58 protein-coding genes (1 of these 58 running past the window's edge) are annotated in these 56423 nt (G+C 57.7%); 25 read left to right on the top strand and 33 right to left on the bottom strand.

Annotated elements, in window-relative coordinates; all coding sequences use genetic code 11:
* The 5 genes from hcr to OWK27_RS15300 form a co-directional block, all read left to right on the top strand.
* Positions 1-507, top strand: the 3' portion of a protein-coding gene (gene hcr / locus OWK27_RS15320) for an NADH oxidoreductase (RefSeq protein WP_242174642.1). Its footprint begins 462 nt before the window's first position; 507 of the gene's 969 nt are visible here — the last part of the coding sequence; the start codon falls outside the window, past its left edge; it ends in the stop codon at positions 505-507.
* 151 nt (positions 508-658) lie between these two features.
* Positions 659-2377, top strand: a complete 1719-nt coding sequence (poxB, locus tag OWK27_RS15315) for a ubiquinone-dependent pyruvate dehydrogenase (protein WP_242174643.1) — start codon at positions 659-661, stop codon at positions 2375-2377.
* Between the two features lie 38 nt (positions 2378-2415).
* Entirely contained in the window at positions 2416-3417 is a 1002-nt protein-coding gene (gene ltaE / locus OWK27_RS15310; protein ID WP_267590699.1) for a low-specificity L-threonine aldolase, read from the top strand.
* Positions 3418-3427: 10 nt separating this feature from the next.
* Positions 3428-4864, top strand: a complete 1437-nt coding sequence (locus tag OWK27_RS15305) for an SDR family oxidoreductase (protein ID WP_148418744.1) — start codon at positions 3428-3430, stop codon at positions 4862-4864.
* A 92-nt stretch (positions 4865-4956) separates the two neighbouring features.
* A complete protein-coding gene (locus tag OWK27_RS15300) occupies positions 4957-5970 on the top strand; it encodes an NAD-dependent epimerase/dehydratase family protein (protein ID WP_193356398.1) in 1014 nt (337 codons plus the stop codon).
* 274 nt (positions 5971-6244) lie between these two features.
* On the opposite strand, the gene OWK27_RS15295 is transcribed toward OWK27_RS15300, so the two are convergent.
* From OWK27_RS15295 to gspC, 13 genes are all read right to left on the bottom strand, one after another.
* Positions 6245-8542 carry a glycosyl hydrolase family 18 protein gene (locus OWK27_RS15295; protein ID WP_267590698.1) on the bottom strand — a complete coding sequence of 766 codons (2298 nt, stop codon included), beginning with the start codon at positions 8540-8542 and terminating at the stop codon, positions 6245-6247.
* A 248-nt stretch (positions 8543-8790) separates the two neighbouring features.
* Complete coding sequence (locus OWK27_RS15290; RefSeq protein ID WP_324291171.1) at positions 8791-9588, bottom strand: A24 family peptidase; 798 nt, start codon at positions 9586-9588, stop codon at positions 8791-8793.
* Positions 9585-10070, bottom strand: coding sequence for a type II secretion system protein M (locus OWK27_RS15285; RefSeq protein WP_193356557.1), 486 nt, complete (start codon positions 10068-10070; stop codon positions 9585-9587). Before OWK27_RS15285 ends, OWK27_RS15290 begins: the two co-directional genes overlap by 4 nt.
* Positions 10067-11197: a type II secretion system protein GspL gene (gspL, locus tag OWK27_RS15280; RefSeq protein ID WP_267590697.1), complete on the bottom strand. Its 1131-nt coding sequence runs from the start codon at positions 11195-11197 to the stop codon at positions 10067-10069. Before gspL ends, OWK27_RS15285 begins: the two co-directional genes overlap by 4 nt.
* Positions 11198-11212: 15 nt before the next feature.
* On the bottom strand, positions 11213-12229 hold the full coding sequence (gene gspK / locus OWK27_RS15275) for a type II secretion system minor pseudopilin GspK (protein WP_242174648.1): 1017 nt from the start codon (positions 12227-12229) through the stop codon (positions 11213-11215).
* Positions 12226-12900, bottom strand: a complete 675-nt coding sequence (gene gspJ / locus OWK27_RS15270) for a type II secretion system minor pseudopilin GspJ (protein WP_176610766.1) — start codon at positions 12898-12900, stop codon at positions 12226-12228. Before gspJ ends, gspK begins: the two co-directional genes overlap by 4 nt.
* Positions 12893-13270 carry a type II secretion system minor pseudopilin GspI gene (gene gspI, locus OWK27_RS15265; RefSeq protein ID WP_148418734.1) on the bottom strand — a complete coding sequence of 126 codons (378 nt, stop codon included), beginning with the start codon at positions 13268-13270 and terminating at the stop codon, positions 12893-12895. The genes gspJ and gspI overlap by 8 nt, the downstream gene beginning before the upstream one ends.
* On the bottom strand, positions 13263-13748 hold the full coding sequence (gspH, locus tag OWK27_RS15260; RefSeq protein ID WP_148418733.1) for a type II secretion system minor pseudopilin GspH: 486 nt from the start codon (positions 13746-13748) through the stop codon (positions 13263-13265). The genes gspI and gspH overlap by 8 nt, the downstream gene beginning before the upstream one ends.
* Positions 13748-14197 (bottom strand): type II secretion system major pseudopilin GspG, encoded by a 450-nt coding sequence (gene gspG / locus OWK27_RS15255; protein WP_267590696.1) that lies wholly within the window; start codon positions 14195-14197, stop codon positions 13748-13750. The genes gspH and gspG overlap by 1 nt, the downstream gene beginning before the upstream one ends.
* A gap of 2 nt (positions 14198-14199) precedes the next feature.
* On the bottom strand, positions 14200-15408 hold the full coding sequence (gspF, locus tag OWK27_RS15250) for a type II secretion system inner membrane protein GspF (RefSeq protein ID WP_267590695.1): 1209 nt from the start codon (positions 15406-15408) through the stop codon (positions 14200-14202).
* Positions 15408-16886: a type II secretion system ATPase GspE gene (gene gspE / locus OWK27_RS15245; protein WP_267590694.1), complete on the bottom strand. Its 1479-nt coding sequence runs from the start codon at positions 16884-16886 to the stop codon at positions 15408-15410. Before gspE ends, gspF begins: the two co-directional genes overlap by 1 nt.
* Positions 16887-16899: 13 nt before the next feature.
* The gene (gene gspD, locus OWK27_RS15240; protein WP_267590693.1) at positions 16900-18828 is read right to left on the bottom strand and encodes a type II secretion system secretin GspD; all 1929 of its coding nucleotides are present in this window, start codon (positions 18826-18828) and stop codon (positions 16900-16902) included.
* Between the two features lie 12 nt (positions 18829-18840).
* Positions 18841-19572, bottom strand: coding sequence for a type II secretion system protein GspC (gene gspC, locus OWK27_RS15235; protein ID WP_242174654.1), 732 nt, complete (start codon positions 19570-19572; stop codon positions 18841-18843).
* A gap of 298 nt (positions 19573-19870) precedes the next feature.
* On the opposite strand from gspC, the gene OWK27_RS15230 reads away from it, so the two are divergent.
* A complete protein-coding gene (locus OWK27_RS15230) occupies positions 19871-21424 on the top strand; it encodes an ExeA family protein (RefSeq protein ID WP_267590692.1) in 1554 nt (517 codons plus the stop codon).
* Entirely contained in the window at positions 21424-22026 is a 603-nt protein-coding gene (locus tag OWK27_RS15225; protein ID WP_267590691.1) for a hypothetical protein, read from the top strand. The genes OWK27_RS15230 and OWK27_RS15225 overlap by 1 nt, the downstream gene beginning before the upstream one ends.
* Here OWK27_RS15225 and OWK27_RS15220 read toward each other — a convergent pair.
* The 3 genes from OWK27_RS15220 to OWK27_RS15210 form a co-directional block, all read right to left on the bottom strand.
* Positions 22023-22646 (bottom strand): helix-turn-helix domain-containing protein, encoded by a 624-nt coding sequence (locus OWK27_RS15220; RefSeq protein WP_242174661.1) that lies wholly within the window; start codon positions 22644-22646, stop codon positions 22023-22025. The genes OWK27_RS15225 and OWK27_RS15220 overlap by 4 nt on opposite strands.
* A 263-nt stretch (positions 22647-22909) precedes the next feature.
* Positions 22910-23740 (bottom strand): N-acetylmuramoyl-L-alanine amidase, encoded by an 831-nt coding sequence (locus OWK27_RS15215; protein ID WP_267590690.1) that lies wholly within the window; start codon positions 23738-23740, stop codon positions 22910-22912.
* Positions 23737-24060, bottom strand: coding sequence for a heavy metal-binding domain-containing protein (locus OWK27_RS15210; RefSeq protein ID WP_148418723.1), 324 nt, complete (start codon positions 24058-24060; stop codon positions 23737-23739). The genes OWK27_RS15215 and OWK27_RS15210 overlap by 4 nt, the downstream gene beginning before the upstream one ends.
* Positions 24061-24157: 97 nt before the next feature.
* Between OWK27_RS15210 and OWK27_RS15205 the strand changes: the two genes are divergently transcribed.
* From OWK27_RS15205 to artJ, 6 genes are all read left to right on the top strand, one after another.
* Positions 24158-24676, top strand: coding sequence for a lipoprotein (locus OWK27_RS15205; RefSeq protein WP_148418722.1), 519 nt, complete (start codon positions 24158-24160; stop codon positions 24674-24676).
* Positions 24677-24901: 225 nt separating this feature from the next.
* On the top strand, positions 24902-25630 hold the full coding sequence (gene artP, locus OWK27_RS15200; RefSeq protein ID WP_006809439.1) for an arginine ABC transporter ATP-binding protein ArtP: 729 nt from the start codon (positions 24902-24904) through the stop codon (positions 25628-25630).
* Positions 25631-25648: 18 nt separating this feature from the next.
* Positions 25649-26380 carry an arginine ABC transporter substrate-binding protein ArtI gene (gene artI, locus OWK27_RS15195; protein WP_006174322.1) on the top strand — a complete coding sequence of 244 codons (732 nt, stop codon included), beginning with the start codon at positions 25649-25651 and terminating at the stop codon, positions 26378-26380.
* Between the two features lie 6 nt (positions 26381-26386).
* The gene (gene artQ, locus OWK27_RS15190; protein ID WP_176610775.1) at positions 26387-27103 is read left to right on the top strand and encodes an arginine ABC transporter permease ArtQ; all 717 of its coding nucleotides are present in this window, start codon (positions 26387-26389) and stop codon (positions 27101-27103) included.
* A complete protein-coding gene (gene artM / locus OWK27_RS15185) occupies positions 27103-27771 on the top strand; it encodes an arginine ABC transporter permease ArtM (protein WP_176610776.1) in 669 nt (222 codons plus the stop codon). Before artQ ends, artM begins: the two co-directional genes overlap by 1 nt.
* A gap of 175 nt (positions 27772-27946) precedes the next feature.
* A complete protein-coding gene (gene artJ / locus OWK27_RS15180; protein WP_148418718.1) occupies positions 27947-28678 on the top strand; it encodes an arginine ABC transporter substrate-binding protein ArtJ in 732 nt (243 codons plus the stop codon).
* 75 nt (positions 28679-28753) lie between these two features.
* Here artJ and OWK27_RS15175 read toward each other — a convergent pair whose 3' ends face one another.
* From OWK27_RS15175 to nfsA, 11 genes are all read right to left on the bottom strand, one after another.
* Positions 28754-30223, bottom strand: coding sequence for a sensor histidine kinase (locus tag OWK27_RS15175; RefSeq protein ID WP_148418717.1), 1470 nt, complete (start codon positions 30221-30223; stop codon positions 28754-28756).
* Positions 30207-30914, bottom strand: a complete 708-nt coding sequence (locus OWK27_RS15170) for a response regulator transcription factor (protein WP_267590689.1) — start codon at positions 30912-30914, stop codon at positions 30207-30209. The genes OWK27_RS15175 and OWK27_RS15170 overlap by 17 nt, the downstream gene beginning before the upstream one ends.
* A gap of 72 nt (positions 30915-30986) precedes the next feature.
* Positions 30987-32114, bottom strand: a complete 1128-nt coding sequence (rlmC, locus tag OWK27_RS15165) for a 23S rRNA (uracil(747)-C(5))-methyltransferase RlmC (protein ID WP_267590688.1) — start codon at positions 32112-32114, stop codon at positions 30987-30989.
* Between the two features lie 40 nt (positions 32115-32154).
* Complete coding sequence (locus tag OWK27_RS15160; RefSeq protein WP_148418714.1) at positions 32155-32652, bottom strand: YbjO family protein; 498 nt, start codon at positions 32650-32652, stop codon at positions 32155-32157.
* Between the two features lie 42 nt (positions 32653-32694).
* Positions 32695-33540 (bottom strand): putrescine ABC transporter permease PotI, encoded by an 846-nt coding sequence (gene potI / locus OWK27_RS15155; RefSeq protein WP_148418713.1) that lies wholly within the window; start codon positions 33538-33540, stop codon positions 32695-32697.
* On the bottom strand, positions 33537-34490 hold the full coding sequence (gene potH, locus OWK27_RS15150) for a putrescine ABC transporter permease PotH (protein WP_242174666.1): 954 nt from the start codon (positions 34488-34490) through the stop codon (positions 33537-33539). The genes potI and potH overlap by 4 nt, the downstream gene beginning before the upstream one ends.
* A gap of 9 nt (positions 34491-34499) precedes the next feature.
* Positions 34500-35633, bottom strand: a complete 1134-nt coding sequence (gene potG / locus OWK27_RS15145; protein ID WP_148419178.1) for a putrescine ABC transporter ATP-binding subunit PotG — start codon at positions 35631-35633, stop codon at positions 34500-34502.
* Positions 35634-35735: 102 nt separating this feature from the next.
* Positions 35736-36848: a spermidine/putrescine ABC transporter substrate-binding protein PotF gene (potF, locus tag OWK27_RS15140; protein ID WP_176610781.1), complete on the bottom strand. Its 1113-nt coding sequence runs from the start codon at positions 36846-36848 to the stop codon at positions 35736-35738.
* Positions 36849-37198: 350 nt separating this feature from the next.
* Complete coding sequence (locus OWK27_RS15135; protein WP_193356572.1) at positions 37199-37675, bottom strand: YbjN domain-containing protein; 477 nt, start codon at positions 37673-37675, stop codon at positions 37199-37201.
* Positions 37676-37738: 63 nt separating this feature from the next.
* Entirely contained in the window at positions 37739-38641 is a 903-nt protein-coding gene (gene rimK, locus OWK27_RS15130; RefSeq protein ID WP_267590687.1) for a 30S ribosomal protein S6--L-glutamate ligase, read from the bottom strand.
* Between the two features lie 63 nt (positions 38642-38704).
* Positions 38705-39427, bottom strand: a complete 723-nt coding sequence (gene nfsA / locus OWK27_RS15125) for a nitroreductase NfsA (protein ID WP_148418707.1) — start codon at positions 39425-39427, stop codon at positions 38705-38707.
* A 185-nt stretch (positions 39428-39612) separates the two neighbouring features.
* Here nfsA and OWK27_RS15120 point away from each other — a divergent pair, with 185 nt between their 5' ends.
* Entirely contained in the window at positions 39613-39882 is a 270-nt protein-coding gene (locus OWK27_RS15120) for a GrxA family glutaredoxin (protein WP_014169305.1), read from the top strand.
* Positions 39883-39912: 30 nt separating this feature from the next.
* Here OWK27_RS15120 and OWK27_RS15115 read toward each other — a convergent pair whose 3' ends face one another.
* The gene (locus OWK27_RS15115; protein ID WP_176610782.1) at positions 39913-40287 is read right to left on the bottom strand and encodes an inner membrane protein YbjM; all 375 of its coding nucleotides are present in this window, start codon (positions 40285-40287) and stop codon (positions 39913-39915) included.
* Between the two features lie 275 nt (positions 40288-40562).
* On the opposite strand from OWK27_RS15115, the gene OWK27_RS15110 reads away from it, so the two are divergent.
* The 4 genes from OWK27_RS15110 to arsC all read left to right on the top strand — a co-directional run bounded on the left by OWK27_RS15110 (position 40563) and on the right by arsC (position 44598).
* Complete coding sequence (locus OWK27_RS15110) at positions 40563-42248, top strand: aspartate:alanine antiporter (RefSeq protein WP_193356573.1); 1686 nt, start codon at positions 40563-40565, stop codon at positions 42246-42248.
* 255 nt (positions 42249-42503) lie between these two features.
* Positions 42504-42824, top strand: a complete 321-nt coding sequence (locus tag OWK27_RS15105; protein ID WP_176610784.1) for a metalloregulator ArsR/SmtB family transcription factor — start codon at positions 42504-42506, stop codon at positions 42822-42824.
* A 40-nt stretch (positions 42825-42864) separates the two neighbouring features.
* Positions 42865-44154, top strand: coding sequence for an arsenic transporter (locus OWK27_RS15100; RefSeq protein ID WP_267590686.1), 1290 nt, complete (start codon positions 42865-42867; stop codon positions 44152-44154).
* A 12-nt stretch (positions 44155-44166) separates the two neighbouring features.
* The gene (gene arsC, locus OWK27_RS15095; protein ID WP_176610786.1) at positions 44167-44598 is read left to right on the top strand and encodes a glutaredoxin-dependent arsenate reductase; all 432 of its coding nucleotides are present in this window, start codon (positions 44167-44169) and stop codon (positions 44596-44598) included.
* Between the two features lie 18 nt (positions 44599-44616).
* On the opposite strand, the gene OWK27_RS15090 is transcribed toward arsC, so the two are convergent.
* Positions 44617-45174: a TetR/AcrR family transcriptional regulator gene (locus tag OWK27_RS15090; RefSeq protein WP_267590685.1), complete on the bottom strand. Its 558-nt coding sequence runs from the start codon at positions 45172-45174 to the stop codon at positions 44617-44619.
* Positions 45175-45256: 82 nt separating this feature from the next.
* On the opposite strand from OWK27_RS15090, the gene OWK27_RS15085 reads away from it, so the two are divergent.
* Both OWK27_RS15085 and OWK27_RS15080 read left to right on the top strand, forming a co-directional pair.
* On the top strand, positions 45257-46471 hold the full coding sequence (locus OWK27_RS15085; protein WP_267590684.1) for an MFS transporter: 1215 nt from the start codon (positions 45257-45259) through the stop codon (positions 46469-46471).
* Positions 46461-47273 (top strand): Cof-type HAD-IIB family hydrolase, encoded by an 813-nt coding sequence (locus OWK27_RS15080; RefSeq protein ID WP_267590683.1) that lies wholly within the window; start codon positions 46461-46463, stop codon positions 47271-47273. The genes OWK27_RS15085 and OWK27_RS15080 overlap by 11 nt, the downstream gene beginning before the upstream one ends.
* Before the next feature lie 114 nt (positions 47274-47387).
* Here OWK27_RS15080 and OWK27_RS15075 read toward each other — a convergent pair whose 3' ends face one another.
* The gene (locus OWK27_RS15075; protein ID WP_267590682.1) at positions 47388-48620 is read right to left on the bottom strand and encodes an MFS transporter; all 1233 of its coding nucleotides are present in this window, start codon (positions 48618-48620) and stop codon (positions 47388-47390) included.
* 167 nt (positions 48621-48787) lie between these two features.
* Between OWK27_RS15075 and OWK27_RS15070 the strand changes: the two genes are divergently transcribed.
* From OWK27_RS15070 to deoR, 3 genes are all read left to right on the top strand, one after another.
* On the top strand, positions 48788-49516 hold the full coding sequence (locus OWK27_RS15070) for a phosphatase PAP2 family protein (protein ID WP_267590681.1): 729 nt from the start codon (positions 48788-48790) through the stop codon (positions 49514-49516).
* A gap of 7 nt (positions 49517-49523) precedes the next feature.
* A complete protein-coding gene (gene ybjG / locus OWK27_RS15065; RefSeq protein WP_148418698.1) occupies positions 49524-50132 on the top strand; it encodes an undecaprenyl-diphosphate phosphatase in 609 nt (202 codons plus the stop codon).
* A 67-nt stretch (positions 50133-50199) separates the two neighbouring features.
* On the top strand, positions 50200-50958 hold the full coding sequence (gene deoR / locus OWK27_RS15060; RefSeq protein ID WP_242174690.1) for a DNA-binding transcriptional repressor DeoR: 759 nt from the start codon (positions 50200-50202) through the stop codon (positions 50956-50958).
* A gap of 67 nt (positions 50959-51025) precedes the next feature.
* On the opposite strand, the gene dacC is transcribed toward deoR, so the two are convergent.
* Positions 51026-52231 (bottom strand): serine-type D-Ala-D-Ala carboxypeptidase, encoded by a 1206-nt coding sequence (gene dacC, locus OWK27_RS15055; protein ID WP_148418696.1) that lies wholly within the window; start codon positions 52229-52231, stop codon positions 51026-51028.
* 243 nt (positions 52232-52474) lie between these two features.
* Here dacC and OWK27_RS15050 point away from each other — a divergent pair, with 243 nt between their 5' ends.
* Positions 52475-53101, top strand: coding sequence for a glutathione S-transferase family protein (locus OWK27_RS15050; RefSeq protein WP_267590680.1), 627 nt, complete (start codon positions 52475-52477; stop codon positions 53099-53101).
* On the opposite strand, the gene OWK27_RS15045 is transcribed toward OWK27_RS15050, so the two are convergent.
* Complete coding sequence (locus OWK27_RS15045; protein WP_148418694.1) at positions 53102-54220, bottom strand: PQQ-dependent sugar dehydrogenase; 1119 nt, start codon at positions 54218-54220, stop codon at positions 53102-53104.
* Between the two features lie 106 nt (positions 54221-54326).
* Positions 54327-54710, bottom strand: a complete 384-nt coding sequence (gene bssR / locus OWK27_RS15040) for a biofilm formation regulator BssR (RefSeq protein ID WP_148418693.1) — start codon at positions 54708-54710, stop codon at positions 54327-54329.
* A gap of 217 nt (positions 54711-54927) precedes the next feature.
* On the opposite strand from bssR, the gene rimO reads away from it, so the two are divergent.
* The gene (rimO, locus tag OWK27_RS15035; protein WP_193356585.1) at positions 54928-56253 is read left to right on the top strand and encodes a 30S ribosomal protein S12 methylthiotransferase RimO; all 1326 of its coding nucleotides are present in this window, start codon (positions 54928-54930) and stop codon (positions 56251-56253) included.
* The last annotated feature ends 170 nt before the right edge of the window (positions 56254-56423 follow it).

Genomic DNA, 56423 nt, shown 5'->3' with positions numbered 1-56423 from the left:
ATTTTTGCCGAAGAGTGGCGCAACTACCCGGTGACGCTGGTCGCGGAAAACAACGCCACGCATGGCTTTGTCGCGGGACGTCTGAGCCGCGAGCTGCTGCAAAGCGTGCCGGACATTGCAAACCGCACCGTAATGACCTGCGGCCCGGCGCCGTACATGGACATTGCTGAGAAGGAAGTGAAGGCCCTCGGCGTAACCCGCTTCTTCAAAGAGCAGTTCTTCACGCCGGTAGCCGAAGCGGCGACCAGCGGAGTGAAGTTCACCAAACTGCAGCCGGCGCAGACCTTCTTTGGCCGCGTGGGCACCACCCTGCTGGAAGCGCTGGAAAGCAACAAGGTGCCGGTAGTGGCCGCCTGCCGCGCGGGCGTGTGCGGATGCTGTAAAACGAAGGTCATTTCCGGGGAATACAGCGTGACCAGCACCATGACGCTGACCGAAGCAGAAATTGCGGAAGGCTACGTGCTGGCGTGTTCGTGCCATCCTCAGGGTGACCTGGTACTGGCATAAACGGTAAGCGCTCGAAGGTAAGCCCGGCAGGCGATCGCGTCTGCCGGGCTTTTTTTATCCGCAAACGCCGCCCGCCGGGGGCATGGAGCAGCCAATACGGTGACTTTCTTCTAAGCTTGTAGGCGATATCACAAAAAGGAGATGGACACCCATGAAACAGACCGTGGCTGCATACATAGCGAAAACCCTGGAACAGGCGGGCGTAAAACGTATCTGGGGCGTCACCGGCGATTCCCTGAACGGGCTCAGCGACAGCCTCAATAAAATGAAAACCATCGAATGGATGCCGACTCGCCATGAAGAGGTCGCCGCCTTCGCCGCGGGGGCCGAAGCGCAGCTCACGGGTGAACTTGCCGTCTGTGCCGGCTCCTGCGGACCGGGCAACCTGCACCTCATCAATGGCCTGTTCGACTGCCACCGCAACCATGTTCCGGTGCTGGCGATTGCCGCCCACATTCCCTCATCTGAAATCGGCAGCGGCTATTTTCAGGAGACGCATCCGCAGGAGCTGTTCCGTGAATGCAGCCACTACTGCGAGCTGGTCTCGTCGCCGGAGCAGATCCCACAGGTGCTGGCCATCGCCATGCGCAAAGCCGTCCTCAATCGCGGGGTTTCGGTGGTCGTCCTGCCGGGTGACGTAGCGCTGAAGGCCGCTCCCGAAACCGCCACCACCCACTGGTACTCTGCCCCGCAGCCGACCGTCACCCCCGCCGCTGAAGAGCTTAAGAAGCTGGCGCAGCTGCTGCGTTACTCCAGCAATATCGCCCTGATGTGCGGTAGCGGCTGCGCCGGCGCGCATGACGAGCTGGTGGCGTTTGCCGGCAAGCTGAAAGCACCAATCGTTCACGCCCTGCGCGGTAAAGAGCACGTGGAGTACGATAACCCTTACGATGTGGGGATGACCGGGCTGATCGGTTTTTCCAGCGGCTTCCACACGATGATGAACGCCGATACGCTGATCCTGCTCGGCACCCAGTTCCCGTACCGCGCGTTTTACCCGACGGATGCCAAAATCATTCAGATCGACATTAACCCCGGCAGTATCGGCGCGCACAGCAAGGTCGATATGGCGCTCATCGGCGATATTAAATCCACCCTCGCCGCCCTGCTGCCGCTGCTGGAAGAAAAAACGGACCGCAAGTTCCTCGATAAGGCCCTGAGCGATTACCGCGACGCGCGTAAGGGGCTGGACGATCTCGCCAAACCGAGCGACAAAGCCATTCACCCGCAGTACCTGGCCCAGCAGATCAGTCATTTTGCGGACGACGACGCCATCTTTACCTGCGACGTGGGCACGCCAACCGTCTGGGCAGCGCGCTATCTGAAGATGAACGGTAAACGCCGCCTGCTCGGTTCCTTCAACCACGGCTCGATGGCCAACGCCATGCCGCAGGCGCTGGGCGCAAAAGCGACGGCACCGGAACGTCAGGTGGTGGCGATGTGCGGCGACGGCGGGTTCAGCATGCTGATGGGGGATTTCCTGTCGGTGGTGCAGATGAAGCTTCCGCTAAAAATCGTGGTCTTCAACAACAGCGTGCTGGGCTTCGTGGCGATGGAGATGAAGGCCGGAGGCTACCTCACGGACGGCACCGAGCTGCACGACACCAATTTCGCCCGCATCGCCGAAGCCTGCGGTATTACCGGTATTCGGGTCGAGAAAGCGTCTGAGGTGGACGAGGCCCTGCAGCGCGCCTTCTCCATCGACGGTCCGGTGCTGGTGGACGTGGTGGTTGCCAAAGAAGAGCTGGCCATCCCGCCGCAGATCAAGCTGGAACAGGCAAAAGGCTTTAGCCTCTACATGCTGCGCGCCATCATCAGCGGACGCGGCGACGAGGTGATCGAACTGGCAAAAACCAACTGGCTCAGGTAAAACATCTGGCATCGCCTTTTTAACTATAAGGACATGCCATGATTGATTTACGCAGTGATACCGTTACCCGCCCGGGTCGCGCCATGCTCGACGCGATGATGGCCGCCCCGGTCGGCGACGACGTCTACGGCGATGACCCGACGGTCAACGAGCTGCAGCGCTATGCGGCAGAGCTCAGCGGCAAGGAGGCTGCCCTGTTCCTGCCCACCGGCACGCAGGCTAACCTGGTGGCGCTGCTCAGCCACTGCGAGCGCGGCGAAGAGTATATCGTCGGCCAGGGGGCGCATAACTACCTGTACGAAGCGGGCGGCGCGGCGGTGCTCGGCAGCATTCAGCCGCAGCCGATCGATGCCGCGCCGGACGGCTCCCTGCCGCTCGATAAGGTCGCCGCGAAAATCAAAGCCGACGATATTCACTTCGCCCGCACCAGGCTGCTCAGCCTGGAAAACACCCACAACGGTAAGGTTCTGCCGCGCGAGTACCTGAAAGCGGCGTGGGAGTTTACCCGCGAGCGCGGGCTCGGCCTGCACGTTGACGGGGCGCGCATCTTTAACGCCGTGGTCGAGTACGGCTGCGAGCTGAAAGCGATCGCGCAATATTGCGACTCGTTCACCATTTGCCTCTCTAAAGGGCTGGGCACCCCCGTGGGTTCGCTGCTGGTGGGCGATGCGGACTACATCAAACGCGCCAACCGCTGGCGTAAAATGACCGGCGGCGGAATGCGGCAGGCGGGTATTCTGGCGGCCGCCGGGCTGTACGCGCTGAAAAACAACGTGACGCGCCTTAAAGAGGATCACGATAACGCCGCGTGGATGGCGGCGCGGCTGCGCGAGATCGGCGCAGACGTCATGCGTCACGACACCAACATGCTGTTTGTCCGCGTCGAAGATGAGCACGCCGCCGCGCTGGGCGAATTTATGAAGGCGCGTGGGGTGCTGATCAATGCCTCCCCGGTTGTGCGCCTGGTGATGCATCTCGACGTTAACCGCGAACAGCTAACCGGGGTGGTAAAACACTGGCAGGCGTTTTTACAGCGTTAAGGAGCATACCGTGCCGCAACGAATTCTGGTGCTCGGCGCCAGCGGGTATATCGGTCAGCATCTGACCGCTGCGCTAAGCCAGCAGGGGCATCGGGTGCTGGCAGCGGCACGCAACACTGAACGCCTGCAAAAGCTCAGCCTGCCGGGCGTTACCTGTCACAGCGTCGATCTCAACTGGCCGAAGGAGCTTCCCGCGCTGCTGGAAGGGGTTGATACGCTTTACTACCTGGTCCACAGCATGGGCGAAGGCGGCGATTTTATCGCCCACGAGCGGCAGGTGGCGATGAACGTCCGCGATGCCCTGCTGCAAACCCCGGTGAAGCAGGCGATCTTTTTAAGCTCGCTTCAGGCGCCCGCCGACGAGCAGTCCGACCACCTGCGCGCCCGCCAGCTGACGGCGGAGACGCTGCGCAGCGCGAATATTCCCGTTACCGAACTGCGGGCGGGGATTATCGTCGGCGCGGGGTCCGCCGCGTTCGAAGTGATGCGCGATATGGTCTACAACCTGCCAGTGCTGACCCCGCCGCGCTGGGTACGCTCGCGCACCACGCCCATCGCGCTGGAGAATTTACTCCACTATCTGGTGGCGTTGCTGGATCACCCGGCAGAGCAGCACCGCGTTCTGGAGGCGGCTGGCCCACAGGTGCTGAGCTATCAGGAGCAGTTCGAGCATTTTATGCGCGTCAGCGGACGCCGCCGCTGGCTGGTGCCCGTCCCCTTCCCGACCCGCTGGATATCGGTGTGGTTTTTAAACGTCATTACCTCAGTACCCCCGACCACCGCAAAGGCGCTGATCCAGGGGCTGAAGCACGACCTGCTGGCGGACGATCGCGAACTGCGCGCATTAATCCCCCAGGAGCTGATCCGCTTTGACGACGCGGTGCGCCGTACCCTGAAAGAAGAAGAGAAGCTGGTGAACTCCAGCGACTGGGGCTACGACGCCCAGGCCTTTGCCCGCTGGCGGCCGGAGTACGGCTACTACCCGAAGCAGGCCGGCTGTACGGTAAAAACCACGGCCAGCCTGGAGGCGCTGTGGGAGGTCGTGAACCAGATTGGCGGCAAAGAGCGTTATTTCTTCGGCAATATTCTCTGGCAAACGCGCGGCGCGCTGGATCTGCTGGTCGGTCACCGGCTGGCAAAAGGGCGCCCTGCGCATCCTTATCTTCAGGTAGGGGATGCCGTCGACAGCTGGAAGGTGATTATCGTCGAGCCACAAAAGCGGCTGGCGCTGCTGTTCGGCATGAAGGCGCCGGGGCTGGGGCGGCTCTGCTTTACCCTCAGTGACAAAGGCGACCATCGTGAACTGGACGTTCGGGCGTGGTGGCATCCGCACGGAATGCCCGGTCTGTTTTACTGGCTGCTCATGATCCCGGCACACCTGTTTATCTTCCGCGGCATGGCGAAACGTATTGCGCAACTGGCAGAAGAAAAGCGGGAAAATAACTAAATAAAACTCTTAATCTTTCACCTTTCCCATTGCAACACATCGTAATTCACGAAAGAATGCGCACGAAATTCTTTTCAACACAGTGGATTGTTATGAAGGTACTGGTTACCGGGGCGACCAGCGGCTTAGGCCGAAATGCGGTCGAGTTTCTGCGCAACAAGGGCATCAGCGTGAGGGCCACCGGTCGCAATGAGGCGATGGGCAAGCTTCTGCAAAAAATGGGCGCTGAATTTGTCCATGCCGATCTGACGGAGCTGGTCTCCTCTCAGGCTAAGGTGATGCTCGCCGGAATTGATACACTGTGGCACTGCTCCAGCTTTACCTCCCCGTGGGGCACGCAGGAAGCCTTCGATCTCGCTAACGTGCGCGCCACGCGTCGTCTGGGCGAGTGGGCCGTTGCCTGGGGCGTGCGTAACTTTATCCATATCTCCTCTCCGTCGCTCTATTTCGACTATCACCACCATCGGGATATCCAGGAAGATTTCCGTCCGGCGCGTTTTGCCTGTGAATTTGCCCGCAGCAAGGCTGCCGGTGAAGAGGTGATCGACCTGCTGGCGCAGTCAAACCCGCATACCCGCTTCACCGTGCTGCGCCCGCAGAGCCTGTTCGGGCCGCACGATAAAGTGTTCATTCCGCGACTGGCGCAGATGATGCACCATTACGGCAGCGTTCTCCTGCCGCGCGGCGGTGATGCGCTGGTGGACATGACCTATTACGAAAACGCCGTTCACGCCATGTGGCTGGCGAGCCAGCCGGACTGCGATAAGCTGGCGTCGGGCCGCGCGTATAACATCACCAACGGCGAACCCTGCACGCTGCGCAGCATTGTGCAAAGGCTGATTGACGAGCTAAAAATCGACTGCCGCATTCGTTCCGTTCCATATCCAATGCTGGACATGATCGCCCGCAGCATGGAGCGCTTTGGCAGCAAATCGGCGAAGGAGCCTGCGCTGACCCACTACGGCGTATCTAAGCTGAATTTTGACTTCACGCTGGATATTTCGCGCGCGGAGAACGAGCTGGGGTATAAGCCGATCGTATCGCTGGATGAAGGAATTGTGCGCACCGCCGCATGGCTGCGGGACCACGGGAAGCTGCATCGGTAGTTAATTGGGTGCGGCCTTGTGCCCTCACCCCGGCCCTCTCCCACAGGGTTGAGGGATCCCCCTAAAATAATGCCTGCACGGATGACCCCCTCTCCCTTGAGGGAGAGGGTTGGGGTGAGGGGGAACATATGGCTGTAGAGGTAATTCCGTTCACTTTATGTTCCTTGCTACTCTGTAACGGCATCACTTGTGAACGTGCCATGGCGGCTCAATCGCCGCCGCCCTGGCGACCCGGGCTCCCGGCGGTAAATCGCCGCTTCGCGGTGCCCTCGGCTTATTCCTTCCGGCTTATCGGGGTAGCTTTCGGCGTTACGGTAACCTGCACGTTAGACTGTACGCTGGTTTTGCCGTCGCTTACGACAACGCTCAGGGTGTAGGTAGAGTCAGTCGTTACGTCCGGCGCGGTGATCTGTACGCTGGAGGTATCAGTACCGGTTGCATGCATATCAGACGGAACGCTCCACGCGTAGGTCAGTGCATCACCGTCCGGATCCGCCGCCTGCACGTTCAGGGCAAACGTCTGACCGGCTTCCAGAGTCACGTTCTGCATCTGGTTAACGACCGGCGCCTGGTTGGCCTTCGGCGCTTTGTTCAGAACCTGCACGTCAGCGGTGCTGCTCAGGCCTTTCGCATCGGTCACGGTCAGACGGAATGCCAGGGTCTGGTTGCTGGTCACAGCGCCTAAGGAGAAGGTCGCTTTCGCTTTGGTGCTGTTGGTCAGCGTGACGCTTGGGCCAGAGATCTGGGTCCATTTGTAGGTCAGCGCATCGCCATCAGGATCGGTTGACGCAGAGCCATCCAGGGTCACGGTAGCAGGACCGGTCACGGTTTGATCCGCCGCGGAAGCAACAGGCGCATGGTTGGTCACCACCGGCTCTGGCGTAACGCTACCCATCAGGCTTTCGTTCATCGCGTTCAGGATGTCGCCGTTATCGGAGTCGATAGACCACGCGAACAGGCCGCCCAGGTTTTTCGCCAGAACGTACTTGCCTTTAGCCGTTGTGGAACGGGCATCTTCATAAGAGATCAGCTCGCCGGTGGATTTGTTGAATACGTATGGCGCTTCAGCGTCTGCGTCGTAGCCGTATTCCCAGCCTGGCTTGCCCTTGTACTCGTTCACGATCTGACGATAGTCAACAACGCCCGGCTCCCAGGTGCCTTTCACGCCGCCAGTCGCGGTACCGGTGAACGGGTTGTTGCCGGTATAGCCGTGAACGCCAGTCCAGCCGCGACCGTACATGCCTGCACCCACCACGATTTTGCCTGGCTGTACGCCCTGCTCCAGCAGCGCGTTAACGCCATTTTCGGTGGTGTAGTTAGTCTCCGGACGCCATGCTGGCGCGCGCAGCGCAGCCTGGTGGCCCAGATCGGTCATGCTCCACGCGCCGTAGAAGTCGTAGCTCATCAGGAAGATGTGATCGAGATACTGCTGCGCCGTGGTGTAGTCCACGTCTTCGATCTTATCTTTACCCGCGCCGATGGCGCTGGTCAGCTCATAGGTACGGCCGGTTTCAGCGGACAGCTCGTTCAGCATGGTGCGCAGATCGTGCATCAGCGCGGTGTAGGTTGCTTTATCCACCTGCGGGTTGCCCAGCGATTCATTCACGCCGCCGCCGCCCGGGAATTCCCAGTCGATATCCACGCCGTCGAAGAATTTCCAGGTTTTCAGGAAGTCTTTAACAGAGGAGACGAAACGTGCGCGGATGGCGGTATCGTTCATGTGGTGGAACGGATCGGACATGGTCCAGCCGCCGATGGATGGCAGGATCTTCAGGTCAGGATGGGCTTTTTTCAGCGCCATCAGCTGGCCGAAGTTGCCTTTGTACGGGTCGTCCCAGTTAGACACGCCGGACTGTGGCTTCTGCAGCGCAGCCCACGGGTCATGAATAGCCACGGTGTAGTCAGGGCGGCCCGCGCAGGCTTTTTGCAGGTTGGCGAAGCTGTTGCCGTTTTCAACGGTTTTCAGACCGTCGTTAATGCCGTCGCCGCCGCAGATTGGAATGAAGCCGTACAGGATGTGGTTCAGGTTAGACGCAGGGATTTTATCCACCGGGAAGTTACGGCCATATACGCCCCATTCAGGGAAGTAAGCGGCAACCACTTTATCGGTATGTTTTGCGAAGGTTTTGTTGTTTTCCTGCAGCGGGGTATTCAGCGGCAGGAGGTGGCTACCGTCGGTATCGGCCACGACGATCAGCTTGCTTGCGCTTTTGGTACAGCCGCTGTTGTTACAGAGCTCAACCTGCTCCTGGTAGCGACCGCCTTTTTTCACCTTAAAGGTGGCGGATCCGGACGCACCGGCAGCACCGGACCATACGGTTTTGCCGTCCAGCAGCACTTTACCGGAGGTAGGCGCGTCGCCGCTCCAGACGTTCCACTCAACCTTAACGTCGACGCCGTCGTTGTGCACCTTAACGAGGTTACCGTAGTCCACTACCGCCTGATCCACTTCAACGATAGCAAATTTGTCGTTACCGCTGCTGATTGAAGGCGTACCCGGCGCTGCGGCGAATGCAGAGCCGGAAACGGCTGCTACAAAGAGCGCCAGATAAGTAGGCTTCATAAATTTCATTATTAATTCCTGATAATATTATTTGTGAAAATTAAAACAACCATGCTTTCCATATCGCATGGGCGAGTACTGAATATATTATTTAACTAAAACCAAGAGTCATTTTTAATTATTCTAATAATATCCTCCATAAAATAGACATGAGCGATAATCCTTACAGCTTGTGCTTATAACAATACGCCGGGAATCTATATAAGTCCTTTCATTCCCTTGCCGAAAAAACTTTAAAAAAAACTTGACCAGATAAATCAGAATGTGAATTGCAGCGTCTGTAGAATAAAAATAACCAATCCCGCCAGTGACAGCATCGGGCCGAATGGGAGGATATTCTGTTTATTAACGGATTTATAAAAAAGACAATACAGCGCAATACCGCTTAACGCCGCGGCGAGTAACAGTGAGGGCAATGCCTGCCAGCCGCACCATGCGCCCAGCGCAGCCAGCAGCTTGAAGTCGCCGTAGCCTAATCCTTCGCGGCCCGTCGTCAGGCGAAATCCCCAGTAGAGCAGCCACAGGGACAGGTAACCCGCCACCGCGCCAGACACGGCATCCGTCAGGGGCAGCGTATGGCAAAACGCGTGATACAGCAGGCCAGCCCAGAGCAGCGGCTGGGTCAGACAGTCCGGCAGAAGCAGATGTTTTGCATCGATGGTGGCGAGCGGCAGCAGGCCGCACCACAGCACCCACAGCGCTAACAGGCCCGCCAGCGAAGGCGCAAATGCCGCCGTCAGGGCAAAAAAGAGCGCGCTCGACAGCTCAAGAAACAACAGCCGCACCGGTATCGCCGCTTTACAGCAGCGGCACCGGCCGCGCAGGGCGCACCAGCTCAGAACAGGAATATTCTCCCACCACGAGAGGCGATGCGAACACGCCGGGCAGTGAGACGCCGGAAAAAGCAGGTTACCCGCCCCCTCCTCTTCTTTTACAAGCGGAGGAATACGCTCTGCCACTACCCCTAAAAAGCTGCCGATAATGCTCCCCAACGCGCCGCTCATCAGGCACAGCGCGGGCAGATTGCCAGCCTGAAGCAGCGTCAGCGGGTTCATGCCACTTTCGCCCAGGACAGTTTAATCTGTGCCTTCACGTCGCTGAGATGATCCACCGGGACAAGATCCATTTTTTCCAGACGTACGCCGGAGGTTAAATTCACTTCCCTGAGCCAGTTTTTCAGTTCATACACGTTAATTCTGTCGATATTAAACGTCATAGACTGGCCGTCCTGCTGAATATTGCTCAGGCTAATGTGGATCTCTTTCGCGCTTTCTTCCACCACGCTGCGGGGATTACCGGTTTTTACCACTTTCGCCTGAAGATGGTTTTTATTAATTTCTGCACGCATCCAGTTCAGGGTCTGCTTTTGTTTCTGCAGCGTGCTGCGTTCATTTTTGATAATATTATCCAGAGGCGTCATCACCCCGTACCAGATAATGGCGCAGCAAAGCGCCGCCCCGCACGCTGCAAACAGTTTTCGCTCGCGCGGGCTATAGTTCCGGTAGCGGGCCTTTAATTGTCCTATTTTCTCTTTCATTTATATTTCCCTGTGATGATGGCAGTATAGGGCGCCTCACTGGAAACCGGCTGCAGCGTAAAGTCGAAGGTATCACTGGCCTTATTGACGAACGCCTGTAACGCAGCGGGATCCGTGGCGCTAATGTTCAGCGTCAGCTGATTCTGCGTGTCGTCATAGCCGACTTCACTCAGTTCAACCGAAGGGAGAGAGGCTTTGATCTGCTCCAGCGCGTCCAGCTGAAGAAAAACGCCTTTTTTCTCTTTCTTAATGTTCTGTCCAAAGTGGTACTTAAGGTTGGTCTTCTGGCGCAGGGTTGGAAAATAGTGCTGCGCCAGTTCAACCATCTGCTGGCGGGCCAGTTTTTCCTGATGGGCCAGCATCCAGGCCATGCCGATGCGGGGGCCAAGCAGCAGCCCCAGGCTCAGTACCGCCACGGCGGCGACAGCCGATTTCGGATAACGGAAACTGCCATGCGGTCCGCCGGCTAAGAATTCACCGTGCAGCAGGTTCGCCCGGCAGCTTTTCCACTGGGGCTGGATCAGCACCAGCGGGTGCTGCCAGGCCAGCTTTTCATCCACCTGCACGCCCGCAGGCGCATCGCCGTAGCAGACGCGCCCCCCCGCGTCCTGCTGGCTTAACAGCAGCGGCAGCAGCCCGGCGTCGGTTTCACAGGCGCCAGACGGCGAGTAACGCATCCAGTAACCGTCATCGGTTGAGACCAGCGTAGTGCCGCCGTCCTTTACCGGGAGCAGGAACGCATCCGGCAGTACCTGCACCACCGTCAACCCGGCGTCAGCGCAGCGGTTAAGCCAGTAACGGAGGCGGTCGGCATCAATCGCGACGGCGTCCACTTCCCGTCCTTTCCTGTTCAGCACCGTCCAGTGAAGGTTGTCCACGTCGCCGATCAGCGTCTCTTCCGCCAGCCAGGAAAATTCGGCGCCGCCTTTTTTGGGCAGCGTGAAGTGACGAAAGATCATCTCGCTGGCGGGCAGCAGCAGGCACACCCTGGCGGCCAGCGCGTTTTCCGCGAGATCCGCCAGGGACGCCATCCCCCGCAGCTGTTCCACGTGCTCGCTACCGGACTCGCACCACATTATGTTCCCGTCCTCGCGCGTGTCGGGACGAATAAAAAGCACCTGTTTCATAGAGTTCGTCTTGTGTTATTCAACCATTCGGTAGCGACGTTGCCAGGTAATCACCTTCCCGGCTTCATTATCAACATGAAGCTGGCTGACGACGCGCAGCGTTAAATCATCGGTATTGCCGGTGCTGTTAACCCGGAAATAATTACTGTTCACCGCCAGAAACGCCTGCACCTGCCTGAGGGCGTCTTTGGTCTGCGGATAATTCGTCTCCAGCTCTTTCAGAAACGCCTCCATCGACTCCCAGCCCTCTTCCGGGCGGGAGGCAAGTAGCCGCGTGGCTTCATCAACGCTGAGCGAGCCGACAAACAGCGCCGACAGCAGCGGCGCCTGTTCTTCCGTGAGCGTATTGACATCCACCTTGCTGGCGCTGTCGGGTAATGCGCACAGCACCTTACTGACCCTGCCGTATGCCGACGCCGGAAACGCGGGCAGCAGCTTTAGCTCTCCCGCGGTGCGCATCATCTGGTTCGCGGGCTGCCGGGCAGGCTCAACGCCGGCCCAGGCGTCCGCCTCCAGCCCCTCTTTGGCCGTGGTGGTATCGCCATCGAGATAGTCCAGCAGCTGCTGGTAAATCTCCTCTGCGTCCCCGGCGGAAATGCCGCTGTCGGCCAGCAGCTGCTCGACGATGCGCTCTTTCACCGGCTTTTCCGGCAGCGCCCCCGCCGTCTGGGCGGCGGGCGTCGGATCCGCGGCCAGTAAATTGTTCACGTTAAAGCAGGTCTGGGCGTCCGCAATCTGGCTCACCACGGTGAAGTTTTCGCCTTCGGTTTCAACCGGCTCTGCCCACTCGCCCTTCGGCGACAGCCCCTTGCTCTCGCCGCTGGCGTAGGTCTGGAGCCGATCTTCAATCGCTTTTTGCTGGCTCTGAATGGACCAGCGCAGCTGCTGCTGGCTTACCTGATAACGGGTTTTCTGAAGGTTGCGGCAGAACTGCTGGCTGATTTTGGCGGCCAGCGCCGACATCATGACCAGCAAAATTAGCACCACCAGCAGCGCGACGCCGCGCTGTTTTCGAACCGATTTTCCGCTCATTTTTTCTCTCCTGACGGGGCGGTTACCGGCTGCGGCTGTGCTGGCGTCGCCGCATCGGCAGGCGTCGCAGGCGCTGGTTCTTTTGGCGCATCCGGCGCGGCTGGCGCGTCCGGCACGTCACCCGGCGTGGTAAAGACCCAGCGCCAGGTATCGCCGTTCTCCATGGTCAGCAGCAGCTCCACGCCGTCCGGCTGATGCGCCGTATCGGTCCATTTGTCCAGCCAGCTCGCCTTCCAGAAGCGCCACGACGCCTCTTTGACGTCGCTGAGGATCGGCACCTCTTCCGGCTTCGCCTCCTCAGGAGCATCGATGACCGGCCAGATGTCCCGCCACAGCTTTTTGTCCTTAAGCCGCCAGCGCACGCGCTCAAGCTGGACCTGGCCGCTCACGCCGTTCAGCGTGGTCAGCTCCAGCGCGTCGTCATGCTGCACGAAAACCTCAGGCTCGTTGCGCGGGGCACGCGCCTGAAGCTGAAAGAAATCACGCTCCAGCAGGTTATAGGCGCGCTGAAGCTGGTTTAACCGGGTGGCCGCTACGTCGGTTGCGTTCGACGTGCGCATGGCCCCGTCGAGGATCTGCCACGCCAGGGTGCTGATGACCGCGAAGATGGTCAGCGCAATCATGATCTCCAGCAGCGTAAAGCCCTGCTGACGCTGAACGTGCTTACTCATTTACCTCTCCGGGTTCTGTCACCTGCAGGGTAATTACCGGCTTATCTTCCTCGCCCTCTGCATACACCTGCACGTCGTCGGCAAAGCGATTTTCCGCAGTCCTGACCCGCTGCCTGCGCCAGGTCCAGCTTCTGCCGCCCATCGTCTCCGTACCGGACTGCATCGCGTCCGGGAACGGCGTATTGCTCAGCCGGGCTTCCGCCAGCTGGTTTTCCGCCACCCAGCTGGCCTGGAGCGTATCGCCCAGGCCGTGAGTGAAGCGCACGTTCAGCGAGACGGAATTCATCAGCGCCAGCGCGGCGGTGGAGAAGATGACCAGGGCGACCATCACCTCCAGCAGGGTCATCCCCCGTTCTTTGCGTTTAGCCATCGTTCTCTACCGAAACAGGAGAAGCCCCCTGCGACACCACGCGAAAGCGCTGCTTTTTATCGAAGCTCTGCAGAGAAAGCGTGAAGCGGCTAATCTCCCCGTCCGGCAAAAAGACAATCTGCGGCGTCGCGTCCGTTGTCGCGGCCATGCGCTGCGGTGACAGCGAGACGTGCATCTCTTCCGGGAACTGGCCGTGGGTGATGATGCGCCCGGCGGTTAAGGGCTCCCAGCGGCGCTCGCCCTCTTTTCCGGCCCAGGTCACCAGCTGATATTCTGAGGTGGTGAGCACCAGCCCGACGATATTGCCGTCCATCACCGCACGGTCTGAACCATATTCAACGAGGGCTTTAAGCTGCTGACCGAAAATATCCGCGCCGCTGCGCGATGGAATAGTTGACACCACCATCATGGCGCAGGAGGCAAATATCACCAGCGCCAGAATAATTTCCAGCAAAGTAAACCCACGTTGCTTATTCATTACTTCTCTTTTTTATCTAATGACCAGTTGGTAATATCATCAGCCGTATTCGCCTCTGCGTCCGGGCCTGTGGAGAAAACATCCACCGCACCGTGTTCACCAGGGCTCACCAGAATATAATCATTGCCCCACGGATCTTCCGGCAGGCGGCGAATATAGCCATCGTCACGGTAGTTTTTCGGGATGGGCGCGATGTCGGGTTTAGTGACCAGCGCCTGCAGGCCCTGCTCCGTGGTGGGATAACGGTGGTTATCCAGCTTGTACATATCCAGAGAGCCTTCCAGCGCCACAATATCGCTGGTCGCTTTCTGGGCATCGGCTTTTTCTTTATTCCCCATTAAGTTTGGCACCACCATACTGGCGAGCACCCCAAGAATAACGATGACCACCATTAATTCGAGCAGCGTAAACCCGGCCTGACCTTTCAGGCTGTTTCGTTTTAAAGCCATATTTAACCCACCATATTATTGAGCTGAAGAAGCGGCTGTAATATTGACAGTACGATAAATAAAACTACCGTCGCCATTGTCACCACCAGCGCCGGTTCAAATACCGACAGCGTTAACGTAATTCGATGCTGTAATGCCGATTCCTGATTTTCCGCGGCGCGATCCATTAATGAACCTAATTCCCCGCTCTCTTCGCCGGAGGCAATCATGTACAGCATGGTCGGCGGAAAGAGTTTCGCCTGATCCAGAGCGTTATACAGCGATGCCCCCTGGCGCACGGTATCCGCCGCCTGCTCCAGCACCTGCCGGGCATGGAGGTTCTCGATGCCGTCCATTGCGATATACATGCCCTCCAGCAGCGGCACGCTGCTGGCCTGGAGGATGCTGAGCGTGCGGATATAGCGCGCGCTGTTGATGGCGCAGACCAGCTTTTTGATCGGCGAGCCGCTCACCAGCCAGCTGTGCCAGCGAAAGCGGTTCGCCGCCTTCTTCACCCACGCCTTAAAGCCCACGATTGCGGCAAACAGGCCACCCGCGATGTAGATCCCGTACGCCTGCAGGAAATCACTCACCGCAATCAGCGTGCGGGTGGTGATCGGCAGTTGCTGTTTCATATGCACAAACTGCTCGATCACCTGCGGCACTACGGCCACCAGCAGGATGGAGATCACCGCCACGGCAACCACCGTCAGGGTGATCGGATAAACCATCGCCTGCGTCAGCTTGCTTTTCATCTTCTGACGCTGCTCGTTGTATTCCGCCAGCTTCTCCAGCACATCGCCGAGGTGGCCGGTTTTTTCCCCGGCCATCACCAGCGTGCAGTACAGCTTGTCGAAGGTGCGCGGGAACTGGCTGAAGGCGTCAAAGAGCGTATGGCCCTCCACCACCTTCTCGCGGATCTCCGTTACCATCGCCGCCAGCTTTTTGTCTTCCGTCTGCTTTGAAATGGCCTTCAGGGCGCTTTCCAGCGGCAGCGACGCGTTAACCAGCGTCGACAGCTGGCGGGTAAACATCGACAGCACCGGCGTGGAGAGCTTAGCCCCGGTTTTCGCTTTTCCGGCCGTCGACGTTTCGCGGGTTTCGGTTATGGTGAGCGGCATCAGCTTCTGCTCGCGCAGCGACTGGCGCACCTGCTTCGGCCCTTCCGCCTGCAGCGTGCCGCGCCGGGTTTTCCCTGCGGCATCGGTGGCGGTCCACGCGTAAAAAGCCATTATTCATCGCCCCCACGCTCGGCGGTCACGCGCATCACCTCTTCGAGCGACGTGATGCCGCTGATAACCTTCAGCAGCCCGTTTTCGCGCAGGCTGTAGGCCTGCCTGAAAAGCTCGGTCTCAATGGACATTTCATCTTTGTCTTCGTGAATGGCGCGGCGCATGGCGCTGTCGACCACCAGAAACTCGTGAATGCCCGCGCGCCCCTGATACCCGCTCTGGCGGCAGTGCTCGCAGCCAGCGGCGCGGTAGATGGCCTTCGGCGGCTTATCCATAAAGCTAAACAGCGCTTTTTCATTGTCATCCAGCGGACTGGAGGTACGGCAGTGCGGACACAGCCGGCGCACCAGACGCTGGGCAATGACGCCGAGTAGCGACGAACCGATCAAAAAGGACTCGAGGCCCATATCCCGCAGGCGGGTGATGGCCCCCGCCGCACTGTTGGTGTGCAGCGTAGACATGACCAGGTGACCGGTAAGCGACGCCTGCACCGCGATTTGCGCGGTTTCACCGTCACGAATTTCCCCGATCATCACCACGTCCGGATCCTGACGCAAAATGGCGCGCAGGCCGCGGGCAAAGGTCATGTCCACGCGCGGGTTGACCTGCGTCTGCCCCACCCCTTCCAGCTCGTATTCAATCGGATCTTCAACGGTCAGGATGTTGCGTTCATGCCCGTTGAGCGCCGACAGAATGGCGTACAGGGTGGTACTTTTACCGGAGCCTGTCGGCCCGGTGACGAGGATAATGCCGTGCGGGCGGCCGATCAGCCCTTTCAGTTTTTCCAGCTCTTCATCGATAAGCCCGAGCTTGTTGATGTCCGGCTTCAGGTTGCTCTTGTCGAGCAGGCGCATAACGACGCGCTCGCCGTACTGGGACGGAATGGTCGACACGCGCACGTCAATGGCCTTGCGGCCGATGCGCAGCGAGATACGTCCATCCTGCGGCAGACGTTTCTCCGCGATGTCCAGCTTTGACATAACCTTGATACGCGACACCAGCAGCGGCGCCAGCTTCCGCGCGGGCTGCAGTACCGGGCGCAGCACGCCGTCAACGCGAAAGCGAATGCTGAGCGTGCGCTCGAAGGTTTCGATGTGAATATCCGACGCCCCGTCTTTTACCGCTTCGCCGAGAATGGCGTTGATCAGGCGGATCACCGGCGAATTTTCGTCGTTATCCAGCAGATCTTCGTTGTCCGGGATCTCCTCGGTTAACGCCATCAGATCGATATCGGCATCCATATCGTCCACCAGCTGCTGCGAAACGCCGCTGTTCTGCTGCCAGATTTTGGCCAGCATCTCGTCAAACGCTTCCGCGCTCAGGGTCTGGGGCTCAAACGTGCGCCCCAGCACCCGGCGCATCTCCAGCAGGGCAAACGCGGGCACGTCCTCGCGAATATAGACCGCGTCGTTCCAGTAAAGGATACCGTTGTCTTTCGCATAACCGCTGGTGCAGAGCTGTTTCGTCAGTTCATCCACGCGTCACCTCCCCCTACTCTTTGAAGGGATTGCGGGTGGTGGCAGGTGCGCTCACGCCGACCGGCTGAGAATGATCCTGCTTTGGATAGGCAGGCAGGACGGCGTTATCGGTGTTCTCAACGATGCCGAGCTTTTTCTCCTCCAGGCGCTGCCGCTGGCGCGCGCGGATCTGGTCGTATTTCTCCTTCGTCGCCGCGCTGTAGTTGTCGTCATCGCGCAGCACGGTGGTATGGATAAACACCATCAGGTTGCGCTTCGACGTATCCTCCGAGGTATAGCGGAACAGCTGTCCCACCAGCGGCAGATCGCCCAGCAGCGGCACTTTCGACACGTTCTGTTTGCTGACGTTTTCCATCAGACCGCCCAGCACCACCGTCTGGCCGCTGTGGACCATCACTTCGTTATTGATGGTGCGGGTATTGAAGGTTGGGCCCAGGCTGGCGTCTTCGGTGGCGCTGGCGTCAACGCTGGAGACTTCCTGCTCGATCTTGAGGTGGATCATGTCCCCGTCGTTGATCTGCGGAACAATCTTCAGCTTGGTGCCGACGGTTTTACGCTCAACCGAGTTAAAAACGTTGTCGCCGCTGGTGGTCTGGGAACCCGACAGCACCGGCACGTCCTGACCCACGTTGAACGACGCCTCTTTGTTATCCAGCGTCACCACGCTTGGCGTGGAGAGAATATCGTTCTTGCCGCTGGTGGAGAGCGCGGTCAGCAGCGCGCCATAGTCACCGTTAAAGAAGCCGGTCGCCAGGCCGGTAAAGGATGCCCCTTTCATCGTGCCGTTTTTAATCTGGCTAATGGGCAGACCGGTAGATCCGAACTGCACGCCGCCGTGTTTGCCGGTCCACTGCACGCCTAAATCCATGCCGTTACCGTCCTGTACTTCGGCGATGATGGCTTCCACCAGCACCTGCGGACGGCGAATATCCAGCTTGTCGATCACCTTCTCCAGCGAGTTCATGACGTTTGGCTGGGCGGTGATCACCAGGGAGTTGGTGGACTCATCGGCGGTGATGTTCAGCTCGCTGCTGGTGGTTGCGGTTTTACTTTTCGGCGTACCGGCTTTGTCCTTCAGCTGCTCGCCAATACCGGTCAGCACCGGCACCACCTTCGTGGCGTTGGCGTACTTCAGGTAGAAGACGCGGGTATTACCCTCGTTATTCTGCTCGCGATCGAGCTGGCCAATCAGCGAGCGGGTACGCGCGCGCGCGTCTTCGGTACCGCTGATCACCAGGCTGTTGGTTTCATCATCGGCCACCACCTTGGTCGCCAGCTGCGGCGCGTTCTGCCCCTTCTGCTCCTCGTTGTTGAGGTTGTTCAGCATATCGGAAAGCTCTTTGGCGGAGGCATAGCGCAGAGGCACAATTTCGCGACGCTGCATGCCGGAACGATCCACGCGCTCAACCAGATCTACCAGCCGGTTCACCACCGAGGCTTTACCGGTTAACAGCAGCACGTTAGAGGGTTCAAAGTGGACCACGTTACCGATCCCCGAGGCATCGTTCAGCTGGCGCAGCAGCGGCGCCAGCTCGCGCACGGGGACATTCTCCATGCGCACCACGCGGGTGATGATCTCATCCCCTTTGCCCGGGTTTTTACTGTCGGCCACCGGAACGCCGGCGGTCCGCGCCACGCTTGAACGCACTACTTTGACCATGCCGTTATCCATCGGAATAACCGACAGGCCATAGAGATCCAGCACGCTCAGGAAGAACTGATAATATTCCTCTTCCGTCAGCATGTTGTAGGTTCTGACCGAGACGGTGCCCTGAACGGACGGGTCGACCAGAATCGTTTTATTCAGATTGCGACTTACTGTATCGATAAATTCGCGGATATCGGTATTTTTAAAACTGGCGCTAAAGTTAGCTGCGAGCAGCGAACTGGAATATAACGACAATGCGGTCAGCGCCACGCACGCCCAAGGAAATTTCTTCATGATTTACACTTGTTAATTGTTTAGAACATTAACCCGAATATTTTCAAGGTGAGCGTGCCGTCTGACGACGACCTCCGCTTCTTTCATTTTCGACCAGTTGGCGATGATATTTTTCGCCTGCGCTTCTTTCGTCATATCGACGTCATTGATTTTCACCACCACGTCGCCCCGTTCCAGCCCTGTACTGCTGTAAAAAGGAGACGCATTCCGTGGATTAATATTAAAGCCTTCCAGCTGGCCCTTATCGATTAACGGCTTTAACACCAGATAATCATCGAGATGCAGGCTGTCCGCGCCCGCGTCTTTTTTCGATTTCGTTACCGGGCCGCTCTCTGCGCCACCCTTAAAATATGGCGGTTGCTTAAGGGCCAGCTTCTGCTCTACCCCCTCGTACTTCACCACCACGTTATCTTTATTTATTTCATCGACATAGGCGTTATCAAAGCCAACCAGCGGCTCTCCTTCCCGATAGCTCTGCTGGCCTGCGGGCGTCTTGATAACGGCAAACGACAGCCAGGACTCATCGCTGCTGATGATGCCCTCGATTTCGGCGGAAAGCGGGGCTTTTGCGGCGGCGGGCATCTCGCGTTGACGCACCGCTGCGGTGAAAAGCCCGAAAGGTTTCTGAACGTCACGTTTTTGGAGCGGAGACTGTTCAGCTTTCGCTAGCTTATTCGTGACCTTCTTATATTCTTTATAAACGACGTAACCCTGCTGGCTGCAAAAAATCAGCATAACGAGCATGATGCAGGGCGTCATTAGCCTGGAAAGGAATGCGTTCCTCATTATTTATCTGGCCTTTAGCAAAGCAGAAATAAGCAGCAATGCGCTGCATGACGTAGTGGGCAAATAATAGTAAGCCTGCTAACGAGCAACCAGTTGCTTCGCCATCAACTTTAATGAAGAAAATGATTGACCGGAAAAAAGACGAGTGTTAAAGGCTGATAGCAGGTTATTTTTACTCTGGCGTTAAATTGACCAGGGGAAGACATTACCTTACTTTCCGTCCATTGCTATTAAAGAGAAGAGACGGTCAGTCGCTATGTATCAGAGCCATTTTAAATTCACCACCCCTCCGTTCAGAAAAATTACCCGCAGGTCGGGTGATTTTCTCGTGCCTTATCATCAGGACGTGTTCAATCTCCTGAAAGAAAAAAGCCAGCAGGCAGGGATCACCGGGCTCTTTTACCACGACAATGAGCTGCTGGGGCAGTTCAGCGATGCGCTGAAGGCCAGCAGCAACGCCGTCATTTCCGTTAATGCGTTTCCAAAGCTGAGCGCCAGCAGCCTGCTGTTCAAGCTCAACCCTTCGGCACAGGAGAAGCATAAACGCCAGGCGGTCGACGCCATTATTCGCCAGTGGCGAGAGGCAAAGTCGTCCCGTAAGGTGCTGGTGATTACCCACGCGCAGGCGATGAAAGCCAGCGGGTATGACGTGCTGGGCATGCTGCTCACGCGCGCCCAGGAGCTGGAGGTGCGTCTGTCCATCGTCCTGATGGGCAGCGGCGATGTGGAAATGGCGCTAAAAAATTCCGCCTTGCAGGAATTTGTGCTGGCCTGCCACACCCTTCGCGGGCTGGTCTGCCGTGAATACCTGAGCTATGTGCAGGCTCAGTGCGAAGAGCACGGCGCAGAGACATCGCCGCTGACGCCCGCCCGCGTGAAGAAGATCCACACCCTGACCAAGGGCAACGTCTGCAAGCTGAACCAGCTGGCGCACCTGGCCATGCTGGCGGCGTGGACCGAGCGCGCACCGGCCGTCGGGCCGCGTCATTTGCGTCTGGCCACCGGTGAAGTGCTCCCGGCACCGAAGCGCGGCAGGACGCTGGCCTCGGTCGGGCTGTTTGCCTCCGTTCTCTTCGCCGCCTGCGGCTGGATGATGACGTCGTCCATCACGGCAAAACTGCCGGTTGCTCTCCCGGTGCCCGCCGCCTGGAAACAGCAGGTCAAAACGCCAGAGGCGCCGGCGCTGCCGGTCATCGAGAACGAGGTGGTTAACCAGCCTGATGCCATGCATCAGCTGTACGCCATGTGGGGATATGACGCCTCCGCAGAGGATGCGCTTTGCCAGAACGCGGCAAAAGTGAACCTGATGTGTAAGCAGGGCACCGCCACGCTGGCGGTACTTGAAGCCGTAGGGTATCCCTGGGTGAGTGAACTTAAAACGGGCGACCATATTAACTACGCGGTGGTCGCCCGGGCAGGAAAAACGTCGCTGGATCTGCTCATGAACAACCGGACCTGGCAGGTGAGCCGTGCATGGTATAACCAGCACGCCACGGGTGAGTACACCCTCCTCCACCGCCTGACGCCGTCCGGCAAAGATGAAATCACCGCCGCCAGCGACGGTAACGATCTGCAATGGCTTGATCGGCAGCTGAGCCTGGCGCTGGGCGAAAGCGAAACGCACGACAGGCGCTGGACGGCGGAGCTGATGAAGCGCACCCGCGATTTCCAGGCGAAGATGCATCTTCACGTCGACGGTATTCCGGGCGAAGACACGCTGATGCAGCTGATGCGCGAAACCCACATTGCGCCGAGCGTCCTGATTCAGGCCTCGCAGGCCACCCCGACCACGCAAGAGAAGCACGCATAATGTCTACTATCTGTCTCGCTGCCCAGCGCAGCTATACCACCGGGCAACCGGTCTGGTTTTCCTGGCGACTGCCCTCGTTCAGTAAGATCGTCAGCGTCTTCGCGCTCTGGTGTCTGGGAGCGTGCGCGCTGATCGTCGCCGGGCTTTACGCGCACGTGTACTGGAACCTGCGTCACCCTGCACCGGAGATTAAAAAAGCCAGCGTCGCGAAGCCAGAAACGGGCCTGTCGGATATGCATTATATCTATGTGACGAAGCCGTTCCCGCACCCCGAGCCGCAGCCGGTGAAAGTGCAGCAGGATTTACCGCCGTTAGAGGCTATGCCGCTAAACAATGATGAAAATGACTGGCAGCAGGCTCCCGATGGGGCGTTACCGGAGAGTCCCGTCGCGCACGATACCTCCCGCGATACCTTACCCGGTACCGAAGCCCACGCGCGAGCCACGGGCCCTGACGATGACAGTGCGTTAAAAGCGATGTTGATGCAGGCGCTAAAAGAACAACAGCAGGATATTTCGCAGGGAAAAGTGCCTGCGCCACCGGTTGATGAAACGCAGAGTGCGTCTCCTTCCGGCATGAAAGGAGACGCAGGAGGGGATTAGTATTTTTCGGGTAAGGTCGTCAGGCTAAGCAGCCGTCCTTTCTCTACCACGATATATTGACCTTTCTTGAGATCGGAGAGAATTTTAATGATGGTGCTGCGCGCCAGGTTGGTGTATTCCTGAATATAATCATAAATATTAATATCGCGCTGGTGCTGGACAATCAGTTCATTAATTTCTATTAAGAACTCACGCACGACGGAATAAGCGCTGCGGGCCACTAAAACATCGTCACGTTTGCTGAGCATGCAAATATACCATGCCAATACTTTGGTTAACTGAGGCCATAACCCATGCTGGGTCATTAAACGGTTAAATTCTTCTTTATTGATCGTGCGTACAACCGTATTGCTGCGTACCACGCCGTGCATATGGGCTGAATTATAAAAAATAGCGGAGAGACCGAAGATGCATTGCCCTTGCAGGGTAAACATGCATAAATCATCAGAGGTGCGGCGGAACTCAATTTCACCGCTAATGATAATATGAATATTATCAGAATTAGCCGTTGATATTTTTTGCCATTTTTTTAACGTTTTCTCTTCATATCCAGACGTTGCTAAAACTATGGCGTTCATTTCATCATGAGGACGTGTTTTCTTACCGAAAATACTTAACATTGTTATACCCAATTAAGATGTTAGAATGTGTAATTGCTCGACAAATAAAGATATTGTCGCGAAATGAGTTTTGTATTCTTTTAAAAATCAAAAAAAACCAAACGAGAGCTGTTTTTTTAATTTGATTCATGCTGTGAATCGATGAATCCATCTTAAATGAGGGCGATTTTAAATCAATTAACTTAAAATGAATTGAGAATTTACTTAAGGTTAATCCGATGATAAATCATGAAAATGTACTCCTTCAGGGGTAATCCTGAGGATTACCCCTGCCCGTATTTCTCTAAAAGCGCTTCGGCAATGGCCATCGTTTCCACATCTGCAGTGCCGTTCCATAGCTGGGGGCGGAAATGCATCTGGAACACCATAATGATGCGCTTCTGCTGCTCTGGCGTGCTGTTTTCAGGCACCTCGTAGCCGTAGCGCGCCAGCAGATCGAGCAACGCCGCGGTCTCCACCGGCTGATAGCGTGGCCGCCCGTTGAGGTAGAAATTCACGCGCGCCGGATCGGGCCAGGCACCGATGCCGTGGCTCGCCAGCTCGCGCCACGGGAACAACGGGCCAGGATCGTCTTTACGCTGCGGGGCAATGTCGGCATGGGCCACGACGTTCTGCGGCTTAATGTCGTAACGGGCAATGATGTCTCTGGCGAGAGGGATCAGCGCCGCGATTTGCGCCGGCTCAAAGGGCGTGAAGGTTTTGACGCCGTCGCTTTTATGCCAGCCGCGGTTTTCCAGCTCAATGCCGACGGACGTATCATTTATACGGTTGGTGCCGCGCCAGAAGCTGATGCCGGCATGCCAGGCCAGCTCGCTCTCCGGCACCAGCTGCCAGATGCGCGGTTTGCCCGCCGGGGCGGGGGGCCTGGCGGGGATAAGATAGTGCGAGCTGACGTTTTTATCGGTTAGGGTCGCAAGCGACGTGTCGAAATCGTCCGCGGTGTAGTGGATCACCAGCACCTTTATACGCGGGTATGCCGCCTGCGCCTGATGGCGCGTATCCAGCTCGTAAGCACCTTTATCAACGATGCCTTTTTCCTGGGCGCATCCTGCCAGCAGCAAGGCCAGCAGGAGGGGCAAGAGCGAACGCTTCATCGGCGGGTTTTTACCGCCGTGCCGCTTACGCTCACCATCAGCATGCTGGCATCTTTACCGACCGTTTCGTAGTCAATATCAATGCCCACCACCGCATCCGCACCCAGCGCTTTGGCCTGCTCGCCCAGCTCCTGAAACGCAATGTCGCGGGCTTTGCGCAGCTCTTTTTCGTACGCGCCGGAACGTCCGCCGACGATGTCGCGAATGCCGGCAAAGAAGTCACGGAAGATGTTTGCACCCAGTATTGCCTCACCGGTGACCACGCCGCAGTATTCGACGATCTGCTGTCCTTCCAGGGTTGGGGTTGTTGAAAACTGCATACTTTCTCTCCTTCTTTAACGTTCAATGCGTTAGCTACAGCATTATCGGTCCGTTACGCTATGATTGAAAGGATAGTTAATAAATAAGGAAATCAACATGCGCTACTCTGCTTTAACGCTTTTAGTGCCATGCGCGCTGGTGCTCAGCGCCTGCACCACTCCGGTCACGCCGGCCTTTAAGGATATCGGAACCCGCAGCGGCCCCTGCATCGAGGGGGGCCCGGACGCCGTGGCGCAACAATTCTATGATTACCGCATTCAGCACCGCGGCAATGACCTCACCGCCCTGCGCCCGTACCTGAGCGACAGCCTGGCGAAGCTGCTTAACGACGCTTCCCGCGATCCGCAGCATAACGCGCTGCTCTCATCCGATCCGTTCTCCAGCCGCGCCACGCTGCCGGACAGCGCTGAGGTTGCCAGCGCGTCCACGATCCCAAATACCGACGCGCGCAACATACCGCTGCGCGTGAAGCTCACGCAGGGCACCCAGACCTGGCAGGATGAAGTGCTGATGATCCGCGAAGGCCAGTGCTGGGCCGTCGATGATGTCCGTTACGTTGGCGGCAGCGTTCACGCCCCGGCAGGCACCCTTCGCCAGTCGATTGAGAACCGCTAACTCATCGTTAAATAAACGTTAACCCCGTAAAATGTCCGGCATTTCAGGCGGAATGCCGACATTTATTCTCGCCCCCCTTCCCCTTCGCTATTTTGTGCTATGTTTAAGAGTAAACACGGGTTATATTTAACTTTTAACGCAGAAATATTGCATAACTATTCTGTCAACGGTACTATCTGCGGCCTCAATTGCTATAGATTGCCTGGATGAGTAAAGACTGCCCCGATGAGTATTAAACTAAACGGCATTAACTGCTTCTACGGCGCACACCAGGCGCTGTTCGACATTACGCTGAGCTGCCCCGAGGGCGAAACGCTGGTTTTGCTCGGCCCTAGCGGCGCGGGAAAAAGCTCCCTTCTGCGCGTGCTTAATCTTCTTGAAATGCCCCGCTCGGGGACGCTGGCCATCGCCGGTAACCATTTTGACTTCGCGAAAACGCCGTCTGATAAAGCCATCCGTGAACTGCGTCAAAACGTGGGCATGGTTTTCCAGCAATACAACCTTTGGCCGCACCTGACGGTGGTGCAAAACCTGATTGAAGCCCCGTGCCGCGTGCTCGGTTTAAGCAAAGACCAGGCGATGGCGCGTGCCGAAAAGCTGCTGGAGCGCCTGCGCCTTAAGCCCTACAGCGACCGCTATCCTCTGCACCTTTCCGGCGGCCAGCAACAGCGCGTGGCCATTGCCCGCGCGCTGATGATGGAGCCGGCGGTGCTGCTGTTTGACGAGCCAACCGCGGCGCTGGATCCGGAAATTACTGCCCAGATCGTTAGCATCATTCGTGAGCTGGCGGAAACCAACATTACCCAGGTCATCGTGACCCACGAGGTGGAAGTGGCGCGCAAAACCGCCAGCCGAGTGGTTTATATGGAAAACGGGTATATCGTTGAACAAGGTGATGCGAGCTGCTTCACAAACCCGCAAACCGATGCCTTCAAAAACTACTTATCACACTGATGTGTTAGGGAAATTATAATGAAAAAAGTATTGATTGCCGCGCTGCTTGCTAGCGTCAGCCTTTCCGCTACCGCAGCCCAGACCATCCGTTTCGCCACCGAAGCGTCCTACCCTCCGTTTGAGTCCATTGATGCGAACAACAAGATCGTTGGCTTCGACGTGGACCTGGCAAATGCCCTGTGTAAAGAGATCGACGCGACCTGTACCTTCAGCAACCAGGCGTTCGACAGCCTGATCCCAAGCCTGAAGTTCCGTCGTATCGATGCCGTGATGGCCGGTATGGACATCACCCCGGAGCGTGAAAAGCAGGTTCTGTTCACTACCCCTTACTATGACAACTCTGCCCTGTTCATCGGTCAGAAAGGGAAATACGCCTCGGTCGATCTGCTGAAAGGCAAGAAAGTGGGCGTACAGAACGGCACTACGCACCAGAAATTCATCATGGATAAGCATCCGGAAATCACCACCGTGCCGTATGACAGCTACCAGAATGCGAAGCTGGATCTGCAAAACGGTCGTATCGATGCCGTCTTTGGGGATACCGCTGTGGTAACCGAATGGCTGAAAGCGAACGACAAGCTGGCCGCCGTGGGTGACAAAGTGACCGATAAAGACTACTTCGGTACAGGACTGGGTATTGCCGTACGTCAGGGCAACACCGAGCTGCAGCAGAAATTCAACGCTGCGCTGGAAAAAGTGAAGAAAGACGGCACCTACGAAACCATCTACAAAAAATGGTTCCAGAAGTAATTCCTGATGAATGAAATTTTTCCTTTAGCAAGCGCCGCCGGGATGACCGTCGGCCTTGCCGTTTGTGCACTGATTATCGGCCTCGCGCTGGCGATGTTCTTTGCGGTGTGGGAGTCCGTTAAGTGGCGCCCCGTCGCATGGCTCGGCTCAGCGCTGGTGACCGTGCTGCGCGGGCTGCCGGAAATTCTGGTGGTCCTGTTTATCTATTTCGGCTCCTCGCAGCTGCTGTTAACGCTGTCGGACGGCTTCACCATTAATCTCGGCTTTGCGCAGATCCCGGTGCAGATGCAGATTGAGAACTTTGACGTCAGCCCGTTCCTGTGCGGCGTGATTGCGCTCTCCCTGCTCTATTCGGCCTATGCCTCACAGACCCTGCGCGGCGCGCTGAAAGCGGTACCGCAGGGACAGTGGGAATCCGGCCAGGCGCTGGGCATGTCGAAGGCGGCGATCTTCTTCCGCCTGGTGATGCCGCAGATGTGGCGTCATGCCCTGCCGGGTTTAGGGAACCAGTGGCTGGTGCTGCTGAAAGACACCGCGCTGGTGAGCCTGATAAGCGTAAATGATTTGATGCTGCAAACCAAAAGCATCGCTACCCGCACCCAGGAGCCGTTTACCTGGTACATTGTGGCGGCGGCTATCTACCTGGCGATCACGTTGCTGAGTCAGTACATCCTCAAGCGCATCGACCTGCGTGCAACGCGTTTTGAACGGAGGCCAGGCTGATGCTGGATTATTTACCCGAGCTGATGAAAGGGCTGCACACCAGCCTGACGCTGACCGTGGCGTCCATCATCGTGGCGCTGATCCTGGCGCTGTTCTTCACCATCGTCCTGACGCTGAAAACGCCGGTACTGGTGTGGATTGTCCGCGGCTACATTACGCTGTTTACCGGTACGCCGCTGCTGGTGCAGATCTTCCTGATTTACTACGGCCCGGGGCAGTTCCCGTCGTTGCAGAACTATCCGGTTATCTGGCACCTGCTCTCTGAGCCGTGGCTGTGTGCCCTGATTGCCCTCTCGCTGAACAGCGCGGCCTACACCACGCAGCTGTTTTACGGCGCGATCCGCGCCATCCCGGAAGGCCAGTGGCAGTCCTGCGGTGCGCTGGGGATGAGCAAAAAGGACACGCTGGCGATCCTGCTGCCCTACGCGTTTAAGCGCGCGCTGTCCTCTTATTCGAACGAGGTCGTCCTGGTGTTCAAAAGTACCTCGCTGGCCTACACCATCACCCTGATGGAGGTGATGGGCCACGGGCAGCTGCTGTACGGGCGTACCTACGACGTGATGGTGTTCGGTGCGGCTGGCCTGGTGTATCTGGTGGTCAACGGTCTGCTGACGCTGATGATGCGCCTGATCGAGCGTAAGGCGCTGGCGTTTGAGCGCAGAAATTAACCGGGCAGATGCATAAACCATATATTCAAAGGCGGATAACCTGATGGGTTGTCCGCTTTTTTTTATTCAGCAATTAATATTTAATCATATTTATTGCATATAAATTCATTAAGTGGCATTGTACCTCCATGCCGCAGACACGGCGCATAATGACAAGACAGACGGGAGCCTCACAATGAAAAAGTTAGTTCTGGCCGCACTACTCGCTACCTTCGCCGCTGGCGCATCAGCCGCAGATAAAATCAGTTTCGGCGTTTCTGCCACCTATCCGCCGTTTGAATCGCTGGATGCCAGCAACCAGATCGTCGGCTTCGACATCGACCTGGCGAAAGCGCTGTGCAAGCAGATGCAGGCCGACTGCACCTTTACTAACCACGCGTTTGACAGCCTGATCCCGTCCCTGAAGTTTAAAAAATACGACGCGGTGATCTCCGGTATGGACATCACGCCAGAGCGCAGCAAGCAGGTGGCCTTCACCGACCCGTACTACGCCAACTCGGCGGTGGTGATTGCGAAGAAAGGGGCTTATAAATCCTTCGACGAGCTGAAGGGCAAACGCATCGGCATGGAAAACGGCACCACGCACCAGAAGTACCTGCAGGACAAACATCCTGAAGTGAAAACCGTGGCCTATGACAGCTACCAGAACGCGATCATCGACCTGAAAAATGGCCGTATCGACGGGGTATTCGGCGACACCGCCGTGGTGAACGAGTGGCTGAAAACCAACCCGCAGCTGGGAACGGCAACGGAGAAAGTAACCGATCCGCAGTATTTCGGCACCGGTCTGGGCATTGCGGTTCGTCCGGATAACAAGGCGCTGCTGGAAAAACTGAACGGCGCGCTGAAAGCGATCAAAGCTGACGGCACGTACCAGAAAATCAGCGAGCAGTGGTTCCCGCAGTAACCTCTTTTTGTCGGGTGGTCCGGCCTGCGGGGGTGGTCTGTAGGCCGGATAAGCGCAGCGCCACCCGGCAATTTCTCACAGCGGCACGAAGAATCTGAACCGCGCCCCGCTCGCCGACTCCATCAGCCCAATCCCTCCACCGTGCAGCTCCAGCATTCTTTTCACGATTAACAGCCCTAACCCGCCCCGGTTTTCCCGCGCCGCCTGCGGCTGTAGCGCCGAAGGACGCTGGAACAGATCGTCGCGCAGCGCCGCATCGACGCCCGTTCCGCTGTCAGCCACTTCAACCTGCAGCCGATCGTTCTCCTGCCACACCGCCAGCCGAATATCGCCCCCCGCTGGCGTATGGCGTATCGCGTTATCCAGCAGGTTGGTGACCACCCGTTCAATCATGGACACGTCGGCGTTCACCAGCGGCAGCGGCCCGGGGACATCAATATGCAGGTTCAGCTCACGCGTGCGGGCGGCCAGTTCAAACTTCTGCGCGACGTCAGATATCAGCTCCGCCATCGCAAAACGCTCGCGCTGGGGCCTGATGCCGCCGTGCTCAAGACGCGCCAGTTCGAACAGCTGCTGCGAGAGATGACGCACCTTTTGCCCCTGACGCAGCGCGGTGGCAAGATATTGCTGATGCTCCTGCGGCGTCAGCGTCGCGGATTTGAGCGAGAGAGTTTCGAGATAGCCCAGCAGGGAGGTCAGCGGCGTGCGCAGATCGTGTGAAATATTGGCGATAAACTCCCGGCGCTGGCGGTCGCTGTCCGCCAGCCGATCCCACTGGGAGGTGATTTTGCGCGCCAGCTCGATAAAGCTGTTGCGCAGGATTGCCACTTCATCCCGGCCGGCAGCCTCCAGCGGCTGGGCCGCCAGCCGCCCGATCGCGCTGATGCTGTCCTGCTCAAGCCCGGCCACGTCCTTCGTCAGCTGTTTAACCGGACGCGTTACCCAGTACCAGAGCAGCAGCCCCGCCAGCAGGCCGAACAGCGCCACCAGCAGCATGGACCACAGCGCCGTACTCCAGAGCGCCTTATGCCAGGCCATCTCCGCCAGCGCGTTGGACTCCTCCCCCTGCAAAATAATGTACAGATACCCCTTCAGCTCGCCGTCCTGCCGCAGCGGCGTGGCGCTGAACACCTTCCTGTTCTGGCTGCGGGGATCGTCGCCGAATACCGGCATCACCGTCCCGCTCAGGAAGCTCTGTATCGGAGCGAGGTCAATTTTTTGCCGCTTGATGTGGCCCGGCGGCGCGGCGTCTGCCAGCACGTCGCCATCGGGCGAGACGACGTAAAGCTCAACGCTCGGGTTAAAGGTCATTAGCCTATCGAACAGCGGCTTTAAGGCGCCCCGATCGACCCTGCCCTGCGCATCCAGAATCGGTTCCCGCTGGACGATCTGCTGGGCCAGTCCGCCGGAGAGCCGCTGCACCATCGCGTTACCGTACTGCATACTGCTGTAGAGCTGCACCGCGCAGGCAACGGTAGCGCAGAGCAGCAATAACGCCGTAAACAGCAGCGTCAGGCGCTGGCTCAGGCTAAAGCGACGCATAATGGTTCAGCTCCGCAAATTTGTAGCCTTTGCCCCACACGGTGCGAACGATCTCCGGTTCGGCGGCATCTTTTTCAATTTTGATGCGCAGGCGGTTGATGTGGGTGTTAACGGTGTGTTCGTAGCCTTCGTGCTGATAGCCCCACACCTGCTCCAGCAGGGCCAGCCGCGAAAAGACCTCTCCGGGATGGCGGGCAAAGAAATAGAGCAGTTCAAACTCGCGCGGAGTGAGGTCGACGAGCTGACCGTGCAGGCGCACGGTGCGCGCCAGCGGATCGATAGTCAGGCCGTGCGCCTGAATAATGCCGTCCGTCTGCGCCTGTCCCATCGCCTGCTGGCGGCGGAACAGCGCCTTAATGCGGGCAATCAGCTCCTGCACCGAGAAGGGTTTTGCCAGGTAGTCATCCGCCCCGGTTTCCAGGCCGGTGATACGATCGGTTTCGCTGCTGCGGGCGCTAATGATGATTATCGGCAGGTAGCGGGTCATCTGGCGGATACGGCGACAAATCTCCAGGCCGTCGACGTTAGGCAGCATCAGATCGAGGATCACCGCGTCCCACGGCTGTTTTTCCAGAAGCGGTAACGCCTTTCCCCCGTCCGGCTCGTGGGTAATGGCGTAGCCTTCGTCTTCTAAGTTGAGTCGCAGAAGCGCCGCGATATCGTGGTCATCTTCCACCAGCAGGATCTGCTTCATGGGTAAGCCTTCATTCAATTTTTATGACGTAAGCTTACCTGATTTCGCAGGGATGAAGAGTTCACATTTTGTTTAAGATTTCACGAGCAACGTCAGCACTTCGTAATGCGCGGTGTGCGGGAACATATCAAAGAGCTGAACGCGCTCAATGCGGTAACCCGGCAGGCTGGCGATATCTTTCGCCATGGTTTGTGCGTTACAGCTGGAGTAGACGATAACGTCCGGCGCCATCTGGCTCAGGTAGTCGCAGAGCGCCAGGCCAATGCCCCGGCGCGGCGGGTTGACCAGCACCAGCTCCGGCACGTTGCCCTGCCCGGTGGCGAACCGGGTGGAGTCGAGCGCCTGAAAGCGCAGGTTCGTTAACCCCAGCTCCGCGGCGGACTGCTTCGCGCAGGCAATCGCCTCGGCAGAAATTTCAATCCCGGTGAGCTGCATGTCCGGCGTGGCGCAGTGCAGGCCAAAGCCGCCGACGCCGCAGAACAGATCCCACATGTGATTAACATGCAGCGCGCGCACCCAGTCACGCGCGGTGGCGTACAGCGCGCTGGCAACGGCCGGGTTAGTCTGGAAGAAGCTTTGCGGACGGATCCACAGCGGCACGTCGTTAAAACGCTCCGCCAGCGCATGCTGTTCGGTGAAGAATATCTCTTTCTCCCCTTCCATGATGGCCATATGCACCGGCTGAATATTGGCGGTGATGACCCTGAGCTGCTGCAGCCGCGCCTGCAGCCACGGCAGCGCCGCGCGCAGCTGCTCCAGTTTGGTTTCCGAACGCAGCACGAAGCGCAGCATCATGCCGCCGTCGATCTGGCTTTCGGTAAGCAGGAGGTATTTCAGCTCGCCGCGCCTGCGGGCGACGCTGTAGGGCGTTAACCCCGCGCGGGCAATAAACGGCTTGAGCGCGGCAAACACCGGCTCAAACGAGGCGGGATACAGCGGGCAGGCGGTGAGATCTTCCGGGGTGCCGTCACGGTGCAGCATGCCCAGCAGCGGCTTTTCGACGCTGCCGCTGACTACCATTTTGGCTTTATTACGAAAGCCCTGCTCCGGCCCGCTGACGGGTGCACACCACTCGCCCACCGCGTGGCCGGCAAGCAGCTGCTGGAGATCGGCCATTTTGGCGGTGAGTTGTTGAGAGACCGGCTGTTCTATCCACTGACAGGAGCGGCAGCGGCCGGCGTCATAGAGTGCGCACTGCATAGGAAAACCTTAAGGATCACGAGGGCTGCGATTATACACATTATTGCAGGCGGAAGAACCGCCGACTGGAGGCCGGGATAAAAAGCAGGCACAAGACCAGCATGTCCGGCAGCTTCTGCATGACCAGTGAATGGAAAATTTCGCGGCGGGAGCTGCCGGGAATGCTGAACAGTTCAGGATAACCATAGCCCAGCGAGGCGGCCCACAGATAGCTGGCGGCGGCGATCTGCGTCAGCAGATAGACCCATCGCGCCCAGTTGCGCCCTTTTACCAGCGAGAACGCGCAGTAGATTTCAATAAACACCAGCATCAGGCTGCTGAGAAACACCAGCGTCAGATTCCACGTCTGCGCGCTGCGGTGAATAAATTCCCCCATCCCGCGCGGGCCCAGCGTGTTCATTATCATCAGCACGTCCAGGCAGCGGATCATAATAATAGCGAGCGCCGCCACCTGCACCAGCGCAGGAACGTTCGGACGAGCGTGCGAATGACGTGTTTTTTGCAAGAATCCCAATGTTTTTACTTCCCTGAAAAACAGTGCCGCGTCATACGCGGCACATCACTGGAAATAATAATTCCTTCAGCCGCGTCTTGCACGCTGGATATCGCGCACGCGCTGCTTTTCCGCGCGCGCCATCAAATACCAGGCGATAAATCCGACAATTCCGACCACGCCGAGGATGATGGACGCCAGGGCGTTGATTTCCGGATTCACCCCCATGCGCACGCTGGAGAAGACCAGCATCGGCAGCGTCGTCGCGCCCGGGCCCGAGACAAAGCTGGCGATAACCAGGTCGTCGAGCGAGAGCGTGAACGCCAGCAGCCAGCCGGAGATCACCGCAGGCATAATCATCGGCAGCGTGATAATGAAGAAAACCTTCAGCGGCGTTGCGCCAAGATCCATCGCCGCCTCTTCAATGGAGCGATCCAGCTCGCGCAGGCGCGAAGAGATCACCACCGCCACGTACGCCGTACAGAAGGTAACGTGCGCCAGCCAGATGGTAAGCATACCGCGATCCGCCGGCCAGCCGATGGCGTGCGCCAGCGCCACAAACAGCAGCAGCAGCGACAGGCCGGTGATCACGTCCGGCATCACCAGCGGCGCGGTGATCATAAACGCAAAGCCGTTGGCCCCGCGGAAGCGGCCAAAGCGCACCATCACCAGCGCGGCAATCGTGCCCAGCACGCAGGCCATCGTCGCCGCCAGCGCCGCAATGGTCAGGCTTAGCCCGACCGCGCTCATCATCGCATCGTCATGGAACAGCGCGCTGTACCAGCGCGTGGACCAGCCCGCCCAGACGGTGACCAGCTTCGAGCTGTTGAACGAGTAGATCACCAGCATCAGCATCGGCGCGTACAGGAAGGTAAAGCCAATCACCAGGATCAGGATTCGCCACGGAGAGCGTACTACCGGCAGGTTGTTCATCCGTGGTCTCCCATCTGCTTCTGCTGGTGTTTATGGAACCACATGATCGGCACGATCAGCAGCAGGAGCATGACGATCGCCACCGCCGAGGCCACCGGCCAGTCGCGGTTATTAAAGAACTCCTGCCACAGCACGCGGCCAATCATAATGCTGTCCGGCCCGCCGAGCAGCTCGGGGATCACAAACTCCCCCACCGCCGGGATAAAGACCAGCATCGACCCGGCAATGATCCCGCCCCTGGTCAGCGGCACGATGACGCTGAAGAAGGTCTTCAGCGGACGCGCGCCAAGATCGAGCGAGGCTTCCACCAGCGAGTAGTCAATACGCGTCAGGGCCGTGTAAATCGGCAGCACCATAAACGGCAGGTAGGCATAAACAATCCCGATATATACCGCGAGATTGGTGTGCAGGATCGTCAGCGGCTGGTCGATAACGCCAAGCCACAGCAGGACGTTATTCAGTATGCCGTTATTTTTCAGGATCCCCATCCAGGCGTACACGCGGATGAGGAACGAGGTCCACGACGGGAGGATCACCAGCAGCAGTAGAATGTTTCGCGTCGACGGCTTGCTGTGCGCCACCGCCCACGCCAGCGGATAGCCCATCAGCAGACAGCAGATCGTGGAGACCGCCGCCACCTGTAACGACTGCAAGTAGGCTTCAAAATAGAGCGGATCCTCGGTCAACTGCAGGAAATTACCGAGGTTTAAGGTCAGCGTAAACTGTCCGTCCGCCCACTCCCACAGATCGGTGTACGGCGGGATCGCCCGCGCCATCTCCGCCAGGCTGATCTTAAAGACGATCAGGAACGGCAGCAGAAACAGCAGGATCAGCCAGATATACGGCATGGCGATGACCAACTTACGGCCATGTGCCATCTGCATGCGCGCCAGCCAGTGCGCGAAACCGCCCGGCTGTTTGACGCGGGCTGGAGGTTCAAGTGTACTCATGACCGCTCCTTATACCGTCAGGACTACGCAGCTGTCCGCATCCCAGCACAGGCTCACCTCGTCGCCCCAGGTCGGCTGTCCCTTGCGATACCGGTGTTCGTTCTGTAGCTGGGCGCTGAGCATCTGCCCGCTTTTCAGGCGCACGTGGTAGATAGACAGGTCGCCCAAGTAGGCAATGTGCACCACTTCGCCCACGGCAAAGTTGTAGCCATCGGCGGGCGGCTCATCGCAGAGCATGATTTTTTCCGGGCGCAGGGCAACGTAGACCGGCACGTTGTCCATCACGGCGTTATCCGGATCCACCTTAAGCGGGTGCACCAGCCCCGGCGATTCGATCACCAGGCCGTCCTCCTCACGCGCTTTCAGCAGCCCTTCGAAGACATTCACCGAGCCGATAAACTCCGCGCTGTAGCGGGTGGTCGGGTGCTCGTAGATCTCCTCCGGCTCGCCAATCTGCACGAACTTACCGCGATTCATGATCGCAATGCGCCCGGCCATGGTCATCGCCTCTTCCTGGTCGTGGGTCACCATCACGCAGGTCGCCCCCACGCGCTCGAGAATATCCACGACCTCAAGCTGCATGCGGTCGCGCAGCTTTTTATCCAGCGCACCCATCGGTTCGTCGAGCAGTAAGAGCTTCGGTCGCTTGGCAAGGCTTCTCGCCAGCGCCACGCGCTGACGCTGGCCGCCGGAAAGCTGGTGCGGCTTACGCTTCGCGAACTCCTGCATGTGCACCAGGCTCAGCATCTCCGCCACGCGCGCGGTGATTTCGGCTTTCGGCAGTTTGTCCTGCTTCAGGCCGAAGGCGATGTTCTGCTCAACGGTCATGTGCGGAAACAGCGCGTAGGACTGGAACATCATGTTAATGGGCCGCTGGTACGGCGGCACGCTGGAAAGATCGACACCGTCGAGCACAATCTGCCCGGCGGTCGGCTGTTCAAACCCGGCGAGCATGCGCAGCAGGGTCGATTTACCGCAGCCGGACGCGCCGAGGAGAGCAAAAATCTCACCCTTGTAGATCGTCAGGCTGACGTCGTCCACGGCATGCTGGCCGTCGAAGGATTTGGTGAGGTTACGAATTTCAAGAAGCGGGGTCAGCGCTTTACGGACTTTCGCCTGCGGGCGGGGGATCGCGTCATTCACGGGGTGCTCTCCGGCAGAAAACAAATCATGGTGCAGGCGCACCAGAACGGTGCGCCCGTTGCCGGGAGCGCTACGCGTGCCCGGCCTACAGCTCACGGGTAATTACTTACCGCTTTTCACCTTCGTCCACGCGCGGGTACGCACGCGGTCAATTTTAGGTTCCTGCACCTTCAGGGTGAACAGCTTGGCAAACACGTCGGCCGGCGGATAAATCGCCGGGTTATTACGGATCTCCTCGCTGACCATCGGCACGGAGGCCTTGTTACCGTTGGCGTAATAGACGTGATCGCTGATGTGGGCAATCACTTCCGGACGCATCAGGTAGTTGAGGAACTGATACGCTTCTTCTTTGTTTTTCGCATCAGCCGGCATGGCGAAGACGTCGAAGAAGGCCAGCGCCCCCTCTTTCGGTATGAAGTAGGAGACATTCACGCCGTTTTTCGCCTCTTTTGCGCGGTTCGCCGCCTGCCAGACGTCGCCTGCCCAGCCGATCGCCACGCAGATGTCGCCGTTTGCCAGGTCGTTAATGTACTGGGAGGAGTGGAAGTAGCGAATATTCGGACGCAGCTTCAGCAGCAGATCGGTTGCCGGGCCGGTGTAGTCGTCGGCCTTGCTGCTGTTCGGATCTTTGCCGAGATAGTTAAGCACGGTGGCAAAAATTTCTTCCGGGGCATCGAGGAAAGAGACGCCGCAGCTTTTCAGCTTTTCAAGGTTTTCCGGCTTCAGCACCACGTCCCAGCTGTCCAGCTTGACGTCCGGGCCCAGCGCGGCTTTGACCTTATCCACGTTGTAGCCAATACCGGTGGTCGCCCACAGATAAGGCATCGCGTATTTGTTCTCCGGATCGTGTTTGGCAATCAGCTTCAGCACCTCCGGGTCGAGGTTTTTCCAGTTCGGTAATTTGCTCTTGTCCAGCGGCTGGAAGACGCCGGCGGTCAGCTGACGCTCCAGGAAGCTGGCGGAGGGCACCACCAGGTCAAAACCGGTGCTGCCCGCCATCAGTTTGCCTTCCAGCACCTCGTTGGAGTCGAAGACGTCGTAGACCACCTTAATGCCGGTCTCTTTTTCAAAACTGGCGACGGTGTCCGGCGCAATATAGTCAGACCAGTTATAGACGTGCAGCGTTTTTTGTTCCGCAGCGAGCGTGCCGGCAGAGACGGCCATCAGAGCACCCGCAACCAGACCCGATAACCATTTTTTATTCAAGGCGATCATATTGTTATTCCTTCTGAAAGCTCGTTAACAAACGAACCAAAACTGTGCAGCCTGAAGATATGCAATAATCATGCATAGTTTGTCGCTCTGCCTGAAATAAAAATAACCCCCTTTATCCGGCAGGTCCGCTCGCTTTTTTAAGCATCGCAAGAATAACTGTAGCCCGTGTCTCCGGCTATAGCCCAGACGAAAAAACGCCTTTTATCAATTTTTTATGCAGATTATGTCTACGTGATAAGCCGAAATGGCCTGAGGGGAGGTGAAAGATTCTTTAAAGAAAGGTTAAAAGCAGCAGAAAAAATGGCGTTATGCAGCCGCTCTGGCAGCGACTGCGCAAAAGTCAGACAGCCTTAGTGGAGAAAATTGGGCGCTGCATCGTTATTCTCAGCATCATCTTCCGCGCTGTACAGCAGGTGATGCGCGTTGGCTTCCATCATCACCATGGAAATTTGCTCTTCGCTCAGGCGCATAAACCAGGCGAACTGCTTAAAGGAGAGCCCGGCACCGGAGAATAATGACTGGCAAACCACCAGCTTCGGCAGATTATCATCCTGTATGTCGAGAAACGCTTTCACGGTCAAAGAACTGGCGTTAATCGCTGACAGGTCGGACGCCAGCGCCAGCAGCGCGGAAGGCTTCACCTCGGCCAGCGCCGAGAAAAGAATCACGTCGTTAATCAGATCGATTTTGGCATCGAAAATACCGTCGAAATTTTGCATGTGAGGCAGATGCAGCGCCTGGCAGGAGTCGCATTCGAAAAAAGTAATACCGGCATCATCGAGCCATTGACGTAACGTATCCAGTGTAGGTACGACCTGTAAATCCATCGCTGTGCAGCCTCTTAAATAAAAACGGTGTTCAGATTACGCAAAAAGCGCGCGCCGATCCATTCAACCGCCCGTTTTCAGGCAGAATCCCGGCGTAGCATGGCGTTCAATCCATGCAATCATTTTACCTGCAATATCGACGCCTGTGGTTTTTTCCACCCCTTCCAGCCCCGGAGAGGCGTTCACTTCCATCACCAGCGGGCCGCGCTCGGCGCGCAGCAGATCGACACCCGCCACGTCCAGCCCCAGCGTCTGCGCGGCTTTCACCGCAACCTCGCGCTCGCGCTCGCTGATGACGGCAACCCGGGCGATGCCGCCACGGTGCAGGTTGGAGCGGAAGTCGCCCTCTTTAGCCTGCCGCTCAATGGCGGCTACCACCTCATCGCCGACCACAAAGCAGCGAATGTCGCGCCCTCTGGCCTCTTTAATATATTCCTGCACCAGGATATGGGCATTCAGACCACGAAAGGCGTCGATCACGCTTTCGGCCGCCTGGCGCGTCTCCGCCAGTACCACCCCAATACCCTGCGTGCCTTCAACCAGCTTAATCACCAGCGGCGCTCCGCCCACCATGTCGATCAAATCGCTGGTGTCGTCCGGCGAATGGGCTATGCCGGTAACGGGCAGATCGATCCCCTGACGCGCGAGCAGCTGTAGCGATCGCAGCTTATCGCGGGCGCGGGAAATCGCCACGGACTCGTTGAGCGGATAGCTGCCCAGCATTTCAAACTGACGCAGCGCGGCCGTGCCGTAATAGGTTATCTGGGAGCCAATGCGGGGGATCACCGCATCAAAATGCGGGAGCTTGCGGCCTTTGTAATGAATCGACGACGCCGCAGGGTCGATGTTCATATAGCAGGACATCGGATCGAGGATCTCAACCTGATGCCCGCGTTTCGCCGCCGCTTCTCGCAGGCGCTTGCATGAATAGAGCGTTCCATCCCGGGACAATATGGCAATTTTCACCCTGCACCTCTCTGAAGACATGGGAAAGCCTGCCTATCATACACGAGGCGCAGGAGGAATGGACTATCGCGTCGCCCAGCCCTGCTTGTGCAGATACTCCAGAATGAACGGGCGGCTTTCCTTAACGATGGTGCGGCGGATATGGTCACTCCAGGTGTCGCGGCGGTTGTTGCTGTCGCGCGTTAAATAGTAGTTCGCCAGCTCTTCGTCATACTGGTCCAGCACGTTCGGATCGACCGGCTGGTAATGATTCTCGTGCACCAGCATCGCCGCAGGAATACGCGGCTTGAGATCCGGGTTATCCGCCGGCCAGCCAAGGCACAGGCCAAACAGCGGCAGCACGTGCTTCGGAAGCTTCAGCAGTTCCGTCACGCTTTCGATATTGTTGCGCAGCCCGCCGATATACACCCCGCCAAGCCCCAGCGACTCCGCCGCCGTGAAGGCATTTTGCGCCATCAGCGCGGTATCTACCACGCCCAGCAGCAGCTGTTCCGCCAGCCCCAGCTCCGCTTCAGGGCAGATTTGCAGGTGGCGGTTAAAATCGGCGCAGAATACCCAAAATTCGGCCGCCTGAGCGACGTGCTTTTGCCCGCCCGTCAGGGTCACCAGCTGTTCACGCATTGCCGGATCGGTGATGCGGATAATGGAGCTGCACTGCAAAAAGCTGGAGCTGGAGGTGCCTCTTGCGCTGTCGATGATCGCTTCCCGCTGTGCCTGGGTAATGGGCTCATCGGTGAAATGGCGAATGGAACGGTGGGAACGAAGCAGGTCAATGGTTGGCGTCATCTTGTCTCTCTTTGTGTTGCGTAAAACGTATGGCAGCCAGTATAGGCAATGATCTGCGCGATGTAATTGGCGAAACATAGCCTGACTGTATCAAAGTGACAGGTGAAACCTTCTTTCCATGACGGCAGGTTATCGTGCACTATAGGCGCTATTCGCCGTCAGGCTTGTTTTTTGAGGAGAGAGAAATGTTTGCAGTAATTTTTGGTCGTCCAGGATGCCCTTACTGTGTGCGCGCTAAAGAGCTGGCTGAGAAACTGACTGAAGAGCGTGATGATTTCAACTTCCGTTACGTTGACATCCACGCGGAAGGCATCAGCAAAGCCGATCTGGAAAAAACCGTTGGCAAGCCGGTTGAAACCGTGCCGCAGATCTTCCTCGATCAGAAACACATCGGCGGCTGCACAGATTTTGAAGCCTATGCCAAAGAGCATCTGGGCCTGTTTGCCGCTCAGTAATGCGAAGACGCCCTCTCCCCGAGGGCGTTTTTATTTACGTGGCTTGCGCTGTTGCAGCAGGCTACGCGTAAATAAGAAGCACAGCGCCCCCAGCGCGCACCAGAAAACGCCGCTCATTAACCACGCCACTTCCTGCCAGACGCTTCTCGACGAGAGAAACAGTACGCGCATCAGGAGCAGACAGAGGGGGGCCGCAAGCATCGCCCCGATAAGCGGCATGATCACCTCACCTTTTCGCGAGAGAAAACTGGCCACGACCCCCGGCAGGATGAAAAACAGCAGGCCCAGCTCCGGATGACCAGAAGCTCTGAAGGCTCCCTTCACATTAAAAGCTAACGACATGCAAACGACCGTAAACAGCAAAAAACAGCTGATTGCGCCCGCCCAGTTTCGCTTAATGTTCAAATTATCCTCCTGACTTCCTCTCTATCAAATACACACTCGTCCAGCGGACGCCCAGTCAGATAAAGCAAAGTGGCAATCCTTGCCAAAGGCCGCATGCAGTGATGCGATAATAGGTAGCTGTCGAAAGCTAATACGATTAAACTAACCGCTTGCTATTGGTTTAGGGAAATTATCTGGGAGCGAGACGCGGTTAGCGTTTGTCCCTGACCGTAAAAACAGTAGCCCAAATAGTCCTTTCATTCAACAACTTACTGGTAAACAAGAAGTTAGCCTCCGTGAATATAAACGTCGCAGACTTGTTAAATGGGAATTACATCCTGTTATTATTTGTGGTACTGGCGCTGGGCCTTTGTCTGGGTAAATTACGCCTGGGTTCAGTTCAACTTGGTAATTCCATTGGCGTTTTAGTCGTCTCCTTATTATTAGGTCAGCAGCATTTCAGCATTAACACGGACGCGCTTAACTTAGGTTTCATGCTGTTTATTTTTTGCGTAGGCGTGGAAGCCGGTCCGAACTTTTTTTCAATTTTCTTCCGTGACGGCAAAAATTACCTGATGCTGGCGCTGGTGATGGTCGGCAGCGCACTGCTGATTGCGTTAGGGCTGGGCAAGCTGTTTGGCTGGGACATTGGCTTAACGGCGGGTATGCTGGCGGGCTCGATGACTTCCACGCCGGTGCTGGTCGGCGCCGGCGATACGCTTCGCCATTCGGGCATGGCTGGGACGCAGCTTTCCACCGCGCTGGACAACCTGAGCCTGGGCTATGCCCTGACCTATCTGATTGGTCTGGTAAGCCTGATTGTTGGCGCGCGCTATTTGCCAAAACTTCAGCATCAGGATCTCCAAACCAGCGCCCAGACCATCGCCCGCGAGCGCGGCCTGGACACGGACTCCAAACGTAAGGTCTACCTGCCGGTTATCCGCGCGTACCGCGTCGGGCCGGAGCTGGTTGCCTGGACCGACGGGAAAAACCTGCGCGAGCTGGGGATTTACCGTCAGACCGGCTGCTATATCGAACGTATCCGTCGTAACGGCATCCTGGCGAACCCGGACGGTGATGCGGTGCTCCAGATGGGCGATGATATTGCCCTCGTCGGCTACCCGGACGCTCACGCGCGTCTCGATCCCAGCTTCCGCAACGGGAAAGAGGTGTTCGACCGCGACCTGCTGGACATGCGTATCGTTACCGAAGAGATTGTGGTGAAGAACCACAACGCCGTGGGCCGCCGACTGGCGCAGCTGAAGCTGACCGACCACGGCTGTTTCCTCAACCGCGTGATCCGCAGCCAGATTGAAATGCCTATCGACGACAACGTGGTTCTCAACAAAGGCGACGTGTTGCAGGTCAGCGGCGATGCCCGGCGCGTCAAAACCGTTGCCGACCGTATCGGCTTTATCTCGATTCACAGCCAGGTAACGGACCTGTTAGCCTTCTGCGCGTTCTTCATTGTTGGCCTGATGATTGGGATGATCACCTTCCAGTTCAGCAACTTTAGCTTCGGCATCGGTAACGCTGCCGGCCTGCTGTTCGCCGGGATCATGCTGGGCTTCCTGCGAGCGAACCATCCTACCTTCGGCTATATCCCGCAGGGCGCGCTGAACATGGTGAAGGAGTTCGGCCTGATGGTCTTTATGGCGGGAGTAGGCTTAAGCGCCGGTAGCGGCATTGGCAACGGCCTGGGCGCCGTTGGCTGGCAAATGTTGGTTTCCGGACTTATCGTCAGCCTGGTACCGGTGGTGATCTGCTTCCTGTTCGGTGCCTACGTGCTGCGCATGAACCGCGCCCTGCTCTTCGGGGCGATGATGGGCGCGCGCACCTGCGCACCGGCGATGGAAATCATCAGCGACACCGCGCGCAGCAACATCCCGGCGCTGGGATATGCAGGCACCTACGCCATCGCAAACGTGCTGCTGACGCTGGCGGGTACGCTGATCGTCATTATCTGGCCGGGACTCGGATAACTCTTAAGTTTGCGCGTAGTGGAAAAAATTTTCGTTACGCGCAGAACTTTTTACGCAGGGTGCAGTCATAACTAGTGCCACTGCTTTTCTTTGATGTCCCCAATTTGTGGAGCCCATCAACCCCGCCGTTTTGGTTCAAGGTTGATGGGTTTTTTGTTGCCTGAAATTCACCCATCTTACCATTTCCGCTTCCCCCTCCTCACGTAAACATATATGATTTAATGCATATGAAAGAAAACCACGCAGGATCGCCAGATGCTTCACCCCGTTCAGCTCTTCAAAACCCTCTCCGACGAAACGCGGCTCTCCATCGTCATGCTTCTGCGTGAAGCGGGGGAGCTGTGCGTCTGCGATCTCTGCTCTGCCACCGGCGAGCCGCAGCCGAAAGTCTCCCGCCATATGGCGTTACTCCGGGAGTCCGGGCTGGTCATCGATCGCCGGGAGGGAAAATGGGTCCATTACCGGTTATCTCCGAACATGCCCGCGTGGGCAGCGTCCGTTATCGATAACAGCTGGAACTGCCTTCGGGAAGAGACCCGCCTGAAGCTGAAAAGCAACCTTCCGGGTGCGTGCTAAGAAAAATACATTCACAAAATCAGATATAACGGAGTAAGCGATGTTTCTGGCAGGGGCGATTTTTTTATTCACACTGGTGCTGGTCATCTGGCAACCCAGAGGGCTCAGCATCGGCTGGAGCGCGACCATTGGCGCAGCGCTGGCGCTGGCGAGCGGCGTTATCCAGGTTAACGATATACCGGTGGTCTGGAATATTGTCTGGAACGCCACGGCCACGTTTATCGCGGTGATCGTTATCAGCCTGCTGCTGGATGAGTCCGGCTTTTTCGAGTGGGCGGCGCTGCACGTTGCCCGCTGGGGAAACGGTCGGGGACGGCTGCTGTTTACCTGGATCGTGCTGCTGGGGGCGGCCGTTGCGGCGCTGTTTGCCAATGACGGTGCGGCGCTGATCCTGACGCCTATCGTTATTGCCATGCTGCTGGCGCTCGGGTTCAGCAAGCAGGCGACGCTGGCGTTTGTGATGGCGGCAGGCTTTATCGCCGATACCGCCAGCCTGCCGCTGATTGTATCCAACCTGGTCAACATTGTATCGGCAGACTTCTTTACGCTGGGGTTCAGCGAATACGCCTCGGTGATGATCCCGGTTGATATCGCCGCGATTGCCGCAACGCTGGTCATGCTGCACCTGTTCTTTCGCAAGGACATTCCTCCGACGTACGATCTGTCGAAACTCCGGGAGCCGGCACGGGCCATTAACGATCTGCCAACCTTCAGAACGGGCTGGATCGTCCTTGTATTACTCCTGATCGGCTTCTTTGTGCTTGAGCCTCTCGGCATTCCGGTCAGCGCCATCGCGAGTGCGGGCGCGCTGATTTTATTTGCCGTCGCAAAACGCGGGCACGCGATTGATACCGGTAAGGTGCTGCGCGGCGCGCCGTGGCAGATCGTTATCTTCTCGCTGGGGATGTACCTGGTAGTGTATGGCCTGCGCAACGCCGGGCTGACGGAGTCTCTCTCCGGCGTTCTGGATCGCCTGGCCGGATACGGGCTCTGGGCCACCACGCTGGGAACCGGATTTATCACCGCCTTCCTGTCGTCCATAATGAACAATATGCCAACGGTGCTGATTGGCGCCCTCTCCATTGAAGGCAGCTCGGCAACGGGATTGATTAAAGAGGCGATGATTTACGCTAACGTGATTGGCTGCGATCTGGGACCAAAAATCACGCCCGTCGGCAGCCTTGCCACCCTGCTCTGGCTCCATGTGCTGGCGCAAAAAAACATGACGATCGGCTGGGGCTACTATTTTCGGACGGGCATTATAATGACGCTGCCGGTCCTGTTTGTAACGCTCGCCGCGCTGGCGTTACGTCTCTCCGTCACACTGTAGTGAGTACCTGATATGAGCAACATTACCATCTACCACAACCCGGCCTGCGGCACGTCGCGCAATACGCTGGAGATGATCCGCAACAGCGGCACCGAACCCGAAATTATTTTGTATCTCGAGTCTCCGCCCTCTCGCGACGAGCTGGTGACGCTGCTTGCCGACATGGGTATTACCCCCCGCGACCTGCTGCGAAAAAACGTCGAGCCTTATGACCAGCTGGGCCTGGCGGAAGACAGGTTTAGCGACAGCCAGCTCGTTGACTACATGCTGCAATATCCGATCCTGATTAATCGCCCGATTGTCGTTACCCCACTGGGAACGAGGCTGTGTCGCCCCTCGGAGCGCGTGCTGGATATTCTGCCCGACGCCCAAAAAGGGGCGTTTACCAAAGAGGATGGCGAAGCGGTCGTGGACGCTTCCGGTCAAAAAATTAAGGGCCGTTAACGTCACGGCGCCCTGCCGTTAAGCGCAGGGCGCCTGCTCCCGCGCAATACGGCCCACCATCGCCCGGATTTCCTCCCGGGTTAAGGGCGCGCGGTCGGTTACAAAATGCAGGGTCATCCCTTCGATAAACGCGTCCAGCGCGCGGGCGGTGGCCGGATCAAACCACTGCTCAAGCGTAGTCTGACTCATCTTCATCCAGTCCTGCATGACCGTGCGCAGCGCGTTACTGCGGTGCATAAAGGCATATAGCTGGTACATCAGCGCCATATTGTGCGGGGTGGTCACCGCTGAGCTATGGATCAGCGTGGTTATCGCCTCGCACGCCCTCTCCCGCCCGGTAACGCCTGCAAAGAAATCCCGGTACTGCTGCGACATCTGCTGCGTAAACCAGGTGAACGCCTCTTCCAGCAGCGGCTCCATACCGTCGAAATAGTAGGTCATCGATCCCAGCGGCACGCCTGCGCAGGTTGCAATCTTGCGGTGCGTGACGGCGTGTATACCGTGCTCGGCGATGGTGTCCAGCGTCGCCTGGAGGATCTTCTCCCGACGGTTGGGGTCGTTCGGTGGTCTGCTCATAAAATCCTCATCCGGTTTATGTACAAATGTACACAAAGTTGCTAGTGTTGTCGCTATCGTTGTACTTCTGGTGCTGACCCCAATGACGCTGACTTCTCCTCGCAAAGCCCTGCAACTTCGCATGTGGGCGCTGTTTATGTTCTTCTTTATCCCCGGGCTGCTGATGGCCTCCTGGGCGACGCGCACGCCCGCAATCCGCGATACGCTCTCCGTCTCCACGGCGGAAATGGGGATTGTGCTGTTTGGCCTGTCGATTGGCTCGATGAGCGGCATTCTGTGCTCGGCCTGGCTGGTGAAGCGCTTTGGTACCCGCGCGGTGATCCGCACCACCATGTGCTTCGCCGTGGTCGGTATGCTCGCGCTGAGCATGGCGCTGTGGTTTGCCTCACCCCTGATGTTCGCCCTCGGACTGATGGTGTTCGGCGGCAGCTTTGGAGCAGCAGAAGTGGCCATTAACGTTGAAGGGGCCGCCGTCGAGCAGGAGATGAACAAAACGGTGCTGCCGATGATGCATGGCTTTTACAGCCTCGGCACGCTGGCGGGCGCGGGCGTGGGGATGGCGCTGACGGCGCTGGGCATTGCCGCCAATGTGCACATATTACTGGCGGCGCTGGTCTGCATTATCCCCATCCTCACCGGCATCCGGGCTATTCCCGCCGGTACGGGACAAAACGCCTCGGATGAACAAAAGTCTGCGGCAAAAGGGTTGCCCTTCTACCGCGATCTCCAGCTGATGCTGATTGGCGTGGTGGTGCTGGCGATGGCGTTTGCGGAAGGCTCCGCCAACGACTGGCTTCCGCTGCTGATGGTGGACGGGCACGGCTTTAGCCCCACCTCCGGCTCGCTGATATACGCCGGCTTTACGCTCGGTATGACCGTCGGACGCTTTACCGGCGGCTGGTTTATCGACCGCTACAGCCGCGTCGCGGTGGTGCGTGCCAGCGCCCTGCTGGGCGGGCTGGGCATCGCGATGATTATCTTTGTGGACGTAGACTGGATTGCCGGCGTGTCGGTGATCCTGTGGGGGCTGGGCGCCTCTCTCGGCTTCCCGCTGACCATTTCTGCCGCCAGCGATACCGGCCCGGATGCGCCAACCCGCGTAAGCGTCGTGGCGACCACCGGCTACCTAGCCTTCCTGGTGGGGCCGCCGCTGCTTGGGTTCCTCGGCGAGCACTACGGGTTGCGCAGCGCCATGCTGGTGGTATTAGGGTTAGTGATTATTGCCGCACTGGTGGCGCGCGCGGTGGCAAAACCGGAAGCTGAACAAACGACAATGGAGAAGGGATATGAGCGTTAAGCTGATTGCAGTCGACATGGATGGCTCCTTCCTGAGCGATGCGAAAACCTACAATCGGGCGCGTTTTCTGGCGCAGTACGCGCGCATGAAGGCGCAAGGCATTCGTTTTGTGGTGGCCAGCGGAAACCAGTACTACCAGCTGATCTCGTTTTTCCCGGAGATCGCCCACGAGATCGCCTTTGTCGCCGAAAACAGCGGCTGGGTCGTTGATGCCGGTGAAGATGTGTTTAACGGCGAGCTGTCGAAAGAGCACTTTCTGACCGTCGCCACCCTGTTAAACGACGTTCCCGGCATAGAGATTATCGCCTGCGGAAAAAACAGCGCCTACACGCTGAAAACCTATGACGACCTCTTTAAAGAGATTGCCCTGAAGTACTATCACCGCCTTGAAAGCGTCAGCAGTTTCGACAACCTCAACGATATTTTCTTCAAGTTCGGGCTTAACGTCTCGGACGACGAAATACCGCGCATTCAGGCGCTGCTGCATGAAAAGCTCGGCGACATCATGGTGCCGGTGACCACCGGACACGGCAGTATCGACCTGATTATCCCCGGCGTGCATAAAGCTAACGGCCTGCGGATCCTTCAGGCGCGCTGGGACATTGAGGACAGCGAGGTGGTGGCCTTTGGCGACAGCGGTAACGACGTGGAGATGTTGCGCCAGGCAGGGTATGGCTTCGCGATGGCCAATGCCAAACCGCACATTAAAGCGGTGGCCCGCTTTGAGGCGCCGAATAATAATGACGAAGGCGTGCTGGACGTGATTGATAAGGTGCTGAACGGGGAAGCGCCGTTTAACTGATTTCGTGCGCTCTGGTCCCTTCACCCTAACCCTCTCCCCGCAGGGGCGAGGGGATTGCTTAGTGCTCGCATTAATTTGTGGGGAACCCTCTCCCACCGGGAGAGGGAATAAGGATTACGGTTGCAGTGCGCTTCCTACGCGTTTGTCTTTCAGGAACACCACCATTAATCCTACCCACAGCACGCCGTTGACGAGGTTGAACAGGCTGAACAGCCCGTTGCCGCCAAACGCGTAAGCGTGCTTGCTCACCTCAATACCGACGGTGAAAATCAACATTTGCAGCATGCCCATCGCGGCAGACACCGTGCCTTTACTCATTTCACTGGCGAACAGCGTCAGGCGCACCAGGCCGGCATTCGCCACGCCAATACCAAACGCGTAGACGCTTAGCCCCGCGGTCATCCAGAGGTAGGCATGAGACGAGGCCACGGTCGCCGCCGCCGCAATAATCAGCCCTGCCGCAATGGGCCAGCCGCCCATAATAATCAGCGAACGCACGGTGCGACGCGACGTCAGACGCGCCAGCACCAGGTTACCGATAATCAGCGCGCCGAAAATCGGCACCTGCAACAGGCCATACTCATAGCTGCTAAGCTGCTCGCCGCTGATGATGATCACCGGCGACTGGGCAATCCACGCCAGCAGAGGCAGGCTGACGAAGCCCGTCGCCAGCGCGCCCGCCACAAAACGGCCGTTCTTCAGCACCGCTTTATAATCACGCCCCAGCTCTTTAAGCGAGAGCTTTTCTCCCAGGCGGGTGGCGGTCTCCGGCATCGCGCGGTGCAGACCAAAGAAGGAGACAGCCGCGAGCGCGGCAAAAAGCACAAACATCCCCTCCCACGGCGCAACGTGCACCCATGCGGCTCCCACCAGCGGACCCAGAAGCGGTGCAATCAGCGCCACGTTCGCCATCAGCGCGGTGATCTTGATGCACACCGCCTCCTCGAACGACTCCTGAATGGCGGCATAGCCCACGGCGCCGATAAAGCACAGGCTCACGCCCTGAAGGAAGCGCAGCAGGGTGAACTGCTCAATGTTTTGTGCCAGCAGCGTGGCGAGACAGGTAACGATAAACCACACCACGCCCGTCAGCATTACCGGACGGCGGCCAATACGATCCGACAGCGGCCCTAACAGCCACTGTAAAAACATGCCGCCCGCGAGATAGGCGGTCATGGATGTCGGCACCCACTCAATACCTGCGTTGTACTGCTCAACAACCGCCAGCATGCCAGGCTGGATCATGTCGTTGCCGATATAGGTAGAAAATTCGTAGAGCACCAGACACAGAGGAAAAAGTAACGCCTGACGACCCAGACGATTACCGGAAGAAGAACGGTTTATCATGCAATCTCTTTAGTATGAAAAAATCGCGATGAGTGTAATGAATTGCCGCTGTCTGAGATAGCACATTAACGTGAAATAACAGAAATAAAGCACTTATCGTTGTTGTTTAAGGTTTCCTTAAGTTGGCCTCTCTATGATAGGGCTATTTCACGCTACCGATCGAAATCATGACACACGTCGCCAGCCCTTCAGAATTATCTAAGTTACCGACAACTAAGACAAAACGACTTTACCGTTTGCCGACCCGCTTTTATGGTTATCAGCTTTTCGTGCTGATCGCCCTTGCGCTGCTTTTTACCTGGCTTTCGCGCGATGAATCGCTCGACCGGTGGATAACCGGCTTCTGGTATGACGCCGCGGCGCACCAGTTTCCGCTACAGCAAAACCCGCTGCTGGATCTGCTAAACCATCGGCTGGCGAAATACGTGGCCATTGCGCTGGCCGCCGTGGCGCTTATTTACGGCGCATTCAGGCGCAATGCCAGGCTGGTAACGGCCGCGCTGCTGATGGGCCTGGGAGCGCTGGTGGTTGGCGCGCTGAAAAGCCTGAGCCACCACAGCTGTCCGTGGGATCTGGTGGAGTATGGCGGCAGAGCCGTTTCGTACCCCCTGTTCAGCGCCGTTCCGGCAGACAGCGGGCCGGGGCGCTGCTTTCCCGGCGGCCACGCCTCGAGCGGCTTTATGATTATGGGGCTGTTTTTTGCCTTCTGGCGCGAACGTCCGCGCCTGGCCTGGGTCTTCGTCGCGCTGGGTGCGGCGATGGGCCTTTTGATGGGCTTAGGGCAGGTGATGCGCGGGGCACATTTTTTCTCTCACAACCTGTGGGCCGGGTGGTGGGTCTGGTTTTCCCAGGTGCTGGCTTACGGGCTGGTTTCTACCTGGTTTGCTAAAGAGTAACGATACTATGTTAGAGAATCTTAACTACGAACTGTTTTACCTGCTCAACGCCACGCCGTCGTCACCGGAATGGATGATTGACCTCGCTACCTTCATTGCGAAGGATGTGATCAGCATTGTACCGGCTCTCGCCGCGATCCTCTGGCTATGGGGGCCACGCACACAGGTTACCGCGCAGCGCCACCTGGTGATAAAAATGGCGATGGCGATCGGGGTCAGCGTACTGGCAAGCTACGCGCTGGGCCACGCCTTCCCGCACGACCGGCCGTTTGTCGAACGCGTCGGCTACAACTTCCTGCACCATGCGCCGGATGACTCGTTCCCGAGCGATCACGGCACGGTTATTTTCACCTTCGCGCTGGCGTTCCTGTTCTGGCATCGCCTGTGGTCCGGGGCGGTGCTGATGGGAGTGGCGCTCGCCATCGCCTGGTCCCGCGTATACCTGGGCGTGCACTGGCCGCTGGATATGGTCGGCGGTTTCCTGGTCGGACTGATGGGCTGCGTCAGCGCGGCCATCATGTGGAGCCTCTTTGGTCCGGCGCTTTATCGTGGATTATCACAGGCCTATCGCGTTCTGTTTGCCCTCCCGATCCGCAAAGGCTGGATACGTGACTAACCCCGGTCCGTCAGGTTACACTTGAACCCCCGCCCTGCGGGGGCTCACTTTTTTAGCCCGAGGATCTATGGAAACACGCCGCGATGACCGCATTGCTCAGCTGCTCCAGGCGCTGAAGCGCAGCGATAAGCTGCATCTCAAGGAAGCCGCCAGCCTGCTCGGCGTGTCTGAAATGACCATTCGCCGCGATCTGAACAGCGACAGCGCTCCCGTTGTGCTGCTGGGTGGGTATATCGTCCTTGAACCGCGTAGCGCCAGCCACTACCTGTTAAGCGATCAAAAAACGCGGCTGGTGGAAGAGAAGCGCAAAGCCGCGCGGCTCGCCGCCTCGCTGGTGCAGCCGCATCAGACGCTGTTTTTTGACTGCGGAACAACTACCCCGTGGATCATCGAGGCCATCGACAGCACCCTTCCTTTTACCGCCGTCTGTTATTCCCTGAACACCTTTCTGGCGCTACAGGAGAAACCGGCGTGCCGGGTGATTTTATGCGGCGGTGAGTTTCACGCCAGCAATGCCATCTTCAAGCCGCTGAACATTCAGGACACGCTCAGCAACCTCTGCCCGGATATCGCCTTTTACTCTGCGGCGGGCGTGAACGTGCAGCAGGGGGCGACCTGTTTTAACCTCGAAGAGCTGCCGGTAAAACACTGGGCGCTTAACGCCGCGCAGCACCACGTGCTGGTGGTTGACCACAGTAAGTTTGGCAAGGTGCGCCCGGCAAGGATGGGGGAACTGTCGCGCTTCGACGCCATCGTGAGCGATTGCCGACCGGATGAAGAGCTGGTGGCGTACGCGAAAGCGCAGCAGGTCAAGCTGATGTATTAAGCGGGGTGCGGCCTGCTGCCCTCACCCCGGCCCTCTTCCACAGGGAGAGGGAGAAAACCCATAAGATTTAGCTAAACCAGCTGCCGAACCATCCGTGGAATTTCATCAGGACGAAATCCCACATCCGGCTGAAGAAGCCGCCCTCTTCCACCGCTTCCATCACCACCAGCGGACGCTGTTCAATCGACTTACCGTTGAGCTGGAAATCAATCGTCCCGACCACCTGGCCTTTTTTCAGCGGCGCGGTGAGCTGCGGATCGGTCAGGGTATAGCTGGCTTTCAGGTTTTTCAGCTGGCCGCGAGGAATGGTCACGGAACCGGCTTCACCCGCCCCCAGGCTCACTTCGCGCTTGTCGCCAAACCAGACGCGCTGGCTTACAAAGGTGGCGTCCGGCTTAATCGGCGTGACGGTTTCAAAGAAGCGGAAGCCCCAGGTCAGCAGCTTTTCTGATTCGTTAAAGCGAATGCGGTCGGTTTTAGTGCCCAGCACCACCGAAATCAGGCGCATATCGCCCTGGGTTGCGGAGGCCACGAGGTTATATCCCGCCCCGGCAGTTGTCCCCGTTTTCATACCGTCCACGTTGACGTTGCTGCTCCACAGCAGGCGGTTACGGTTAGGCTGGCGAATATTGTTGAAGGTAAACTCTTTCTCTTTATGGATGGCGTATTCATCCGGAACGTCATGGATCAGCGCTTTGCCCAGCAGCGCCATATCACGCGCGGTACTGAACTGACCCGGCGCGTCCAGGCCGTGAACGGTTTTAAACGTGGTGTTGGTCAGGCCCAGCTTTTGCGCGTAGCCGTTCATTAAGCCAATAAATGAATCCTGACTGCCCGCCACGTAATCGGCCAGCGCGATACAGGCATCATTTCCTGACTGAATAATGACCCCCTTATTCAGATCGGAAACGGACACCTGGTCGCCGGGCTTCAGGAACATAACGGACGAGCCTCGCAGCGCCGGGTTGCCGGTCGCCCAGGCGTCTTTCCCGACGGTGACCATGTCATCCAGCTTGATCTTGCCCGCTTTCAGCGCCTGGCCAACCACATAGCTGGTCATTATTTTCGTCAGGCTCGCCGGGTCGAGTTTTTCGTCGGCGTTACCCTCTGCCAGCACTTTTCCGCTGGCGTAATCCATCAGGATCCAGGCGCGCGCATCGACAGGTGGCGCTTCGGGCGCCGTCTGTTCCGCCGCATAGAGCGTTGGGGCAAAAAGGAAAAGCAGCGCCGAGCCTGCCGCCAGGCTGCGCAGAGAGGAAGTTTTTTGCGTCATAAATGCCACCCGAGTGTCCATTCTAAAAATCACGTCACAATCACCGTGTCGCAAGAAGCGATGAGTAATAGCGCACTACAGCGTTCAAAGAAACCTGTTCCAGGTAAAGTTTTTAAAGTTTATGCAATAACATTCAGATACGCTTTGATTACGGCGTTTTTTTTAGCATCTGTTGCGTAATTGTTAGGTTTATCTCACCATGGCAAAAAGCTGACTCGGATTCACATCTCATCGGGAGTAAATATGATTACGCTGTGGGGCAGGAACAATTCGACAAACGTGAAGAAAGTGCTCTGGACGCTGGAGGAGCTGGATTTACCGTTCAATCAAATCATGGCCGGATTGTCGTTCGGCGTGAATAAGGACGCTGACTATCTGGCGATGAATCCAAACGGGCTGGTGCCGCTGCTGCGTGATGACGAGACGGACGCCACGCTGTGGGAGTCCAATACCATCGTGCGTTACCTTGCCGCTCAGTACGGCCAGGGCCGCCTGTGGTTAGAAAACCCGGCCCGGCGCGCCCAGGGTGAAAAATGGATGGACTGGGCAAACCAGACGCTTTCCCCAACCCACCGCGTGATCCTGATGGGGCTGATCCGCACGCCGGAAGCCGAACGTGACTATCCTGCCATTCACGCCGCGCAGGACGCCTGCGAATCGCTGTTTGCCATGATGGACGACGAACTGGCGAAGCACGCCTGGTTCTCCGGCGACGCGTTTGGCGTGGGCGATATCGCCGTCGCCCCTTTTGTCTGGAACCTGACCAATATGGGGCTGAGCTGGGCTCCGCGCCCGCACCTTGAGCGCTGGATCCGCCAGCTCAGCGAGCGTCCGGCTTACCGTAACGTGGTGATGATCCCGGTGAGCTGATTACGCGCCGGACGGGCTGACCTTCAGCAGTTGCCCGTCCGTCTCGTCGGTCAGCACGTACAGATAGCCATCCGGTCCCACGCGCACGTCGCGAATACGCTGATTTTTATCACCAAGAATGCGCCCGTCCTCCGTCACCTTATTGCCATCCACGCTCAGTACGATGATGTCTTTCTCCTTCAGCGCGCCAATAAACAGCTTGTTTTTCCACTGCGGGAAAACGTCGCTATTGTAGAAGGCCATACCGCTGACGGCCGGCGAGACCTTCCAGACAAACAGCGGCTTTTCCGTGCCCTCAACGTGCTCGCCTTTCGCTTCCGGGATTTTCAGGCCGCTGTAGTTGATGCCGTGGGTCGCCATCGGCCAGCCGTAGTTTTTCCCCTTCTCAGGAATGTTAATCTCATCCCCGCCGCGCGGGCCGTGTTCGTTGAGCCACAGCGTGTCGCTCCACGGGTTCATCGCCATCCCCTGCGGATTACGAATGCCGTAAGACCAGATTTCGGGACGCGCCCCGGCAGTATTCACAAACGGGTTATCCGGCGGCACTTTCCCGTCTTCCGTCAGGCGCACCACCTTGCCCTGAAGCTTATCCAGATCCTGCGCCGTCGGGCGCTGGTTGTTTTCACCAAGGCCAATAAAGAGGTGGCCTTTGCCGTCAAACACCAGCCGTCCGCCAAAGTGGTTGCCGGTGGAGAGCTTCGGCATCTGGCGGAACACCACCTGGAATCCCTCAATGCGCGACAGGTCATCGCTCAGCCGCCCGTAGCCCACCGCGGTACCCGCCTTCCCGTCATTACCTGCCTCGGCGAAGCTTAGCCAGACCCGCCGCGACCGTTCAAAATCCGGGGCCAGCACCACGTCCAGCAGGCCGCCCTGGCCGCTCGCCCACACCTTCGGCACGCCAACAATCGGATCGGAGAGCCCTTTCCCTGCCTGCCAGTGCTTAAGCTGCCCGTCCTTTAGCGTGACCAGCAGCCCCTTATTATCCGGAAGAAAAGCCAGCGACCAGGGGTGATCGAGCTTCGTCTGTAACACCTCGACGTTTACCGGTTCTGGCGCGGCAAGGAGCGAAACGGGGAAAAGCAGTACGGGCAGGAAAAACAGTGGGGAACGAGGCATAACGCACTCCTTTATCGGCATATGGCTTAAAGATTAGCCACTGTTACCGGGCGCGTTAACACTTTTACAAAAGCTTAAGCAAAAGGGGGAGTCGCCTCCCCCGGGTTCATTGCCGGACAAGGGTTTCAGGCTTGTTCAGACACATGATGCAAAGAGAGAGCGTTGTCAGGCAGTTTTCAAGCTTCTCTGCGTTAACCGCAATAAAATTTGGGCAGTCGTGACGTCCGTTCATCAAACATACCCCTGCTATGGAGAGCACCTCGGCGGAACGGCGCAGCGCCGTCAGCTCGCTGTCCGCGTATTGCGCTTTCAGGGTCGGTGCTTTTTCACGCATGTAATTGCAAAGTTCAAACAGGTTATCACGCAGATTTTCGCTTTCGCTGACTGACATATACCCTTTCGCCTTGCGGAGTTGCAGATAAGCAGCCAGGTCGAGTCGGGCGTTGATCAGCTTGTTAAGCAGATCGCGTTTCAGTCTGTCAACGGACATGCTATTTCCTCCTCTGTCAGCCATAGTACCACCTTCAGAATACGGTTAATTTTTGTACAATTTAATGCCCGGGATCAATAAACGTTAACTGATTAACATTATTTACAATGTTACAACGAATGGCGCATTCAACTGAGCCATAAAGAATGTATAAATCCCCCGCGATACGCTGTAAAATCCCGCCCTGATAATTCCATAATTGATGAATTTTTAATCTATGAGCAATGTTATGCACCAGCCGAAAATCGGCTTTGTCTCCCTGGGCTGCCCGAAAAACCTGGTGGATTCCGAACGCATCCTGACTGAACTTCGCACCGAAGGCTATGACGTGGTGCCAAGCTACGACAACGCCGACATGGTGATCGTCAACACCTGCGGGTTCATCGACAGCGCGGTCCAGGAGTCGCTGGAAGCCATTGGTGAAGCCCTGACGGAAAACGGCAAGGTGATTGTGACCGGCTGCCTGGGTGCAAAAGTGGATCAGATCCGCGAGGTGCATCCGAAGGTGCTGGAGATCACCGGGCCGCACAGCTACGAGCAGGTGCTGGAACATGTTCATCACTACGTACCAAAGCCTAAGCACAACCCGTTCCTGAGCCTGGTGCCGGAACAGGGCGTGAAGCTGACGCCGCGCCACTACGCGTACTTAAAAATTTCTGAAGGCTGCAACCACCGCTGCACCTTCTGCATCATCCCGTCGATGCGTGGCGATCTGGTAAGCCGTCCGATTGGTGAAGTGCTGGCAGAGGCCAAGCGCCTCGCCGATGCGGGCGTCAAGGAGCTGCTGGTCATCTCCCAGGACACCTCCGCCTACGGCGTGGACGTGAAGCACCGCGCCGGCTTCCACAACGGCGAGCCGGTGAAAACCAGCATGGTTGGCCTGTGCGAGCAGCTCGCTAAGCTCGGGATCTGGACGCGTCTGCACTACGTCTACCCGTACCCGCACGTTGATGACGTGATCCCGCTGATGGCGGAAGGCAAAATCCTGCCGTACCTCGACATTCCGCTCCAGCACGCCAGCCCGCGTATTCTGAAGCTGATGAAGCGTCCTGGCTCCGTTGACCGCCAGCTGGCGCGCATCAAACAGTGGCGCGAAATCTGCCCTGACCTGACCCTGCGTTCCACCTTTATCGTCGGCTTCCCGGGTGAAACCGAAGAAGACTTCCAGATGCTGCTCGACTTCCTGAAGGAAGCGCGTCTGGACCGCGTAGGCTGCTTCAAGTACAGCCCGGTTGAAGGCGCAACCGCCAACGAGCTGGCGGATCAGGTACCGGAAGAGGTGAAAGAGGAGCGCTGGAACCGCTTTATGCAGCTGCAACAGCAGATCTCTGCTGAACGCCTTCAGGAGAAAGTGGGCCGCGAGATTCTGGTCATCATCGACGAGGTGGATGAAGAAGGCGCGATTGGCCGCAGCATGGCGGATGCCCCTGAAATCGACGGCGCGGTGTATCTGAACGGTGAAACCAGCGTCAAGCCGGGCGACATCATTCGCGTGAAGGTTGAAAACGCCGACGAATATGACCTGTGGGGCAGCCGGGTTTAATTTCTACCCCCTCACCTCAGGAAACAGACCGCACCGGGCAGTCCCCTCTCCCCTCTGGGGTGTACGGTCCGGGGACATAGTGAACACTTGTTCGGGGACATGGTAGACACTTACAACTAAGGCATAAGAACCCGTTTATGGAGTCGCTTATGCCCTGGGATGCGAGAGAT

It is taken from the genome of Enterobacter cloacae complex sp. 2022EL-00788 (genome assembly GCF_026627565.1).
In the GTDB taxonomy this organism is placed as follows: Bacteria; Pseudomonadota; Gammaproteobacteria; order Enterobacterales; family Enterobacteriaceae; genus Enterobacter; species Enterobacter pasteurii.
Note: the sequence above shows the minus strand (reverse complement) of the source record. Positions and strands in the feature narration are given on the sequence as shown.

Coding starts and splice junctions, on each gene's coding strand:
- poxB (WP_242174643.1), top strand. CDS start 659: ATGAAACAGACCGTGGCTGCATACATAGCGAAAACCCTGGAACAGGCG.
- ltaE (WP_267590699.1), top strand. CDS start 2,416: ATGATTGATTTACGCAGTGATACCGTTACCCGCCCGGGTCGCGCCATG.
- OWK27_RS15300 (WP_193356398.1), top strand. CDS start 4,957: ATGAAGGTACTGGTTACCGGGGCGACCAGCGGCTTAGGCCGAAATGCG.
- OWK27_RS15295 (WP_267590698.1), bottom strand. CDS start 8,542: ATGAAATTTATGAAGCCTACTTATCTGGCGCTCTTTGTAGCAGCCGTT.
- OWK27_RS15290 (WP_324291171.1), bottom strand. CDS start 9,588: ATGAACCCGCTGACGCTGCTTCAGGCTGGCAATCTGCCCGCGCTGTGC.
- OWK27_RS15285 (WP_193356557.1), bottom strand. CDS start 10,070: ATGAAAGAGAAAATAGGACAATTAAAGGCCCGCTACCGGAACTATAGC.
- gspL (WP_267590697.1), bottom strand. CDS start 11,197: ATGAAACAGGTGCTTTTTATTCGTCCCGACACGCGCGAGGACGGGAAC.
- gspK (WP_242174648.1), bottom strand. CDS start 12,229: ATGAGCGGAAAATCGGTTCGAAAACAGCGCGGCGTCGCGCTGCTGGTG.
- gspJ (WP_176610766.1), bottom strand. CDS start 12,900: ATGAGTAAGCACGTTCAGCGTCAGCAGGGCTTTACGCTGCTGGAGATC.
- gspI (WP_148418734.1), bottom strand. CDS start 13,270: ATGGCTAAACGCAAAGAACGGGGGATGACCCTGCTGGAGGTGATGGTC.
- gspH (WP_148418733.1), bottom strand. CDS start 13,748: ATGAATAAGCAACGTGGGTTTACTTTGCTGGAAATTATTCTGGCGCTG.
- gspG (WP_267590696.1), bottom strand. CDS start 14,197: ATGGCTTTAAAACGAAACAGCCTGAAAGGTCAGGCCGGGTTTACGCTG.
- gspF (WP_267590695.1), bottom strand. CDS start 15,408: ATGGCTTTTTACGCGTGGACCGCCACCGATGCCGCAGGGAAAACCCGG.
- gspD (WP_267590693.1), bottom strand. CDS start 18,828: ATGAAGAAATTTCCTTGGGCGTGCGTGGCGCTGACCGCATTGTCGTTA.
- gspC (WP_242174654.1), bottom strand. CDS start 19,572: ATGCTCGTTATGCTGATTTTTTGCAGCCAGCAGGGTTACGTCGTTTAT.
- OWK27_RS15230 (WP_267590692.1), top strand. CDS start 19,871: ATGTATCAGAGCCATTTTAAATTCACCACCCCTCCGTTCAGAAAAATT.
- OWK27_RS15225 (WP_267590691.1), top strand. CDS start 21,424: ATGTCTACTATCTGTCTCGCTGCCCAGCGCAGCTATACCACCGGGCAA.
- OWK27_RS15220 (WP_242174661.1), bottom strand. CDS start 22,646: ATGTTAAGTATTTTCGGTAAGAAAACACGTCCTCATGATGAAATGAAC.
- OWK27_RS15215 (WP_267590690.1), bottom strand. CDS start 23,740: ATGAAGCGTTCGCTCTTGCCCCTCCTGCTGGCCTTGCTGCTGGCAGGA.
- OWK27_RS15210 (WP_148418723.1), bottom strand. CDS start 24,060: ATGCAGTTTTCAACAACCCCAACCCTGGAAGGACAGCAGATCGTCGAA.
- OWK27_RS15205 (WP_148418722.1), top strand. CDS start 24,158: ATGCGCTACTCTGCTTTAACGCTTTTAGTGCCATGCGCGCTGGTGCTC.
- artP (WP_006809439.1), top strand. CDS start 24,902: ATGAGTATTAAACTAAACGGCATTAACTGCTTCTACGGCGCACACCAG.
- artI (WP_006174322.1), top strand. CDS start 25,649: ATGAAAAAAGTATTGATTGCCGCGCTGCTTGCTAGCGTCAGCCTTTCC.
- artQ (WP_176610775.1), top strand. CDS start 26,387: ATGAATGAAATTTTTCCTTTAGCAAGCGCCGCCGGGATGACCGTCGGC.
- artM (WP_176610776.1), top strand. CDS start 27,103: ATGCTGGATTATTTACCCGAGCTGATGAAAGGGCTGCACACCAGCCTG.
- artJ (WP_148418718.1), top strand. CDS start 27,947: ATGAAAAAGTTAGTTCTGGCCGCACTACTCGCTACCTTCGCCGCTGGC.
- OWK27_RS15170 (WP_267590689.1), bottom strand. CDS start 30,914: ATGAAGCAGATCCTGCTGGTGGAAGATGACCACGATATCGCGGCGCTT.
- rlmC (WP_267590688.1), bottom strand. CDS start 32,114: ATGCAGTGCGCACTCTATGACGCCGGCCGCTGCCGCTCCTGTCAGTGG.
- potI (WP_148418713.1), bottom strand. CDS start 33,540: ATGAACAACCTGCCGGTAGTACGCTCTCCGTGGCGAATCCTGATCCTG.
- potH (WP_242174666.1), bottom strand. CDS start 34,490: ATGAGTACACTTGAACCTCCAGCCCGCGTCAAACAGCCGGGCGGTTTC.
- potF (WP_176610781.1), bottom strand. CDS start 36,848: ATGATCGCCTTGAATAAAAAATGGTTATCGGGTCTGGTTGCGGGTGCT.
- OWK27_RS15135 (WP_193356572.1), bottom strand. CDS start 37,675: ATGGATTTACAGGTCGTACCTACACTGGATACGTTACGTCAATGGCTC.
- nfsA (WP_148418707.1), bottom strand. CDS start 39,427: ATGACGCCAACCATTGACCTGCTTCGTTCCCACCGTTCCATTCGCCAT.
- OWK27_RS15120 (WP_014169305.1), top strand. CDS start 39,613: ATGTTTGCAGTAATTTTTGGTCGTCCAGGATGCCCTTACTGTGTGCGC.
- OWK27_RS15105 (WP_176610784.1), top strand. CDS start 42,504: ATGCTTCACCCCGTTCAGCTCTTCAAAACCCTCTCCGACGAAACGCGG.
- OWK27_RS15100 (WP_267590686.1), top strand. CDS start 42,865: ATGTTTCTGGCAGGGGCGATTTTTTTATTCACACTGGTGCTGGTCATC.
- arsC (WP_176610786.1), top strand. CDS start 44,167: ATGAGCAACATTACCATCTACCACAACCCGGCCTGCGGCACGTCGCGC.
- OWK27_RS15090 (WP_267590685.1), bottom strand. CDS start 45,174: ATGAGCAGACCACCGAACGACCCCAACCGTCGGGAGAAGATCCTCCAG.
- OWK27_RS15085 (WP_267590684.1), top strand. CDS start 45,257: ATGACGCTGACTTCTCCTCGCAAAGCCCTGCAACTTCGCATGTGGGCG.
- OWK27_RS15080 (WP_267590683.1), top strand. CDS start 46,461: ATGAGCGTTAAGCTGATTGCAGTCGACATGGATGGCTCCTTCCTGAGC.
- OWK27_RS15075 (WP_267590682.1), bottom strand. CDS start 48,620: ATGATAAACCGTTCTTCTTCCGGTAATCGTCTGGGTCGTCAGGCGTTA.
- OWK27_RS15070 (WP_267590681.1), top strand. CDS start 48,788: ATGACACACGTCGCCAGCCCTTCAGAATTATCTAAGTTACCGACAACT.
- ybjG (WP_148418698.1), top strand. CDS start 49,524: ATGTTAGAGAATCTTAACTACGAACTGTTTTACCTGCTCAACGCCACG.
- deoR (WP_242174690.1), top strand. CDS start 50,200: ATGGAAACACGCCGCGATGACCGCATTGCTCAGCTGCTCCAGGCGCTG.
- dacC (WP_148418696.1), bottom strand. CDS start 52,231: ATGACGCAAAAAACTTCCTCTCTGCGCAGCCTGGCGGCAGGCTCGGCG.
- OWK27_RS15050 (WP_267590680.1), top strand. CDS start 52,475: ATGATTACGCTGTGGGGCAGGAACAATTCGACAAACGTGAAGAAAGTG.
- OWK27_RS15045 (WP_148418694.1), bottom strand. CDS start 54,220: ATGCCTCGTTCCCCACTGTTTTTCCTGCCCGTACTGCTTTTCCCCGTT.
- bssR (WP_148418693.1), bottom strand. CDS start 54,710: ATGTCCGTTGACAGACTGAAACGCGATCTGCTTAACAAGCTGATCAAC.
- rimO (WP_193356585.1), top strand. CDS start 54,928: ATGAGCAATGTTATGCACCAGCCGAAAATCGGCTTTGTCTCCCTGGGC.